The sequence below is a fragment of the Phycisphaeraceae bacterium genome (genome assembly GCA_019636655.1).
Taxonomy (GTDB): Bacteria; Planctomycetota; Phycisphaerae; order Phycisphaerales; family UBA1924; genus JAHBXB01.
In genome coordinates this window covers 288,358-346,028 of sequence record JAHBXB010000003.1, presented here as the reverse complement: position 1 = coordinate 346,028, position 57,671 = coordinate 288,358, and the positions used below count along the sequence as shown (strand labels likewise).

The following is a 57,671-nucleotide window of genomic DNA, read 5'->3' as shown; positions in this document are numbered from 1 at the left end:
GATCGCCACCGCCTTCCGATTCAGCCCTTCCTTGACCTGATCGATGCCTTCCAGCAGGACCAGCGCGTCACCCGTTACGAATCCTGGGACCAGCTGGTCGACTACTGCGCGCGCTCCGCCAACCCCGTTGGGCGGCTGGTGCTCCACCTCGGCGGCTATCCGGACACCCCCGCCAACGCCGATCGCTATCGCATGTCCGACGCCACCTGCACCGCCCTGCAACTCACCAACTTCTGGCAGGATGTACGGCGGGACCTCATCGAGCGGGACCGCGTATACCTCCCATCGCGGGACACCGGCATCAGCGCCGAACAGCTCCGCGACTGGGCCCACCGGCCGGACGATCCGCAGGCACGCGTCCCTTTCATCCGGGCCCTCCGCCCCCTTGCCGAACGTACCGCGGAACTCTTCGAACAGGGCCGCGACCTGCCACGCCTCCTCGACTCCCGCATCCGTCCCGTCGTGTGGCTCTTCGGTGTCGGCGGTCGCCAGGTGCTGGGGTCTGTCAGGCGAACGGGGTGTGTAACGCTCTGGGAGCGTCCTACGCTGGAGGCAGCGAAGAAGGCGTGCCTGGTCGGCACGGCATGGTTGATGTTTCGTCTGGTATCGTCCGGGTCTTCCGGGCGTCTCGGAGGCGGTGCTTGACGATCGTGGCGGCGTCCAATACCAGCAACCACGCGGCCGGTGGCACGACGCTCGATGCAGGGCGCCTCGCGTCGCTCCCCGGAGTGGACGAGATCGCCTTGGCCCAGGCCTACGCGGCGTGCCGCGACCTTACCCGCCGCCGCGCCAGGAACTTCTACTACGGCCTGAAACTGACTCCCGAGCCTCGCCGGTCCGCGATCTTCTCGATCTACGCGTGGATGCGCCTCGCCGATGATGAAGCCGACTCCGAGGGGCCCACGGACCAGAAGCGGGCCCGCCTGGCCGCGTTCCGCGAGACCACCGGTGCCGTGCTCGGACCGCTCGAGGGGCGAGGCGAGCCCCGCTCCGTCGATTGGTCGAGCCTCTCCCCCATCTGGCTCGCTCTCGCCGCGACCATGGCCACCTACCCGATTGAGCGCCGCCTCCTGGCGGAGATGCTTGATGGACTCGATGAGGACCTCGATCACGGCGGTTACCGCACCGATGAGGAACTCTCCCGCTACTGCTACAAGGTTGCCTCCACCGTCGGCCTGACCTGCATCGCGATCTGGGGACTCAAGCCCGCCGCCGACGTGTCCACCGCCCGACGCCTCGCCGTGATCCGCGGCCAGGCCTTCCAGCGAACCAACATCCTCCGCGACTTCGGTGAGGACTTCGACGCCGCTCCCAGCCGCGTGTACCTCCCTCTTGATGCGTTCGAGCGATGCGGTTTGACCCCGCAGGACCTGCGGCAGTGGAGCCGCCCCGAAGCATGCCGTGAGTTGGTGCTCGCGCAGGCCGCCGTGGCCCGCCGGGCCTACGACGACTCCGAGCCCCTGCTCGCGATGATCGACCCCGCGTGTGCGCCGACCCTCTGGGCCATGACGCGTATCTACTCCGATCTCCTCGCCGTCATCGAGCGCGACCCTCAGCGGATCGTGGGCGACCGCCGCGTCAGGATCCCGGCGACCAAGAAGGCGATGATCGCCCTCTCCGCCACCATCCGCTCCCGGCGGAGCGGGTGGTGAGCAGGCCGTCGGTAGCCGTGCTCATCGTGGGCGGAGGGATTGCGGGGATCGCCGCGGCCGTGCGCCTGGCCGAGCAAGGCATCCGCGTCACACTCCTGGAAACCCGCAAGAAGCTCGGCGGCCGCGCTACATCGTTCACCGATGTCCGCACCGGTCGGGTGCTCGACAACTGCCAGCACGTGATGCTCGGTTGCTGCACCAACTACGCGGACCTCCTCGCCCGGCTGGACGCCTCCACCCAGATCCGCTGGTACCGCGAGCAATACTGGATCGAGGCCGGCGGACGGCTAAGCGTCATCCGTCCCGGTCCGCTCCCCGCCCCTCTCCAGTTCTCGGGCTCGTTCCTGGCCGCGAAGTTCCTCACCATTCGAGAGGTCGCGGCGATCGGCCGCGCCTGCGCCTCCATTCTCCGTGCCGACCGCGCCAAACACGACAACGAGACCTTCGGCGCCTTCCTCGCCCGGCACGGGCAAGGTGAGTCCCTCATCCGCAAGTTCTGGTCCCCGGTCATCGTCAGCGCCTGCAACATGGAGGTGGACCGAGTCTCCGCCGGCGCCGCGATGCATGTCTTCCAGGAAGGGTTCCTCGCCAACGCCCGCGCGGCTGATATTGGCGTCCCGGCCGTGCCCCTCGTCCGCCTCTACGACCGCGCTGAAGCGGCCATCTCCAGCCGCGGCGAGATCGTCCTCGGCGCCGGCGTCGAGCGCCTCGATGCCCGCTCCGCGACCACCACCGACGGCCGCACATTCGAGGCCGACCGTGTCGTCTGCGCCCTGCCCGTCGAGCGCGTCAACCGGGTCGTCGACGAGGCCATCCGGGTCGAAGACCCGCGCTTCTCCACCCTTGATGACTTCGCCCACAGCCCGATCCTCGGGGTCCATCTCGAGTTCGACCGTCCAGTCCTGGAGCAGCCCCACGCCGTCCTTGTCGAGCGCAGCGTCCAATGGCTCTTCCGGAAGGACGACGATGGGAAGTCCCTTCACGCCGTTATCAGCGCCGCGGACGACTGGATGCCCCTCGATGAGCAGCAGATCGCCGACCGGGTCCTTGCCGACGTTCGCGCCTGCCTCCCCGCCGCGGCTGCGGCCACTCTCCTCTCCGCCCGGTCGGTCAAGGAAAAGCGGGCAACCTTCGCCCCGGTCCCCGGGCTCGCGGCCAGGCGTCCCGCTGCCGCCCCGTCCTCTTCCGGCGGGCTCATCCTCGCCGGCGACTACACCGCCACCGGCTGGCCCGCCACGATGGAAGGGGCCACCCGTTCCGGCTACGCCGCCGCCGCGGCCGTTCTGGGCCTGCCTGCCGAATCACTGCTCGTTCCCTCTCTCCCCCTGGCCACGCTGGCCCGAGTGCTGTCGCGGGGCAGAGTCGAGTCCGCTACGCTCTGAGCCAGATCGAGGTTGAGGGCTTGGCCGGGTGGCGGGAGGAGCGGGGGGCTGGGGGGGCGGAAGGGGGTGGGGTCGATGGAGGCTCAGATGTCGAGATCGCAGTTCATCCGCGCGGCCGCTCTGCTGGGAGTCTTCTGCACCGCTGTGCTGGCCCAGCCGCCGGCCTCCAAGGCCCTGGAGACGCCCCCAGCCGCCGCGGCTCCCGCCTCCGCACCCCAGCCCGATCTCCACCGCTTCGGCCTCCGTGAGCCCATAGCGAAGCCCGCGGGGACGATCCGCATCGCCACCTACAACCTCGAGAACCTCTTCGACGACTACGACGACCCCACCCTCACCGACCGCAACGAGGACCGCGACGCCACCAAGCCCGCCGAGCACTGCGCCGCCGCGGCCGCCGCAATCCGCCGGATCAACCCCGACATCCTCGCCCTCGAAGAGGTCGAATCCCGCAAAGCTCTGGTGCAGTTCCGCGATACCTACCTCGCCGACATGGGCTACGTCTACCTGGAGTCCATGGACGCCGGCGACGCCCGCGGCATCGAGCAGTCTGTCCTGAGCCGCTTCCCGATCATCGATGCTCGCAACTGGCCGGAACTTCCCCTGGGCGGCGAGCAGCCGGCCCGGACGGGCAGCCGCGCGAACCCTGATGCCGGCAAGCCGATCACCTTCCACCGCTCCCCGCTCCGCGTCACGGTCGAGGTGCCCCCCTCCGAACAGCCCGAGGGCTCCGCCGCTCCCGCCGAAACGCCATACCACCTCACGCTCTTCGTCGTGCATCAGAAGTCCGGCTCCGATTTCGAGTTCTGGCGAGAGAAGGAAGCCGCCAAGACCGTCGAACTCGTCGGCGAGATGCAGACCGAGAACCCCGACGCCAACATCATCATCGTCGGCGACTTCAACGCCACGCCCGGCTCCAAGTCCGCCACGATCTACACCACCGCCGGCCTCATCGATGCCTTCGGCGACACCGTCTCTCCCAAGGGAAAGAGCAACCCCAAGGTCATCACGCACGAATCCGGCCGAGTGATCGACCGGATCCTCCTCAACCCCGCCGCGGCGAAGGAGTTCAACGCCGCCAGCCGCTTCGTTCTGAGCCTCCCGGCGCGTCCTGAGGGCGTCGATTGGCGGACCACGCCGCCGCCGGATGGCTACGCCTCGGACCACTACCCGGTCGTGATCGATCTGACGCCTGTGGATAAATAGGCGGTTGCTGTCGGTTGTGTGTCAACATCGCGCTAAGGTGACCGGGCCATACCCCGGTCCAGCCTCCCCCTCCTATCATCTCCGGCCCAGTTCTGGACCCTCGGAATTCCCCTCAGTTGACTGTCAGGCGTTTGTCGGTGCACAATGGCCCTCACCGAGCCGTGTCGGTGCCGGTCGTGATCAAGGCGATTCCGTCCCCCATGAAGCCCAACGCGAAGCAGATCATCGTCTTTGTCGTGGCCATCCTGGCGGTGGGGTTCGCTGTGTACTGGGGGACTCGCGGCGACGGCGAAGTAAAACTCAAGCACCGTGTTCTGCTCGTGGACGTCACCACCGGTGAACTCTTCGAGGCTGATACCTCCGAACGCCCTGTGATCCTTCCGGGCACCCACCCAGATCGGAAGGAAAACGTCCTGCTGCGTGCGACCAAGGACGACGCCACCGGCGAGTGGTTCGTGCGGGAACGGGATCGGCCGTATGTCGGCGATCTCGGAGTCGACCCCAAGGCAATTGAGCCGGAAACCGGCAAGGTCCTCACCCCGTCGGACAAGGTGCGGCGTTACGTTCCAGGCAAGCAGTAGCAAGTAAGCCACCATGACCCGGACCACCACGAGTATGCAGAGTATGAAAACCGTGCACCGCGCCGCAGGCTTTACGCTGATCGAGCTGCTCGTCGTCGTCGCGATCATCGCGATCTTGGTGAGCATGCTCCTGCCCGCTCTGGCGTCGGCGCGGGATGTCGCCCGTGCCACCGTCTGTGCCAACAACATGCGGTCGATGGCGGTTGGCCAGATCCAGTATGGGACGGAGCAGAAGGAGTACTTTGCGGGGCCGAACACGTCAGGGGCGGATGGCTTGGTCGACTCCGGACTTTCCTACTGTTTCGAGACGACCCCAGGAACACCAACCTCCACGCATGACTGGATCAGCCCGACCCTTGGGGAGGGCGCCGGCTTGTCACCCCAACGCGCCCGTCGGACCAAGCAAATTTTCGAGCGATACGGGTGTCCGGCTGCGACGGTGACGAACGATTCCCTTTACCCTCCTGCGGGGGGGGGGGCTCCGGACCGAGCCGACTTCGAGTTGCTGTTTGGCACCGAGCGAATTCGACAAATCAGTTTTCTCTCGCCCGCGGCCTTTCATTATTATGCTCAGCCCACAAACTTCAACAATATCCGCCGATACCGAAGTGTTCCGCTGATTACGGGATTTGCAACACCGGTGAAGGTGTCGGAGCAGTACTCGCCGCGACTTGATTTGGTAGGTGTACAGCCAGCGAGCAAGGTTCTCGTTGCCGACGGTACTCGCTATCTTGAGAACGGAGAGCTCGATTTCGATATCAACCCCAGGCCGGGGATCTATGGCTCTTTTACAGACGCTGGGCCGATCTTTCACGATTCCACTGCCTATGGGCGTGGCTTCCGAGGCGCCCCCACCAATGTCAATCTTTCCTTTCGACACAACAAGGGCGGCGTAATTAATGCGGGCTACTTTGACGGTCACGTGGGAAAGATGACAAAGCTGCAAGCTTGGACTGACGCTGTTCCCTGGTACCCCGGCGGCTCGAAGTTCAACCCGGGTGGCGTGGCGACTCCAGAGTCGATGGCGAAGTACCAAACTAACCAAGAACTTCCCTAGTTTTCCACTTCGCGACCGCAGCCCTTACGCTTGCCTCGCACAATGACAACCCGATCTTGATCATTCCAAACCCCTTCCGCCATTGCCGGTGCTGATCGATCCGGTTATCCTCTCCCTCAATCCGGGAGAGAGAGACCTCCCCGGACAACAAGGTGACCCAAGCGACGATGCACGTCGGCGGATGTACTCCGAGTGCGGGGGCGCGATCACTTTCTTTGAACGAGGAGAGACGAGATGAACAGCAGGAAGATGGCTTTCGTGGCCGGCGCCGTGTGCGCCGCCCTCGCTGGCGCGGCGAACGCCGACGTCATCGCCAACTGGACCTTCGAGACCAGCCTCCCCGACACGGCCGGCCCCTACGCGGCCGAGGCCGGGGCCAACGCGGCCAGCTCCTTCGCGAGCGGCTTCCACGCCACCAGCACGACGTACTCCAACCCCGTCGGCAACGGCTCCGCCGAGTCGTACAGCAGCAACGCGTGGTCGCTGGGCGACTACTACCAGTTCACCACCAGCACCCTCGGCTACACCTCCATCACCATCTCCTTTGACCAGAGCTCCAGCAACACCGGCCCGCGCGACTACAACCTGATGTGGAGCACCAACGGCACCACCTTCACCCAGCTCGGTTCGACCTACGCGGTGCTCGCTAACGCGTCACCGAACCCTGTCTGGAGCTCCGGCACCTACCAGCCGGCCTACACCTTCGGCCCGATCGCGGCCACGTCCGCCCTCGACAACCAGGCGACCATCTACTTCCGCCTGGTTCAGGCCAGCACCGTCTCCGCCAACGGCGGCACCGTTGCCGCGACCGGCACCGACCGCGTCGACAACGTCATCATCTCCGGCACCGTTCCCGCCCCTGGCGCCGTCGCCCTCCTGGGCATGGGTGGCCTCCTCGCCGCTCGCCGCCGCCGCGCCTGATCTCCGGAACAGGCACGCCTTCTCCTGTCCTTCACACCACAGGCCCGCGGCACACCGCCGCGGGCTTTTTCCTGCGCCACTGGCTACGCTGCGATCCGCACGGAGATGATCCATGTCGACCCGCCACGTCCTTGAAATGCTCGCCTCCGAGGAGCCCCGCTCGATCGACCGGCTCGTCGAATGGCTGAAGATCCCGAGCATCAGCACGAACCCCGCGCACGCCCCTGACTGCGTGGCCGCCGCGGAGTGGTGCGCCCGCCAACTCCGCGAGGCCGGATTCGAGGCCCGCGTCGCCCCCACCGGTGATCCCAAGCGGGGCACCGCCGGCCACCCGGTCGTCCTGGCCCACGCCCCCGGCGATCCCTCGTACCGCGGTCCCCACGTGCTGTTCTACGGCCACTACGACGTGCAGCCCGTCGACCCGATTGACCTCTGGGAGAGCGACCCCTTCAAGCCGGTCGTCCGCGAGGCCCGGGACGGCGAGGCCGGCGGCCGGCGCATCGTCGCCCGCGGGGCCGTGGACGACAAGGGCCAGGTCATGATGTTCCTCGAGGCGATGCGGGCCTGGAAGGCCGTCTCAGGCAAGGCCGCCGGCGGCGTGAAGATGACCGTGATGATCGAGGGCGAGGAGGAATCCGGTTCCGCCCACCTCGAGCATTTCGTCAAAGAACACAAGGCGATGCTCAGCAAGGCGGACGTTTGCCTGATCTCCGACACCGGAATGCTCGGCCGCGGCAAGCCGGCGATCACCTACGGCGTCCGCGGCCTGGCCTACACCGAGGTCGTGATCCACGCGGCCAACCAGGACCTCCATTCCGGTCTCTGGGGCGGGCGCTGCCCCAACCCGATCACCGAACTCACACGCGTCCTCGCCCAGTTGCACGACAAGAAGCGGCGCGTCACCATCCCGAAGTTCTACGACCGCGTCGTGCCCCTCACCCGGACCGAGCGGGCCAACTGGAAGAAACTCAAGTTCAACTCAAAGGCCGCCCTCAAGCAGATTGGCCTTCCACCCGCCGCGGACATCGGCGAGGCGGGCTATACCGCCATGGAGCGGGAGTGGGGGCGTCCCACCGCGGAGATCAACGGCATCGTCGGCGGCTACACCGGCCCGGGCGCGAAGACCGTGATCCCAAGCCACGCTACGGCGAAGGTCAGTTTCCGCCTCGTGGCCGACCAGGATCCCCGCAAGATCACCAAGGCGTTCTTCACCTGGTGCAAGGATCGCACCCCGCCCGGCTGCCGCTGGGAGTTCATCGATCACCACGGCGGATTTGGCGTGACCACGCCGATCGATTCCCCCGCCATGCAGGCCGCCCAGCGGGCGGTCAAAGCCGCGACCGGCAAGTCGCCCGCACTGATCAAGTCCGGTGGATCCATCCCGGTTGCCGGCATGCTCAAGGACACCCTGGCGATCGACACGATCTTCATGGGCTTTGGCCTCGATGACGACCGCGTCCACTCCCCCAACGAGAAGTTCGAGATCGACTGCTTCCGCCTGGGAACCCGCTCCCATGCACTGCTGATCGACGAACTCCTGCGGATGTAGAGACCGCGCCCGGAGGCATCGGGTCGGCCGCTCAGGCGGCCTGGGAGATGTCCTGCCCCGCTCCGCCGTACTGCTCGCGGATGGCTTCGAGGACGACCGGGTCCTCCTCGAAGGAGACCTGGCTGGTCTGGTCGTCGTACTCCTTCCGCATGCGGGCGACCGTCCGGACCAGTTCCGTCCGGGCCTGGATGTCGCGAGCCAGACCAGCGACGCTGTACAGGATCACCAGCACGGTCAGGGCGATCACGCCGGCAATGGCCACGATGGCTTCCGCGGGGAGTTCCACAGAAGCCGGATCGGACCGCCACGCCCGGGCCTTGAGTCCGATTACAATGTCCGCCGATGAAGGGACCTTCACAGGGTGTCTGGTATCGATGGTGGCGGCCGTTCCGGGCCGTCGCGGCGTCGCTGCTGGTTCTACTGCTCGCGACCCACGTGCCGGCCCAGTCGGACACCCCGACGCTGGATACCGGTTCTCGCACCGGGATCGTGGACGTTAAGGTCCTGAACTTCGGAGTTGGGGGCGGGCCGTCTGGCGCTGTCCGGCCCGGCGGATGGATCGGCGTCCAGATTGAACTGCTCAACCGCTCCGACAAGGTGCGGGAGGTCCTCGTCCGGCTCCCGGAGCCCGATGCCGACGGCGACCACGCCCAGCGTGAGGCGGTGATTGTCGCCAACCCCGGCGTGAAGCAGCGGCTGTGGATCTACACGCGCCTCTCGTTCGGCGTGAGCCGCTCCAGCGTCTTTGACGTCAACGTCTACGAAGCGATCGAGGATCTCGGCGCCGGCCCCGGCCTGCCCAAGGCGCGACCCGGCAGGATCCTCGGCTCGACGAGCGTGCGCCCCTCGGCTCTGCTCTCTCCGACCATCGGCATGGCCGCCGTGGTCGGCGAGAACGATGCGTTGCTCGGCCGCTACAACGCTGTCCCCGGGTTCACCCAGGACTACCCGCCCTCCGGCCATGAACTCCTCACGTCTGCCCTGATCACGCCCGGCGAGTTGCCCGACCGCTGGCTCGGCCTCGCATCCTTCCAAACCGTGGTGTGGACCGCGACGGGGAGCGGGAAGCAGCCGCAGGAACTCAGCGAGTCCCAGGCCTGGGCCCTCAAGGAGTGGATCAACCGCGGCGGCCAACTCGTCGTCGTCCTGCCGCCCCAGGGCCAGGCGTGGCTCGGCCGGCAGGATCACCTGCTCGCCGACATCATGCCCGCCGTCGTGCTCAGGACACGGGAGCAGACCGATCTCGAGCCCTACCGCCAGTTGTTGACGTCCCGCTCCACGGGCTCGCTGCCCACCAGCGCCACGATCAACACCTTCGAGCCCGACCCGGGCGCCGCGCCGGGCGAAGTCGAGCGGGTGCTCAGCGGCCCCGACGGCCGCTGCGTGGTCTGCCGTCGCCTCATCGGAACCGGCATGGTCACGGTTGTCGGTATCGACCTGACCAACCGCACGCTCCTGGCCTCGGGCCTGGTAGAGGCCGATCGCATCTGGAACCGTATTCTGGGCCGGCGCGACAAGCACATGTCACAATCCGACCTGCAGGCCAAGTCCGGCAGCGGGCCCGGGGTCTTCGTGGGAAACCGGCACGATCGCTGGCTCGAGCAGCAACTCCCGTCGCAGATTGCCAACAAGACCTCGACCGCCGCGGCCAAGGGGCTCTTCCTCGCGTTCATCGTCTTCCTGGCCTACTGGCTGACCGCCGGTCCCCTGGGGTTCTTTGTGCTCAAGCGACGCAAGTGGCCGCAGCACTCGTGGTTGGCGTTCCTGGCCACCGCGGCGGTCTTTACCGGCGTTGCTTGGGGGGGCGCGGCAATGGTCAAGCCGCGAAAGATCGACGCCAACCACCTGACCATCATCGACCACGTTTACGGGCAGCCCGTCGAGCGGGCGAGGGCCTGGGTCAACGTCCTGCTCCCCAAGTACGGCGAGGAGCGCGTCAGCATCGGCGATGCTCTCGAACCGCCCGCCCGGATGGGGTGGCACAACGCGGTCGCCGCGTGGGAGGTGCCGTCGAACGATGGCGCCGCCGGTTCTTCCGCGTTCCCCGACGCCCGCGGCTATCCCGCGGACGGACGCGACCCGGAGTCGGTCACGGTCCCCGCGAGGTCGACGGTGAAGCAGTTCCAGCTCGACTGGGCCGGCGCGCCGCGTTGGGAGATGCCCACGCCGGTTCCCTACGCGGACGGCGCCCCGGGCGGGCTGCAGATCGTCGAGAACCCCGATGCCAAGGCCGGCGATCGCTCCTGGAAACTCCAGGGAACGCTCACGCACGGCCTTCCGGGCCCGCTCAACGATGTGTGTGTCATCGTCGTGCGGCGGCAGTCGGCGATGACCTCGGACCCGAAGTTGGCGGTCGTCGGCAACGCCTTTGCTTACCGGTTTCCAGGTTCCTGGGACCCCGGTGAGGTCTTTGACTTTGAGAGCCGACTCGACCGCCAGACCTCGGCCGATCCGAAGTCCAGCAGCATGATCGCGTTCCTCGAGGGCGAACTCGGTAAACCGACTCAGTCCTTCGGCGGAATGGCGAGCATGGACAGCGGCCCCAGCGTGGATCGCGGCCTGCTCCTCCTCACCCTCTTTGGCGTGCTTCCCCCACCGGATATCCGGGCCCAGGAGCCGTCGTACGTCGCCCGGCGGCAGTTCACCCATGGGCTGGACCTGTCGGCCTGGTTCACTCAGCCGTGTGTGATCATCCTCGGCCGCATCCAGGGGTCGATCCAGTCGCCTATCCCGCTGTATGTCGACGGCAAGCCGGCGCCCAGCCAGGGGTCGACCCTCGTGCGGTGGATTTACCCTCTGAAAGACAATCCGCCGGAGTACCGTCTTGAGTAGCGAGAGCATCGCCCGAGCCGGAACGGTGTTTCCAGCCCGGGTCTGTCCCTTCGGGCGGTTCGTGCGTTGGACTGGAGCGGCGACCCTATGGCGATGATCGAAACGATCAACCTCACGAAGCGGTACGGCGACTTGATCGCGCTGGACTCACTCAACCTCACGATCAACGAGGGCGATTGCTTCGGCTTCATCGGTCCCAACGGCGCCGGCAAGACGACCACGATCAAGATCCTGGCGACCCTTCTCAAGCCCTCCTCGGGCCAGGCCATGATCGATGGCCTGACCGTCGGCTACAAGAACCGCCAGATCCGTCCGATCATCGGCTATGTCCCCGATTTCATGGGCGCGTACGAGGACATGGTCGTCACCGAGTATCTCGAGTTCTTTGCGTCCTGCTACAACATCCACGGCCCGCAGCGCCGTAAGGTCGTCAAGGACGTGCTCGACCTCACCGACCTCAACTACAAGGCCACCGCCGAGGTGAACTCGCTGTCGCGAGGCATGCAGCAGCGGCTCTCCATCGCCCGCGTCCTGCTCCACGATCCCAAGGTGCTGCTGATGGACGAGCCCGCCTCCGGCCTCGATCCTCGCGCCAGGATCGAGATCCGCGAGCTGCTCAAGGAACTCAAGCGGATGGGCAAGACGATCATCATCTCGTCCCACATCCTGCCGGAGTTGGGCGAACTCTGCAACGTCGTCGGCATCATCGAGCGAGGCCAGCTCCTGTTCCAAGGGACGATCGATCAGGCCGTCCACCGGGCCCGCCTCGGGCATGTCGTTCTCGTCTCGGTCGTCGACCGACCGACCGATGCCATGGCACTGCTGCAGCGCACTCGCGGTGTCGCCAAGGCCGTGGTGCTCGACGCCGCGGGTCCCGCGCGTGGCCGGACCGCCGTCGACGGCTTCTCGGGCAATGGTCACACCATCCAGGTTACGCTCGATCCGGCCGCGAAAGTGGAACTCTCCGACATCCCCAACCTGCTGGTCAACAACGGCTTCCGCATCACCAAGTTCGCCGAGGAGTCGGTGAACCTTGAGACGGCGTTCATGCGACTGACCAAGGGTGTTGTTCAGTAGGCGTGCGTCGTTGCTTACCGGTTCCGCCGCAGTGCCACGACGGTAATGTCGTCGGCCCGGTGGTCCACCTGGAACTGGTCCAGCGCGGCGAGGATATCGGTGCACAACTCCCGGACCGGCTCGCCATTGGATTTCGCGAGGAGCGCCGCGAACCGCTGCTCGCCGAACATCGCATGATCCGGCCCCCGGCCCTCGGGTACCCCGTCGGTGAACAGGACCATCGTCTCACCCGCCGCCAGCGTGGTTTCGGCCTGGGTGTACCTCGCCTCAGGGAGCACCCCGAGCACGGTTCCGGTTACCTCGCCGAACATCACGGGTTTCCGGTCGGCGGCCATGCGGTACGGCCTTGGATGCCCCGCGTTCGCGTACAGGAGCCGGCCCGTTGCCGGATCGAACTGGGCAAGAAAGATCGTGAGGAACAGGCCTGACGAGTTGTCCTGAACGAGGATCGCATTGGCGCGATTCAGCAGTTCCGCCGGCTCCAGGGACTCCTGCGCGAGGTTGCGGATGACGGTCCGCGACACGGCCATCAGCATCGCCGCCGGGATCCCTTTGCCCGCGACGTCCGCGATCACCACGATCAAACGCCCGCTGGGCAGCAGGAAGTAATCGTAGAAGTCTCCCGCCACGCCCCGAGCCGGTGCATTGACAGCGTGCAGCGAGAACTCGTCGTGATCCGGGAAGGGTGGGAACCGACGCGGCAGCAGCGATGCCTGAATTTCTCTCGCGACTCGGAGTTCGGCCTGGACCGCCTCCCGAGCCGCGGTCTCTTTCCGCAGCTCGACGATGTATCCGCGAATTCGTGCCACCATCTCGCTGAACGTGCGGGCAAGGTCGCCGATCTCATCCGTTCTCGTGTCGTCGATGGACGCGGTCATGGATCCATCGACCCCCACCTGCTTGACGGCGCTCGCCAGCCTCTCGATCGGGCGAGCAATCCGAACGCCCAGCACCGTGACCACCCCCGCAATGATGGCCAGTACCGCCAGCGCCAGCACGGCCCGCTCCCGCAGGGCCGCGAGCACTGGAGCCATGATCTGTGCCTCGGGGGCCGCGGTGATGTAACTCCAGCCCGTCGAGATGATCGGCGCAAATGACAGCAGTAACGGTTCGCCCGTCGTCGGGTCTCGCATCGAGATGGTGTCCCGCTGGCCGGAAGCCAGCCGCCGTCCGAGCGACCGCAGGTCCTCGCGCTCGAGCCGGTCGGCCACCTCGAAGATTGTGTCGCCCAGACCCAGTTCCTCGTCCGGCCAGGCCAGGAACGCTCCCCGTTGGCTCAGGATGCCCACGCGCCGGCCGTGTATCCCCGAATCCGTCCCCACCTGCTCGACCAGGCGGCGGAGGTCGTTAAACGAGACGTCGACGGTCACGACCCCAGCGAACTTTCCGTCACGAAAGAACGGTGCCGAGTAGGTGCACATCACGACATCGCCGCCGCCCTCGTCGAGGTACGGCTCGGTCCATGCGGGCCGGCCGGTCTCCCTGGGAATTCTGTACCACGACCACCGTGGATCGGTGTAGTCGTAGAAGTCCGCGATGTCCTTCATGATGATCGGGTTGTCGCCCGTAAAATCATCCCCCGGCAAGGACGGGGCTCTGAAGGAGTACGCGGCGAACAGGTCTTTCCCCGGCGGCCCCTGACCCGGCTCGAACGCGATGCATGACCCGAACACAAACGAGTTCTGGTCGACGTTGAGTTCGGTAATACGGAACAGCGTTCCGATCGAGAACAGCGGCCGCTCCTGGATCAGCGTCGCCATGGCCCGGGCGGTCTGCGATACCGTCTCAAACTGGGCGTCCAGCCGTTCTGCCAGGGAATCTGCTCTCTGGGACAGCGCCGCTCGTGTCTGCTCGTGCGCTGCGGTACGGCCTGCATCAAACTCGAAGGCCAGGAATGCCCCAGCAATGATCACCAGCGGGATGAGCGTCGACAGCAGCAACTTCCAGCGGATCGACAATCTCACGCGACGGGGCTCCTGGGACTCTGGAGCATACCTTGAACGGAGCCCCGCGGCCGGGTGACACCTGGGCCGGACCAGCCGGTACACTTGTTTCCCGGGCCCATGCGCCCCCGAACCGGAGGTCAGAATGTTCACTCGCCGTTGTCGCGTTCCGAGGGCCTCTCACTTGGCGGTTCTCTGCGGAGCTCTCTCAGGTGCAGCCATCGCGTTGGCCGAGCCCCCGGCCTATCCCGAGGCTCCCATTGGCGATACGGTCGACACCTACCACGGCGTCTCAGTCGCCGACCCTTACCGCTGGCTCGAGGATGCCGATACCCCCGGCTCGCGGGCGTGGATCAACGCCGAGAACGCCCTGACCAGGTCCTATCTGAGCGGGGTGCCACAGTTGGAGGCGATCAAGCAGCGGCTGACCGAACTGTGGAACTTCGAGCGTTGGGGCACCCCCTCCAAGGACGGTGGACGCTACTTCGTGACCCGCAACTCGGGTGTCCAGAACCAGTCTCCGCTGTATGTCCTCGACTCGCTGGGCGCCGAGCCCCGGCTGCTGCTGGATCCGAATACCTGGAAAGCCAACGGCACCATGTCCCTCGCCGGTTTCGCGGTCAGCGACGACGGCAAGCGCCTCGCCTACGGGATCGCCGAGTCCGGCTCGGACTGGAACGTCTGGAAGGTGTGCGACGTCGAGACTGGCAAGGACCTCCCGGACCAGCTTGATTGGGTCAAGTTCTCCGGCGCATCCTGGATGAAGGACGGATCCGGGTTCTTCTACTCACGGTACGACGCTCCCGAAGAAGGGGCCGCGCTCAAGGGCGTCAACTACTTCCAGAAGGTCTACTTCCACGCTCTCGGCACCGACCAAGCCGCCGACACGCTCTTCTACCACCGTCCCGACCAGAAGGAGTGGGGGTTCGGGGCCGGCGTGACGGACGACGGACGCTACGTCGTCATCACCGCCAGTCACGGCACGGACCCGAAGAACCGCGTGTTCTACCGTGACCTGAAGGCCAAGCCGCTGGGACAGGCCGATGAGCCCGGTGCGGCGATGCCGCTGCTCACTGATTTCGACGCGTCGTACGACTTCATCGACAACGACGGCCCTGTCTTCTGGTTCAAGACGGACCTGGACGCTCCCCGGGGGCGCGTCATCGGCATCAATGTCAACCACCCGGAGCGGGTGAACTGGCAGGAGATCATCCCGCAACAGGCCGAAACGCTGCAGGGCGTCTCCACCGTGGGCGGGCTCTTCCATGCGTCCTATCTCAAGGACGCCCGCACCCAGGTGCGCGTCTTTGACCTCAAGGGCAAGCACATCCGGGACGTCAGCCTCCCCGGCATCGGCACGGCGAGCGGCTTCGGCGGCAAGCGGTCCGACACCGAGACGTTCTACACGTTCTCAGGCTACACCACCCCCGGCACCGTGTATCGGTATGACCCCGCGACGGGCAAGAGCGAGGTCTTCCGCAAGCCCAGCGTGAAGTTCAACCCCGATGACTACGAGACTGCCCAGGTCTTCTACACGTCCAAGGACGGCACACGGGTCCCGATGTTCATTACGGCCAAGAAGGGCCTGAAGAAGACCGGGTCCAACCCCACGCTGCTCTACGGCTACGGCGGCTTCAATATCCCGCTGACGCCGTCGTTCTCCCCGGCCACTCTGGTGTGGCTGGAGATGGGCGGCGTCTTCGCCGTCGCCAACATCCGGGGCGGAGGCGAGTACGGCGAGGAGTGGCACCAGGCCGGCACTCGCACCCGCAAGCAGAACGTCTTCGATGACTTCATCAGCGCGGCCGAGTACCTGATCAAGGAGAAGTACACCTCGACCCCCAGGCTCGCGATCCACGGCGGGTCGAACGGCGGTCTCCTTGTCGGCGCCTGCATCACCCAGCGGCCCGACCTCTTCGGCGCCGCCATTCCGGCGGTCGGCGTCCTGGACATGCTCCGGTTTCCCAAGTTCACCATCGGCTGGGCGTGGTGCAGCGACTACGGCAACGCCGAGACCGACGAGGCCGAGTTCAAGGCGCTCTATGCCTACTCCCCGTACCACAACATCAAGAAGGGCACGTGCTACCCGGCGACGCTCATTACCACGGGCGACCACGACGACCGCGTCTTCCCGGCGCACTCGTTCAAGTTCGCCGCGGCGCTGCAGGCGGCGCAGGGCTGCGACAATCCGCTGCTGATCCGCATCGAGACCGAAGCCGGGCACGGTGCGGGCAAGCCAACCTCGAAGATCATCGAGGAGCGTGCCGACATGTGGGCCTTCCTGGTTCGGGCGCTCAAGTTCACTCCGACGATCGAGTCGAGCGAGGCCGCGGCCGGTAAGTAGCGGGACTTCCACGATCCGGCCGACGAGTGATGGCCTGGCCAGCGCTCAGCGGCTTCTCGGACTTGGCCTGCGAAGTCGGCTTTGCGTGATCGGTCCAGTCCGACCCCGCGGGCAGGCCTTTTTCGCTCCGCGTTCGCGCCCATCCTGCGGGTTGCCGATACCAAGTCTTCCGTTTGCGCGGAGGACTTCATGCGCCCCACATCGTCCGTTTCGTCGTCCACGCCGGGCCCGTTCTTTGAGGCCCTCGAACCGCGTGTGCTCTTCGCTGTCGACCCGGTGACCCAGGACAACCCGGTCTGGTTCATTCCCCGCGGCAGCGCGGTCGTGGACGGCGTGCTGAACGACGCGGACTGGGACGCCGCGTTCACCATCACGCGCACGCAGCCAACCCGCCCGGACAGCCTCGCCGTCATCCGCATGATGTATACCGACGCCGGCGTGTTCCTCAGCGCCGACGTGCAGGACCAGAACATCTGGGCCGACGGCATGGGTGGCACCTCGGGCCAGCGGTGGGAGGTCGAGTCCGACGACTCCATCACGTTCTACTTCGATCCCGATCGATCGGCGGACGAATACTTCCAGCCGGGTGACCGGGCCTTTGGCGTCAACCTTGCCTCGATGCTCGACGCCGTGAACGGTGGGGGCAGCAGTGCCGCCCGCCGGTGGAAGTTCATCAACGGCAACGGCGCCGGCGGCGGCGCCGACGTCATCCCGGGCGGCGACATCCCGGTCGGCACGGTCTATGCCTCATCGGTGCGGGGCACCATCAACAACCCGTCGGACATTGACCAAGGCTGGAGCATCGAGATGTTCCTCCCATGGGAGGTCCTTGGCATTTCGGGGGCATCCCACGGCACGACGATCGGGATGAACTTCGACATGATCCAGGACAACGATGGGGGGGTCCGCAACCTCATCGACAACCGATCCAACCCGGATCCGAATGTCCGCTACCTCCAGCCGCACTTCATCGACGACCACATCCAGGGCTCGCACAGCAGTTATACCGGCACCCAGGCCGGCATCCGCGGTCCCGTCAACTACGCACAGGCGATGTTCATCGACTCGCGCGCCGGCATGCGCCCCGCGGCCGTCTCCGACCTGAGCGTCTTCAACGTTGGATCGCGCGGCGCCACGCTCGCCTTCTCCTCCCCGGCCGGCACCACCACCGGGCTGGGCAATGTCGATCGTTACGAGATCCGGTACTCGACCACTCCGATCACCTCCGATGCCCAGTGGCTCGCGGCGACCGAGGCGATCAACGCCTACGCCCCACGCCTCGCCGGCCTGCCCGAGCAGCTCCGCATCGCCGAACTCACGCCTTCGACGACCTACTTTGTTGCCGTCCGGTCCATCGACTTCGCCGGTTCGTATTCCGACCTGTCGAACCTGGGCACCTTCACCACGCTCGCGTCGTCCCCCGGCGACCGAGGACGGATCATCCCCGCCCCCAGCGGCAACATGCTCATGTACGAGAACGGCGACCCGTTCATCGTCGTGGGCGACCACCTCGGCCTCTCCTGGGGGTACACCCGCCAGTTGTTCCCGGGCAGGATCTGGGACGACATCAACCAGATCTACCAGAACTTCTCCACCCACATCCCATACGAGGGGGAGTACGGCCCGTACTTCGATTCCCTCGCCGCGAGCGGCGTGAACACGATGCGGCTCTACCTCGAGCTGCAGAACGTGTACTACGAGGGCAACCCCAACCCGCCGGACGGGATGTACTGGCTCGAGAGCGCCCCCGGGCAGTACAACGACGAGATGCGGCAGTTCATCGTCAATGTCCTGCGGGAGGCCTCCGCCCGCGGGATCAAGATGATCTTCAGTCCCTTCGACACGTATTCGTACGACGAGGCGTTCGGCAACGAGGGGCCCTGGTCGACCAACTTCGGCGGCCCCCTGACCAGCATCGACGACTTCTTCCAGACCCCGCAGACCCTCGCCATCTCCAAGCACCGGATGCAGACGCTCATCGGCTGGGTCGCCCAGAGCGGCTACGCCGACTCGCTCCTGGGCTGGGAGCCCGTCTCCGAGTGGGACAGCTACGAGTGGACCCTCAATGCCGAGGGCAACGGCGAGCCCGGCCGCGAGACCGAGATGCGCCGCCGCGCCCAGTGGGTCGACGACCTCGCGCTGTTCATCAAGCAGCGCGACCCCAACCACCTGGTCTTCAACTCGACCATCGTCCGGGATCCCCGCGGCCCGCAGGCCCGCGAGGTCTTCTACTCCCGCACCTTCGATGCCCTCACCCCGCACCTGTACAGCAACGCCAACGAGGGGCCCTACTACAACCCCCAGCAGGATAAGTCGGTCCTCGCCGCGATCGAGAGCGGGTACCTCACCTCGTACTGGATGACCCACCGCATCGACAACCGCGCGATCCTCAACGGCGAGTGGGGCATGACCCGCGTGGCCTGGCCCAACAACCGGCCCGAGTACTCCTCTGCCTTCACCCAGCAGCAGGACGAGGACCTGTACCGCACGATGATCTGGTCGAGCTTCGCCTCCGGCCAGTTCGGCACGGCCCTCCGGATCAACACCGAGGAACTCGACTGGAACTACTACCTGCTCACGCCCGCCATGCGAACCAGCCAGCGCACCTTCTCGAACTTCGTGAACTCCGGCTCGCTGGGCCTTGATTTCGGGCACTTCACGCTTCGGTCGCTCGCCGGGCAGATCACCGCCTCCGCTCCCGGCCGCTCGCTCCTCTCCTGGGGCGTTTCGGACGGCGCCCAGGGCGTCGCCTACATCCTTCAGAACGGCAACGTCAGCACCGGCACCGTGACCAACGGCGTGCTCACGATCTCGGGCCTCGATCTCAACCGCCTGTTCGACATCGAGGTCTGGTCTACCGCCGCGGGTGTCACGGCGCCGCTTGCGACGATCCCGGGCATCTTCGTTTCAACCGGCGACCTGTCGATAAACCTCCCCGCGTTCGGTCGCGACGTCGCGATCAAGTTCAAAGCACGCCCGGTCCAGGCCCAGTCGCAGCAGATCGTCTCCATCGACGCCGCCGGCTCGATCGTCACCTTCAGCCTCGGTCTCGACGGCCAGCCCGTTGCCCACATCGTCGACTCGGCCACCGGTCTGGTCACCATCCAGGACGTCGCCGCGCTCTCAAACTTCCGCGGCCGCGTGGTCGACATGACGCCGATGAAGACCGCCGACGGCCTCATCCGCCTCGCCATCACCGACGACCGCAGCCACATGTGGTTCCTGACGGGGGACATCAAGGCCGGCGCTTGGAACGCCGTCGATCTTACGGCCCTCATCGGCGCGCCAGGCGTCAGCGGCGACCTGACCTCCTACCTCCCCTCCTGGGGCTCCATCCACGTCGCCGCGCTTGACGCCCGCGGCCATGCCATCAACTACTGGTACGCGCCAGAGTGGGGTACCTGGCAGTTCACCGACCTCACGCAGAGCTTCGACGGTCCTGTTCTGACCGGCGGCCTTACCGGGTTTGTCACCGGTTGGGACGGCCTCAACCTCGCAGGCCTCAACGACCAGGGCGAGATCATCGTCTATTGGTGGGCCCCCGGGATCGAGCAGTTCAACGGCGGCAATCCCTACCAGTGGCTCGTCCAGAACATGACCGCGGTGCTCGACGGTCCGCGATTCGTCGGCCAGCTGGATGCATTCGTGACCGCCTGGGGCGGGCTCAACGTTGTCGGCCTGACCGCCGATGGCGACGTCTGGTCGTATTGGTGGTCGCCGCAGCTGAAGGCCGACAACGAGGCCGCCGGCCGGCCGAACCTCTGGGCCATCTCCAATCTCACCGAAGCGTCGGGATCAACCCAGGCGATGGCGAAGGGCGTCGAAGTCGGCGTGTCGGCCGATGGAGGGATCAATGTCTTTGCCATCGATCCCTCCGACAACCTCACGATGTTCCGCTGGATTCCGGGCAGTGTCTGGCGCTCCACCAATGTCACCGCCGCCACAGGGGCTCCGAAGGCGGGTCTTCCGCTCGGCTCCGCGGCGGCGGGCAACCGCCTGGTCGTGGCCAGCCGGGCCAAGGACGGCACCAGCCGCCTGACCCTGAGCATGCTCACGCTCAGCGTCGACCAGTGGTTCTCGCAGGAATACTCGCTCGCCTTCGCCGCGTAGGCCAGTAAGGCAACTCAGTTGGCCTTGCCGATGACGCCGCCGGCGGCGATCACTTCCTTCGCCACGTCGATCAGCGGCCGCCGGCTGTCCCTGGCCAGCCGCTGCAGTTTCTCGTGGGCTTCCGGCTCGGTGATCCCGAGTTTCTCGACCATCAGCCACTTGGCCTGTTCGACGGTGCGGCGGTTCGCCAGGTTAGCCTCCAGCTGTCCGATTCGGTGGCTGCGGTAGCCATCCACCGCGGACCGCTGGCGGGCGATGCTCAGCGCCACACGCACATCGTCCCCGGAGACCGGCTTGAGCAGGTACCCATAGATGCCCGTCTCGGCGCCGTGCTGGCGGATCTGGGCCAGGTGCTCGTTATCTGAATAGGCCGACACCATGATCGACGGGATGGCGAGTTCCTCGTGCAGCACCAGCGACACATCGATGCCGTTCATCTTCGGCATCCGTATGTCCAGCAGGGCTACCTCGGGCTTGTGCTTGCGAGCCAGCTCGATCGCCTTCACCCCGTCGTCCGCCACTCCGACAACGTCGTGGCCGAGTTCCTTCAGAATCGCCACCAGCCCGAGCGCAACGAGGTGCTCATCGTCCGCCACGAGCACTCGACAAGGACCATGGGGAACCTGGACCGGATCGTTCCGACTCGATTCCTGACCGTGTTTGGACATCACTGCAGTGGACTCCAGCCGTGCCACGTCAAGTTCTCCTCACCCATTCACGGCACCGCTTTCGCGCGCACCCCGCCGCCACACGAACGATTCGCCGATCTGGGATCACGGCTCGTCTTGGAGCATCCTGCAAACGCTTGAGGCTACCGCGGATCTGCATCGGTCGTCAAGCATCGTGCGCGTGTCAATCATGCTCAGTGCAGTCTTCCGATGCCGAAAAAAAACTGCTGTTCTGGCACAATTCCACGAACCCGACCTGAACGTGCCCGCTTCAGACCATCGGAATGCAGTTCGGTAGGCGGTCGCACACCGGGCCGAATGACCTCAAGTGGGGAGCCGCGATTCGGCCGCAGTGATCGCTACTCCAGCCAGTCCTTTGCCCGAAGCCGCTGCGGTACGTACGTCTCCGTCACGTACGAGATGTCCTTCGTAATGAGCGACTCGACTTCCATCTTGAACCCGTTGCCGAGCAACCCCGAGATTTCCCGTTGCCATCCCTTGTGGTGCTCGAACCACGGGTACGCGGCGATCTCCTTCGCCCGCTTGATATCCGTGTCGTTGAGCGAAATCTGAACGTCATCGGTAAGGTCGCACTCCTTGTAGTCCTTGGCCCGGATGCCGATGAACTTCGCCTCGGGGATCGCCAGCCGCTCCGATTCGAATGCCAGCGAGATCGATCCTTGCTTGATGACGCTGTAGATGTAGTGCCCCCACGGGTCGCAGTCGAGCAGGCAGTAGATTGGAAGCCCCAGTTCCTCGTTCAGGCGTCTCAGCAGTCTCCGGACCCCGCGTGGCGGCTGCCCGCCCCCTTCGGTCAGGATGCAGTTGTGTTTCTCCCAGAATCGGTCTTCGTTGAAGCGGCTCCACACCGTGTTCTTCTCGACGTGCAGCACGAACTTCGCCTCGCACTTCTTGAACTGGATGATGTCCGGTTCGACGATGCTCGGGATCGCGTACCCGCCCGATCCCATCCTCCTGCAGTCGATCTCGTCCCCCGTGTCCACCAGCGTGATGTTCCCGACGATCGTCCCCGCCTTCTTGGCGAAGATGTGCAGTTCCTCCCGCAGCGCCCCGATCGTGACCTCCAGGTCCTCGAGAATGCCGTCCGATTCCCCCTGGTCGCCGAACGTCTTCTCCGACGTCCCCGCCACCGTGTGCAGCCCCTTGTAGAACATCGCTCGCAGGCTCAGCGTTTTGTCCGCCCCGATCAGTTCCCGGATGCTGTTGGAGTGGAGCATCGTCTGCATGAACAGCTTCGCCTGGTTCAGGTTGAACAGCTGCCGATCCTGGGCGGCCTCGCCCATCTGCAGGATTCCCTTCTTTCTGTTCCAGATCGTGTTCGACCTCGCCCGCGTCGGCACCTCCAGCGTCGGCTCCTTTCCCGCGAACGTCCGCTTGGCGAGGTCGTCCGCCAGCGACACGATCTTCTTGAGCGTGACAACATCTCGCTCCTTGGAGCGTTTCGAGGTTCCCGCGCGGGCCGTCGTCGACTGGGTCTTCTTCGCCATTTGGGCCTCTCTCGGATCTGGGGCGACCGCTCGCGATCATTCCTCTACGCGCACAAATCTCAGCAGGTCCCGTGAGCTATTCGACAACGTCAGTTCACCGTTTGACACGGTGTACCGCGTCGCATCCGCAAGTCCGCTGACAAACCTGGACTCCATCGCCATCGCCGCGGGCGAACCGGCCATCCGTGTTGTCGCCGCGAGGCCCATCTCGAACTCGCCGCGGGCGAGGGCCTCCAGGTCCACGGACGAGTTCAGCTGGTTGATCCCGGTGAACCCGAAGATCATCCCGTCCACCGAAACGGTCAGCGTCGGCGCCCTGCCCCCTTCATCCTGAACGGCCTTGACGTCGACCCCCTCGATCTGCGTGAGCCGCCACGTTCCGAAGATGCTCGACCCCGAGCCCGGTGTCATCGACGGTGACGAGGCGCACGCCGCGAGCCACGCAGTCACGGCGATCGCCAGCACTGTGGCACCGACTCGCGTCCAGAGTCCGCTCATGTATCCCATAGCCATACTCCCTCGAATCCGCGTGTTCACCGCGTCTAGAACAGCCCGGGCTCATCCGCCGGCACCAGTTTCCCGTTCACCAGCCGCATCTTCGGTTTCGTGCCCTTCGGTGACGTTCCGATCTTCTTCGGCGTCTGCCCGGCCGGCTCGGCAGCCTCCCTCGCAGCGGCCCGCTTCTCTCTAACCGGGCTTTTCGGCTGCCGGGCTCGCCCCGAACGAGCCGACCGCTTCGCGGGCTCGACATCCAGCAGCGACGGGTCCTCGTCCTCCCGCGCCATTCCGGTCACCTTCAGCTTCGCCCTCTCCGCCTTGCTGAGCGACAGCGGCGGCGAATCCCCCTCATCACCTCCCTGCCTGCCTGCGATCGCGCTCTCGACGATGATCACCCCATCCTGCTCGCCCGGGTCGTCCTTTACTACCTTGCCCTCATCGTCCAGTACCTGATCCGCCACCGCCGTCCGCACCCGAGCCTGCTCGAGCAGCGCGTCGTATAACCGCTTCGCATCCGTGCCGTTGATGGCGTGGACTGCCTTCGCGATCTCGCCGATATACCGCTCGAATACGTCCCTCCGCTCGCTCTGCCGCCTCATCGCCTGCCGCTTGCGCAGGTAGGTCCCCAGTTTGCGTCCGCACTCCATCAGCGCGAGCTTCATTTCCTTGCGGATCTCGTCGTAGTCCGCGATCGCCTCTTTGCTCTCGCTCGTGAACGGCACCCACACGCTCGCCATGTGGATCATGATGACCAGCGGCCCGACCGGCAGGCTCCCCCGCGGGTGCTGCAGGTTGTAGTTCTTCCACGAGGTTTCGACGACCGCCTTGAACGACGAGCACGCGCTCTGCTGGAACAGCAGCGGCACCCGGTTGGCAAAGCGGATCACCCGGGCGGTCTCCTCCGCCACCAGTTCCCCGCCGAAGGCGATCGCCGCCTCGATCTGGAACGGCCGACCCCGGTACACGGCAGCATCTCTGGACGACGCCGCGTAGAACTCGGCCTTCACGCCCTTAAGCATCCCCGCCAGCAACTGCCGCACCCCGATCGGCGCCAGACAATCCGTCGGCGGCGGCGGAAGCCTGGCGTCCTGCAACTCGCGGAACAGCTTCTCCGCCAGCGCGTGGTCGACATCCGTCACCTTGGTCCTGCTCGTCAGCTTCACCTTCGCGCACAGGCTGCTCGCGGTCGCCGCGGACACGCGGCTGAACTTGTCCTGCAGGAAACTGAACAGCGAATACCCCCGCCGCTCCTCTTCCGCCTCCTTGAGCATCTGCAGCAGGATCCCCAGTTCGATCCCCTTGGGGTGCGGCTGGATCTCCTTCGTCTCCGGAGGGAGCTCCGACACTCCGCGCGGAAACAGCGTCACCCCGTTCGCCTCGAGGGTCTTCTCCGGCTCGGGCGCGGCGGGTGCCTCCGCCGACTTGCCATCCTTGAGCAGGGGGATGTCATCCTCCTCCGCTGCGCTCTCCTTGGACGGCGGGACAAACGTGATCCGTGCATGCGGGTTCGCAATCGCCGTCAGTTCCAGGAACTCGTCGACCGACCCCCGTCCCCTCTGGTACCGGCCCTCCAGCTCGATCGAAACGCTCGTCCCCGTCGGGTAGTCCGCCGCCCGCAGGAACCACTCCTCGCGAGTGCCCGGGCTCAGCCCCCGCAAACGCTCGGGCGGAAAATCCCTCGTCTCCGTGTCAACCGTGACCTCGGCACGGTTGGTCTTTGTATTCATCGCCAGTTCGATGTGGTGCGCCGGCTTGTTGGCGCTGGGCCGCGTGTGGATCACCATCGGCTTGCCCGTGGTGATCAGCCCGTACATCCCCGCGGCGGAGATCCCGATCCCCTGCTGGCCCCGCGACATCTTGAGCCGGTGGAACTTCGACCCGTAGAGCAGCCGGCCGAAGATGTGCTCGACCTGCTTCTTCACGATCCCGGGCCCATTGTCCACGATCGTCAGCCGGTACCGCGAGGACTTCAGCGTTGTCGGCCGCTCCGGCTGCAGATCCTCGATCACCACGGTCACGTCCGGGAGGATCCCCGCCTCCTCGCACGCATCCAGCGAGTTGTCCACCGCCTCTTTGACGGTGGTCAGCAACGCCTTCCGGGGGTTGTCAAACCCCAGCAGGTGCCGATTCTTGGCGAAGAACTCCGAAACGGAGATATCCCGCTGCCGCCCGGCCATCGTCTCGGCCGTCACCCGTGCAGACTGTTTGCGAGAGGAAGTGGATCGGGGCATGTCGACTTCGCCGTTCGAGACAGTGGGAACGGGTCCCTCCCGCGGCTTCCGTGCCTGAGTCGTGGTCATACTTGGAGGATAGCCAATGCCCGATCCGCCCGGTGCTGCAAAGAGCATGCTCATACCGGCTTCATCGGGAATCAGCCGATCCCCGCTGAAACGACGCAGAGCACATTGGAGTCTCCTTGAGCCCTGAGTCCTCACTCCGGCGGATACACTAGCCCACTGATCAGGAAGTCCATGTGCGGGTGCGTGCCGTGCGGTGGATCAGCTGAATCGATCAACTCCGGGAGTTCGGCCTTGATCACCGGCCGCTGCCTCGACGATTTCGAGCCTGCCGAGATCGTTCGGCTCCTCCGGCTCACGCCGCACGACGAGGGTGGGTACTTTCGCCAGACGTACGAGTCTTCTTGGACCACTCCGGTCTCGGGCCGCGACGGCGCGACACGGGTGGGAATGAACACGATCTACTACCTGCTCACGGAGGACAGGCCGATTGGCCGGCTGCACCGCAATCGCTCCGACATCGTCCATTACTTTCACGGCGGTTCTCCACTCACCTACATCCTTGTTTCCCCCGAAGGCGTGCTCGAAACACGGACGCTCGGACGGGATCCGTCTCGCCTGGAATCGCTTCAACTCGTGGTGCCCGGAGGAACCTGGAAGGCAACCCATTTGCACGCCGGGAGATTCGGGCTGCTCAGCGAGGTCGTGGCGCCGGGCTTCGACATGCGTGATCGGGAGCTGGCCTCTCCGGAGGAGACGCGTCGGCGATTTCCATCACTCTGGAATCGACTCTCGCTCTACGTGTCCCAGCATGCCGCTTCGTAGCGGCGGATTCGATCCGCTGATCGACGTGGCCGGCCGGGAAACGCTCGCACTTCACGAAAAAAGCCCCGAGGCGGGCTCGGGGCCTGGAAGCGGAGAGGGGGGGATTCGAACCCCCGATGACCCGGAGGCCATACCGGTTTTCGAGACCGGCGCGTTCAACCGCTCTGCCACCTCTCCGGTGGTGGTGCATGGTTGGATTGCCGGACCGGATCGTCAACTGCGATCCACCGGTCAATTGGGCGCCGGGCGGGGATACGCGCCGCAATCCGGCGAGTTCTACTGGTCCTTGGCCTCGAACTCGGCGTCGATCACGTCGTCGCCCTTCTTGCCGTTGCTCTGCGGACCCGGCTCGGCCGGGCCACCGGGACCAGGGGCCGCCCCACCGGTCGCCTTGGCCGCCTCGGCCTGGTAGACGGCCTTGCCGAGTTCCATCGAGACTTTCTCTAGGTCCCGCATCGCGGCCTCGATCGGCTCCTTGTCATCGCCCTTGATCTTGGCCTCGAGGTTGGTCAGGCTCGACTCGATCTGGCCGCGGACCTCTGCGGTGACCTTGTCGCCGTGCTCCTCCAGGGCCTTGCGGGTCTGGAGCACAAACGCGTCGGCGCGGTTCTTGAGGTCCACCAGTTCGCGCCTCTTCTTGTCCTCTTCGGCGTGGGCGGCGGCGTCCGCCTTCATCTTCTCGATCTCCTCTTTCGGGATTCCGCCCGAGTTGGAGATCTTGATGTCGGACTTCTTGCCGGTGCTCTTGTCGGTCGCGGTGACCGTGAGGATGCCGTTGGCGTCGATAGCGAACTCGACCTCGATCTGCGGCACGCCGCGGGGCGCAGGAGCGATGCCGGAGAGTTCGAACTGCCCCAGCGTGCGGTTGTCCTTCGCGAACTCCCGCTCGCCCTGTAGGACGTGGATCATCACGCTCGGCTGGCTGTCGCTGGCGGTCGAGAAGACCTCCTTCTTGCTTGAGGGGATGGTCGTGTTGCGCTCGATGAGCCTGGTCATGACTCCACCGAGCGTCTCCACGCCCAGCGAGAGCGGGGTCACGTCGAGCAGCAGCACATCCTTGACCGAGCCGGAGAGCACGCCGCCCTGGATGGCGGCTCCGACGGCGACGACCTCGTCCGGGTTGACGCTCCGGTTGGGTTCCTTGCCGAAGATCTCCTTGGCGATCTGCTGCGTCTTGGGCATGCGCGTCGAGCCGCCGACGAGAACGACCTCGTCGATCTTGCTCGCATCGATCTTCGCATCGGCCAGAGCCTTGGTGCAGGGCGCCTTGAGCCGGTTGAACAGGTCTGCCGTGAGCGACTCGAACTTCGCCCGGGTAATGGAAACCTGCAGGTGCTTGGGGCCGTTCTGGTCGGCGGTGATGAACGGCAGGTTGACGGTCGTCTCCTGCATGGTCGAGAGCTCGATCTTCGCCTTCTCCGCCGCCTCCTTGAGCCGTTGCAGGGCCATCGCGTCCTTGCGGATGTCGATCCCCTCCTTCTTGCGGAACTCCTCGGCGATGAACTCGATCAGCCGCTGGTCCCAGTCGTCGCCGCCGAGGTGGGTGTCGCCGTTGGTTGACAGCACCTCGAAGACGCCGTCGCCGACATCAAGGATCGACACGTCGAATGTGCCGCCGCCCAGGTCGAACACCGCGATCTTTTCGTTCTTCTTCTTGTCCAGCCCGTACGCCAGCGCGGCGGCCGTGGGTTCGTTGATGATCCGCTCAACCTTGAGGCCGGCGATCTCGCCCGCGTCCTTGGTGGCCTGGCGCTGAGCATCGTTGAAGTACGCGGGCACGGTGATGACCGCGCGGTCGACCTTCTCGCCGAGGTAATCCTCGGCCGTCTTCTTCAAGTCCTGGAGGATGAACGCGCTGATCTGCTGCGGTGTGAACTCCCCCTGGTTCACACGGACCTTCACGAACGCCTCCGGCTCGCCGACGATCTGGTAGGGGACGAGTTTCTCTTCGGACTCGACCTCCGTGTGGCGCCGGCCCATGAACCGCTTGATCGAGAAGATCGTGTTCTTAGGGTTGGTGACCTGCTGGTGCTTGGCGGGCTGCCCGACGAGCCGCTCGCTCTTCTCGGTGAAGCCCACCACGCTGGGCGTGATGCGGTTCCCCGAAGAGTTGATCAGGACCTTGGGCTGTCCCCCCTCCATGACGGCGACGACGGAGTTGGTCGTGCCGAGGTCGATTCCAATGATCTTGCTTGATGCCATTCGACTTCTCCCTGATGCGGGGGCGGCGATCCGCACCCATGCCACGTACCAATGCAACCGGGGTGCCAACCGAGCAGGACCCAAATCCAGCTTCGGACCCCGCTCTCGCTCAGGCCCGCACGGCCATCCGTTGCCGCCGTGGCCCCAACCACACCGGAGCCTGCCGATCTGGCAGCCATTCCCGGCGGTCGGGTGGCTTCCGAATAAGCCAATACACTGCGCGACCCAATGCCTTCGTCTCTCCTTGTACGTGCCGCAGCGTCCGTCGACGCCCCGCCGCGGCTGCTTGGCGTGCTGCCCGAGTTGTTCGAGGGGTGCGGGTCCCTCGGCAGCAGCCCGCGCCAGGTGGTGGCGATCCTCAAGCGTGCCGGAGTCTCGAAGGGTGACCTTGTGCTCGATCTGGCCTGCGGCAAAGGGGCCGCGGCTGTCGCCATTTCCCAGGCATTTGGGTGCAGGGTTCGGGGCGTCGATGCCATGCCTCCGTTCGTTGCCGCGGCGGATCGTGCAGCGGGGGCCGCAGGCGTTTCCGGCCGGTGCACGTTTCGGGTAGGCGACGTTGAGCGAGTACGCCTTCGGCCGTACGCGGATGTCGCGATCATGTTGGGACTGTTTGGGGCGGACCGGGCCCCGGCGGTCCTCCGGCGTTCGGTGCGGTCGGGGGGCCTGTACCTGCTCGATGACGCATTCCGCGCCGGACCCGTGAGCGTTGATGGCGTGGGCGAGAGTTATGCCAGTGTTCCCACGCTTCGCGAGGCCCGGGCCTTCTTGACAGCCACGGGCGACACCATCGTCCGGGAGGTGGTCCCGACGCGGCGATCAATCGCGGCGTTGAATAAGTCCCTTTACCGAGTAATCAGTAGGAACGCCCGTCGGCTGATCGCCCGGCACCCCGCTATGACCGATGTCCTGAGGGCGTTTCTCGCACGCCAGCGGGCGGCCAACCGCATCCTCCTAGGCCCGGTCCGGCCGGCGCTGTGGCTCGTCCGGAAGTCGTGACGAGCCTCTGAGCTGTTTTGACCATCCACTGAGCCCGTTGAGCCCTAGCCTCGGGTGGCCATGGCCACCGGTGCACCGAGTTCGCGGCATTGCCTTGTCATCGGCGGCACGGGAATGCTCCGCGGCCTGTGCCTTGCCCTTGCCGGGAGAGGGTGCGTGGTCACCGTCATCGCCCGCTCCCATAAGAAGCTGGCGTCCCTCGCCGCGCAGGCCGATCCAGCCTCGACAATCCATCCACTGTCAGCGGACTACACCGACCTCGGGCAACTCGCGACGGCGGTTCGGATGGCCGCGGCAGCCCGCGGTCCCTTTGCCCTTGCGGTGTGCTGGGTCCACGCTCCATCTGCGGACGTGGTGCGGGCCGTGGCGGATCTGATCGCCGATGACTCGCGGCCGCCCATCATGGTCCACGTGCTCGGCAGTTCCTCGGCGGATCCGACCGGGCCATCGCTGCGAGTCGCCGGGTTGGATCTTCGTCGAGACATCGTCTGCAGGCGAGTCTGCCTGGGGTTCGTCGTCGAGCGCTGGGGTTCACGCTGGCTGACCGACGCCGAGATCTGCGATGGGGTTCTTGGGGCGTGTGAGTCGGAATCAGCAGAAAACACGGTCGGTACAGTAACCCCGTGGGAGAAGCGGCCGTAGCGATCGCGGTCACGGTATACGCCCGGCGACTATAGTGGCTAGTTCCCCTGACCCCATGTGCACGGCAGCGCCAATGACCACGATCGCCTACGAGAATCGCCGTCAATCGTCCCGTCGACCGCGGGTTGACGCCGGTCTGGAGTCCATCCGAGTCAAGGTCGATCGCGGCGAGAGATTGACACTTGCCGAGGGTGAGACGCTCTTTGAAACCACCGACATCTGGTCCGTGTGCGAGATGGCGGACCAGGTGCGCCGCCGGCTGCACGGGAACGCCGCGTACTACAACATCAACCGCCATCTGAACTATTCGAATGTGTGCGCGCTCTCGTGCAAATTCTGCGAGTTCTACCGCAAGAAGGACGATGCGGGCGCCTACACGCGGGACATGGACTATGTGGCCGACCAGGTGCGCCAGGCGGTCGAGGCGGGGGCGACGGAGATTCACAGCGTCGGCGGGTTGCACCCGTATCTGCCGTGGGACTACTACCCGGACCTGGTCCGGACCATCCGCGACACCGCCCGGTCGCTCGGCAGTGATCTGCACGTCAAGGCGTTCACCGCCGTGGAGGTCGTGCATCTCGCCAAGATCGCCAAGGTCTATCGGGCCGACGATCGGAAGGCGGGGATTCGCTGGGTGCTCGAGAGGCTGAAGGAGGCCGGGCTGGGGTCGCTCCCGGGCGGGGGCGCGGAGGTCTTTGACGACCGGGTGCACGACGAGGTGTTCAAGGGCAAGATCCGGTCGGATGTCTGGCTCGATGTCCATCGGGTGGCCCATGAACTGGGTCTCAACACCAATGCGACCATCCTGTATGGCCATATCGAGGATCGGCGGGAGCGACTGGTCCATATGGACATGCTCCGCAGGGCCCAGGACGAGGCGCTCTCACGCGTGGGCTACGCCGCAGCGGACGACGGTGTCATTACGCTGACCAGCCCGACGAGCGAGCGGTTGCCGACGCCGGCGATGACTGCACGGGGCGGTTACTTCCAAACCATCATCCCGCTGCCGTTCTTTCCCGATGGCAGCGACCTTGAGCACCTTCCGGGGCCTTCAGGGCTGGAAAACCTCAGGACTCTCGCGGTCTCGCGGCTGATGCTCGACAACTTCCCACACGTCAAGGCCTTCTGGATCATGCAGACGCTGCCGATGGCGCAACTGATGCTGCAGGCCGGGGCGGATGACGTCGATGGAACCGTCGTCTGGTACGACATCACGAAGGTCGGCGGCGCCTCGACACACCAGGAGGTGAACGTCTGGACGCTTCAACGGGCGATCCGCGAGGCGGGCTTCGAACCTATCGAGCGAGATACCTTGTATCGTCCGGTTGTTCGGGAGGGTCGAAACTGGGCGGTGGCGGCGGGCTAGGTGGTTTCGTACACCGAAAGCCGTGTTGCATTCACCCGGCGGCGGCCTCGAACGTGCCTTTGTGAGCAATATGTGGGAAGTTGACGGCGTGGTTCGGATTTGTTAGGCTTGCCGCCATGCTGCACGCCCTGCCGAGAGGAAGCTGGTTCCTGCTCTCGATCCTCGCCGTTCTGGCGATCGCCGGTTCAGGCTGCGATCGGCGGGCGGCTGAGGTGAAAGAGAGCCTGTTCGCCCTCGGCACCGCCATCGAGAACCAGGATGGCGAGGCCGCATCGAACCTGTATTCACAGTCCTCCATTGAGTATTGCGACCGGATTGTCAAGCTCGCGAAGACGGCGAAGCGGGCCGATATCGCGTCGCTGAAGCCCCTGGACCGCATGCAGATTCTGCTGCTGCGAAACCGCGTCCCGTCCGCGGAACTCAAGAAACTGGACGGCAAGGGGATGATCAGGCTAACGGTCTCCAAGGGGTGGTGGTTCGGAAGCAACGACGGGGTTTCGGATGAGGACGAGCTCGGCAAGATCAAGGTGAGCGGCGCGACGGCGTGGGTTGACCTTGAACTCGATGCGGGCTCAAACTACGCCGCGAAGTACATCTTCGATCACGCCGACCGAAAGCGATACCTTCGCCTCACAAACGAAGAAGGACTATGGAAGGTGGACACCACTTCCACGCACGACACCACCAACGAACTGCTCGCCAAGATCATCAAGGCGCAAGGCAACGGGAATATCGAGCAGGTGTTGGCGGAGTTGGAGGAGAGGATGTCTGGAAAGCAGGTTGCTCCAACGGTATGGGATCCGCCGCGGTAGGGGCAGTGGTGGTAGGTGGGGAGAGACGGGTGGGGGTAAACCAGACTCAGGGGTGATCGTGATGCGCGGAACTCTCAGTCGTATTGGGTCTGCTGTTTCGGCTGTGTTGGGCGTGCTGGTTACGTCCTTCCTGGTCACGGCGATGTCCGGATGTGACAGCCGCGCATCGCAGATCCGAGAGTCGCTCAAGCAGCTTGTCGAGGCTGTTGAGGGTCAGGATGGCCGCACAGTGGCGTCGCTGTATTCCAAGAGCACCGTTGACCACTACGGCGAACTCGTGAAGCTCGCGAGGGAGGGAAAGCGCGAGCAGATCGCAAAGCGATCGGTCAACGACCGCGGGATCATCCTGATGCTCCGGCACCGGCTCACCGGGGCGCAACTCAGGCAGCTCGATGGCGCCGGCACCATCGCCCTGATGGCCGACCGCGGGTGGTGGGGGATCGATAACGGCGTCGAGGAATACGGCAAGATCAGGGTGAGCGGGAACACGGGCTGGATGGAGGTACGGGAGCCCGATCGGCGGGTGACGCGGTCTGGCCGCCGCTGGCTGGAGGACACTCGCCGCACGTACAACGTCCGCTTCTACTTGGAGGACGATGTGTGGAAGATGGATGAGACGTCGCTGTTCCAGTTGTGGGAGGAGCTGCTGGAACGCGAGGTCAAGGCCGCGGGCATGTCGGCGGACGCGTTCCTGATCGAGGTAGAAGAGATGCAGAGCGACACGCCCGTTCCACGGAACATCTGGGACACGCCGCCGAAGAAGTAGCGGCCACAGCCGCGGCGCCCGCAGCCGATGCGGGTTGACGCGGTATTACACGATGCACGCGCCCGCCGGCTCGTGTCTTCCCGGTCGGTGAGAGCGGGGAGGGCGGATGAATGCGCGGCGGTCGCTACGCTTGGGACGACATGCCGCCGCGTCATGACCCGTACGCCGCGATGAAATCGGTGAACTACCGCCGCTTTGTCGGCGGATGGGTCTTCTCCTCGACCGCTCTGCAGATGCTCTCCGCCGCCATTGCGTGGGAGATCTATGAGCGAACCGGATCGGCGATGGCGCTGGGGCTTGCCGGGCTCGCCCGGGCTCTGCCGGTCGTGCTGATGGCGCTCCCGGCCGGACATGCGATCGATCTGTACGACCGGCGGCGGGTTCTGTCGCTCACGCAGGGCGGGTTCGCGATTCTCTGCGCGGCGTTTGCCGTGGCATCGTGGACACACGCGCCGGTGTGGTGCCTGTTCCTGCTGATCACCCTGACCGGTTGTGTCCGCTCCTGCAATGGACCGGCACGATCGGCTCTGCTGCCACTGATTGTCCCGCCGGATGTGTTCCAGAACGCCGTGGCGTGGAACAGCGGCGTGTTCCAGCTCTCGGCGGTGGCCGGGCCGCTCCTTGCCGGCGGCATCATTCACGTGACAGGCCAGGCCTGGCCCGTCTACGCCGCCGCGTCCGCGGGGTGTCTTATCTTCGCGGTCTCGGCGTCGTTGGTGAAGCCCGTCGAGGCCCCGCGCACGACGGGCGGCATGACCGTCGAGTCCATGGTGGCCGGCATGGGGCATGTGTGGAGGGAAAAGACCGTTCTGGCGGCGATCTCGCTGGATATGTTCGCGGTGCTCCTGGGTGGGGCAACGGCGCTGATGCCCATCTACGCGGAGATCCTGCATGTCGGCTCTGTCGGGTATGGAGCACTGAGGGCGGCTCCGTATGCCGGGGCGTTCGCCATGGCGATCATCCTCGCGCACCAGCCCCCTTTCCGCCGGGCGGGTCGGGCGTTGCTCTTGTCGGTCGCCGCGTTCGGCGGGGCGACGATTGTGTTCGGGGTGTCCCAGTGGTTCTGGCTGTCGCTGGGCGCGCTGGCGTTCGCCGGGGCGGTCGACAACGTTTCGGTCGTCATCCGGCACATCCTGGTGCAGGTCCGGACGCCAAACGAGATCCGCGGCCGCGTCGGGGCGGTCAATAGCGTCTTCATCGAGAGCAGCAACGAACTCGGCGCGTTTGAATCCGGCGCGGTGGCCCAGGCGTTCGGCCCCGTGGTTTCGGTCGTGTCGGGAGGGATCGGGACGATTCTGGTGGTCGCGGGCATCGCCTGGCTCTGGCCGGAGATTCGGCGGCTGGGACCGCTGGACGAGATCGCGGCCACCGAGGGCGCCAAGCCGCGGAAGGCGCCCGCGCGGCCAGCAGACCCGGTGACGGTGCAGTGATTGAGAATCGACGCTCTGGCGGGCACGATGGGAGATCGGTAACCTGCAGACGCCGAACGTCACCGGCATCGGCCGAGAATCACCGGGAGTCGACGAGGGACCAGGACATGCCGCGAAGATCGGTTGTTGGAGTGCTCGCGGTTGTCGCCGTCGTGTGGAGCCTGGGCGTCACACGGGTACGGTCTCAGGACTCCGGGAGCGAGGCTCCGGCGTGGACGCTTCTTCACTGCGGGGAACTCCTGGCGGTGCCGGGGGGCGAGCCTGTCAGGCAGGCGACGATTGTCGTCAAGGGTGGGCGGATCGCCGAAGTCAGGCCGGGCTATTCCGAGCCGGCGGAGGTCGTCCCGGCAGGCGAGGTATCGGGTGTCCGCGTGGTCGATCTCAGGGACCGGTTTGTTCTCCCGGGACTCATCGACTGCCACACCCACATCACGATGGAGTTCACACCCGACATGCGGCTGCGGGCGGTGCAGAGCTCTGAAGCGGATGTCGCGATTCACGCGGTGGTGAACGCCCGCAAGACGCTCGAGGCGGGGTTCACGACGGTGCGGGATCTCGGTTCCATCGGGGACGCGGGGTTTGCCCTTCGGGACGCGATCGCGTCCGGGGAGGTGCCGGGGCCGCGCATCCTGGAGGCTGGGCGGGCGATCACGCCGACCGGTGGGCACGCCGATTCGACGCTTGGGTACCGGCAGGACCTGTTCGCGGTTCCCGGGGCGATGCAGGGGATTGCTGACGGCGCCGACGAGTGCCGCAAGGCGGTGCGTTCGCAGGTCAAGCGAGGGGCCGATGTGATCAAGGTGACGGCGACCGGCGGGGTGCTCAGCAACACGGCCGCGGGGATGGAGCAGCAGTTCATGGACGATGAACTCGTCGCGATCGTCGAGACCTCGCACTTGCTGAAGAGGAAGGTGGCCGCCCACGCCCACGGAGTCGGCGGGATCAAGGCGGCTGTGCGTGCGGGGGTGGACTCGATCGAGCACGGCACATTCCTGGACGACGAGGCCATGGAGATGATGAAGCAGCGAGGGACCTACCTCGTCCCGACGATCCTCGCCGGGAAGACGGTGGGCGAGCACGCCGAGACCCCCGGGTATTACCCGCCGAAGGTCGTCGTCAAGGCCCGTACGGTCGGCCCGATCATCCAGGAGACATTCGGAAAGGCGTACCGGGCCGGGGTCCGGATCGCCTTCGGAACCGATACCGGCGTGAGCGCCCACGGCGACAACGCCCGCGAGTTCGAGTACATGGTCGAAGCCGGGATGCCACCCGCCGAGGCCATCCGGTCGGCGACGATCGCGGCGGCCGACCTGTGCGGGATCCTGGCTGATGCAGGCACGATCGAGTCCGGAAAGGCGGCCGACATCATTGCCACAACCAGGAGCCCGATCGAGGACATCCGCGAACTGCGGCGGGTCGTGTTTGTGATGAAGGGCGGGGAAGTGTTCGTGAAGCCGGATGGGCGATGAGGGCGTAAAGTCGACTATGGCCGGCAGCGGGCACGGTGGTGAGCTTGGAACGGGCGACGCCCGGCGCGGGGCGTCTCGCGGCCTTCGCATGGCGCATGGCCTGAGCGGCAACGTTGACACACTCCGGGCCGCCGAGCAGGTGTGCGAACAGGTTGCCGCGGGGCTGGACCGAGCGTCGCCGGACTTGGTTACGGTGTTCTTTACAAGCCAGCACGCGGAAATGGCGGGCGCCCTTGGCAGGCTGATCCGGCGCCGGCTGGGTCCCAAGTGCCTCATCGGCTGCAGCGGCGAGACGGTGCTGGGCGGTGAGGTGGAGTTGGAGGGTGCCGCCGGCATCTCGATGCTGGCGGCCGCGATGCCGGGGGTTGGGCTGCACGCGTTCCGAACGGACCAGATGCCCGCCATGCTGCCGGGAGTGGCGCCGGACCTTGATGCGATGCGGGCCGCCACCGGGATGAGGGCGGACTACCGGGCGACCCTGCTCCTTGTCGACCCCTTCAGCGTCGCCATGAACACCCTGCTGCCGCTGCTCTCGGCAGCACGGCCTCGGGTCACCGGAGATCGGCGGGGTCCGATCATTGGTGGTATGGCTTCGGGCGCGATGAGGCCCGGGGGGAACGTGCTGTTGCTGGACGATGGAGTGTTCCAGTCCGGCTATGTCGGGGTGAGCCTCAACGGGGCGATCAGGGTCGACCCGCTGGTTTCGCAGGGATGCCGACCGTTCGGGCCAACGATGATCGTCACTGGTGCCAAGGGACAGATGATCCACTCCCTCGGGGGGCGCAAGGCCCTCGAGGTGCTCCATGAGGCCATCATGTCGATGGACGAGCCGCTGCGCGAACAACTCCGGCGCGGGGTGTTCATCGGCCGTGTCGTCAACGAGTACAAGGAGCGGTTCGGCCGGGGCGACTTCCTGATCCGCAATGTTGTCGGCGCGGATCAGGAGGCGGGCGTGCTCGCGGTAGCCGAGGTCATGCGGGCGGGGCAGACGGTGCGGTTCCACATGAGGGACGCGGCCACGGCCTCCGAGGACCTCGGCCTACTGCTGGACGCCCAGCAGCTTTACGGCGAGCCCGCAGGGACTCTCCTGTTCACCTGCAATGGGCGTGGCATGCGGCTCTTTGATGAGCCGAATCATGACGCCGCCGCGATCTGCCGCGCGTTTCTGCCCGAGGTGAGCGGGGAGGAGCGGGCCCGGGCGGGCCGGAAAATCGAGCCGGCAGGCGCTGCCGGGACGACCGCGGCGAGGTCCGCGAGCCCGCCGCTCGCCGGGTTCTTCGCCGGTGGCGAGATCGGTCCTGTTGGCGACGAGGTCTTCCTCCACGGGCACACGGCGTGCGCCGCGATATTCAGGGAAGAGTCGCCGAATCGGTGACCTACGACGGGGACTCGGTCGCCGCGAGGATCGTCCCCCGGCATTCGCCGAATCCGATCCGCCGGAACCCTTCTCGCTCGCACGCGGCTCTCATGATGACCTCGTCTCCATCCTGAAGGAACGAGCGGGTCTCGCCGGTCGGCAGGGTGACCGGCTGGCGCGGCAGGGGCTTCTTGTCGGGCCCGTTGCCCTGCCAGGTGAGTTCGAGGAGGCATCCGCGGGTGGAAGGGGCGGTCCCCGAGATGGTGCCCGATCCGAGGAGGTCGCCCGGTTGCAGGTTGCACCCGTTGCTGGCGTGATGAACCAGCATCTGCGCGAAGGTCCAGTAGAGGTCCTTGAACGAGCCCTTGGAGAGCGGGGCCGGTTCAATGCCGCGCTCTCGCATCTGGGCGGACGAGAGGAGCACCTCGACGCTGATGTCATAGCCCCAGGGATCGGCGGTCTGGAGGTAGGGGAGGGGCTGCGGATCATCGGCGTCTCGTGACGGACCGGGGACACGGAATGGCTCGAGAGCCTCGAGCGTGACGATGAACGGAGAGATGGTGCTGGCAAAGTTCTTGGCCAGGAACGGGCCCAGCGGCTGGTACTCCCACTTCTGAAGATCCCGGGCCGACCAGTCGTTGAGGATGCAGACTCCAAAGATATGGTCCCGCACATCCTTCAGCGGAATCGCGTGTCCGAGTTCGTTTCCGCGTCCGACGATCAAGCCGAGTTCGAGCTCATAGTCGAGCATCTTGCAGGGGCCGAACCCCGGTCCGGTGCCAGGGTTGTCCTCGGGCGGCGCCTGCTGGCCCCACGGTCGGCGGATTGGCGTGCCCGAGGGAACGATGGACGACGCCCGTCCGTGGTACCCGATCGGGACGTGCCTGTAGTTGGGGAGGATGGGATTGTCGGGCCGGAACATCGCCCCGACGTTCGTCGCGTGATGTTTCGAGGCGTAGAAGTCGGTGTAGTTCATCGAGAAGACGGGCCGGCTCAGTTGGGTGTCACGGAGGGGCCGCAGGGCTCGCTGACGCAGGCGGCGGATCTGCTGCCCGCCGCCCGCCGCGGCGTCAGCGTGCAGGAACTCCTGCGCCTTTCGGCGGATCGCGAAGGAATAGGCCGGCGAGCGGGCGACGGCGTTCCAGTACTGGGCGTGCAGCAGGTTGGCCAGTGGCGAGTTCTCGGGGTCGCCAAAGATGCCGGCCATGGCGAGCAGGCTGAGGTCGAGCACGCTGTCGCCGATGGCGACACCCAGATGGGTGTGCGTGTGGCCGTCGTGCTCGGCCTCGAAGGCGCACAGCGGGAGGTTCTGGATCGGGAAGTCCGTAGCCGGGTCGTTCGCAGACTCGACCCAGGATTTGAGATTGGGGTCGTGCGTCTCGTTGAGGTGCTCGTTTGGGCGCTGGTCCATGGTCGTTCAGGATAGACGGCCGACACCCGAATGGACGACATCATTCGTTAGAGCAGGCCCAGCTTGCCGAGGTCCTCGACTGGCTCGTCAAAGGAGCAGGAACCGAAGGAGAGCGCAAAGCTGTCGCGGATGCCCTCGATCTCGGTCGCATCGATCTGGCGGTTGCGCCACGCTGCGGATGTGTCGCTGAAGCGGAAGCGAGAAGGGTCGGTTTCCGCGAGGATGCTCTCGATCTCGGTGTGGGGTACCGAGGCCGATCGGGCAAAGCACGCGGCCATGAAGACGTTCAGGAACCCGTGCATCACACCCCGGGGGCACCCCGGTTCGTAGGTGAGGTTGTGTTCCGCACGGACCGGGTGGTGCAGCCCGGCGGTAGCCTTGAAGGGCACGTCCGCGGCGTCGCAGGCGATGATGAACTGGGCAACCAGTTCGGGGCTCGGGAACGCATCGGGGGTAAGGCCGCCGGTACGGATCTTCGCGCCGGCGCCGGCGCCGGCGAGCGCCGCGATCTGGCCGCGGAAGTCGTGGCCCGGTGATGCCGCGATCTCAAAGAACGGGAAGATGTCGTCGGGAAAACTGTCGAGGATCGTGTCGATCTCGTCGGCGTTCGCTTTGGCGGGGAGTTTGAGTTCAGCCGCGTCGACGACCGCGAGGCCCCGGTCCGGGTCCGAGTGCTCGCTGTTGAACGCGAAGATCGCGTCCATGTTCTCGTTGAGGTCGCCGTCGATGAGGGCCGACACCCTCCAAGGCGGGACGGCCCCGGTCATGTCCCGGGAGAGATGGGGGGTCGCGGCCTGCCGGAACTCCTCGAATCGTGAGACGGGACAAATGAACCGTCCGAGCATCCATGCGTGGTCGGCCGTGAGATGCTTGGCGTACGCATCAACCGCCGCCTTCATCGGGAGCTTGGCGGGCGGGAAGAGCCCCGCATAGTCGATCAACCCGGTCAGGAGCGAGCGGAGCGAGCGTTCGGCGATCTGCATGTGGAATGGTAGTGGCGCCGCCACGGTGGGGGCTGCCGCCTCACGCTACTTGGCCAGTTTCGCGATCAGCCGCCAGATGGAGTGCGGCTCGAGGCTCCGGCCGGATCGTGTGTTGAACTGCTCGACAAGCCGGTCAAACTGCTCCGTGAAGGGGAGCTGGTCGCGCTGGCCCAGCGAGCCCACGGCGGCCGTGACCAGTTCGCGGAGCGTTTCCTCCTCCGGCGGGGTGATCACCGGCGGCGCGGAGGCGGCTCTGCCGACCTTCGGGAGTTTTCCTGCTTTGCGGAGGTTCTGCAGGCGGTGGAACACCACTCGCTTGGTGGGCGCCCCGAACGAGTGGAGCGACGCATGGAGGCGATCGAACTCGGGTGTATATGGGAGATCATCCAAAGTGCGGGAGACGGCTGCGTACGCCTGGATCAGCCGTCCATCGGGCGATTCCGGGGGAGTGTCGGTCGGGAACAGCGAGGGATTGGCCGGTGCAGGGCCCGGCTCAGATGGGGAGGCTTCGGGGGCACCGGCACCGGACTCGCCTTCGGGGGTCGATAAACGGCGGTCACCTGGCTTGCCGGGCCGGGGCGAGTCGCCGATCGATGAGGCCCCGTGTCCGGCGGAGACGTACCGCGATACCGCGTTCCTGGCGCCGAGCCACGAGAAAACCTCGTCGCCGATGCGGACTCCCTTGATGTCATGTTCTCGCAGGGCGGCGTTGAAGTCGTCGAGCGTGAGTTGCTCGAGGCTCGGGCGATCAAGCTCGTCGCATCGCCTGACCAGGGCGCCGACCACTTGGTGGGCGGTTCGGAACGGCATGCCACGCGTCACCAAGTACTCGGCGAGCACCGTGGCATCGAGGTGGCCGCGGTGGAGCGTCGGCTCGATGGACGTGGCGACGAACCTGGCGCCGGCGATGATCCGGGCGGTCATCTGCAGGGTGTCCGACACGGTGTCAAACGCGGCGAATACGTGGCGCTTGTCCTCCTGGAGGTCGCGGTTGTAGGCGATCGGGAGGCCCTTGCAGATGGTCAGCATGGCGAGCAGCGATCCGTAGACGGTGCCGCATCGTCCGCGGATCAACTCGAGCATGTCCGGGTTGCGCTTCTGGGGCATCATCGACGACCCGGTCGTGTGAGCGGGAGCGAGCCGCAGGAAGGAGAACTCCGTCGTGCAGTACAGGATCCACTGCTCGGCCCATCTCGAGAGGTGCATCGCGGTGCGGGCCAGGGCGTAGAGGAAATCGAGGGCATCGTCGCGTGAGGCGGTGGCTTCGATCGAGGATGCGGAGGCCGAAGTAAACTCCAGCAGCTCCGCGGCGTGCTCTCGATCAAGGGGGAGCGTTGATCCCGCGACCGCGCCGGAACCGAGGGGAGAGTCTTCCTTTCCGCGGGCCTCCAGGCGATTGAACATCCGGCGGTCGGCGGCGAGCATCTCGTGCCAGGCGAGGAGTTCGGCGCTCAGCCGGATCGGCTGTGCACGCTGGAGGTGCGTGTACGCGGGCATGATGATGTCGCCCTGGTTCTGCGACAGGGCGGCGAGTGCGGCCATGCAGTCATCGAGGAGCGAGGCCATCGTCGCCGCGGCGTCCCGCAACCAGAGCCGGAGATCGAGGGCGACCTGGTCGTTGCGGGAGCGGCCGGTGTGGAGCTTCCGGCCCGCATCCCCGATCCGGTCGATCAGCGCGGCCTCGATGCACATGTGAACATCTTCGAGGTCGATCCGCCAGCCGGGCCAGGCACCCGGCACCCCAACGGCGTTCGGGCCGGCCGGCGCCGATTCGATCTCATCGCGGAGTTCGCTGAGCCCCTGCTCGATCGAGGCGAGCTCGGGCGATGTGAGAAGCCCGACGGACCTGAGCATCCGGGCGTGGGCGATCGAGCCGCGGATGTCGGCCTCGTACAGGCGAGTGTCATACGAGAGGGACTCGACGAATCGAGCGGCCAGCGGGTCCGCCTCCGATCCCCCGGACTTGGCGTGCTCCCAGGGCTTGGGCTTCGGGTGGTTCGTCGCCATCAGTCCACGTCGTAGGAGACCAGCCGCCCGGCGTTGTCGATGACGAGCAGCCGGCCCTCACCGGGCTTTCGGGACGGATTCCAGGCGTGGACATTCCAGCCGGTCTCGGTCTGCCTGACGACGATCGGTGACATCGAGGCCCACTCCTCTCGCTTGCCAACTTCGGCGCGGGCGATCCCTTCGACCGTTGTCGGGTTCAGCCCATGGACATCGGTCACGTTGAACACGGCCCGTGGCTGGTCGAACCCGCCCGGTGTGCACTCGGCGATCCAGAGCTGGCTCGACGGCCGCTGCTCCCCGGCGGCGAGCGGGCCCCGCTGTGCGGTCCACATGAACAAGGAGCCATCGGGCGAGAACACGGGCAGTACGTCGGCTCCATCTGCAAACGTGACCCTGCGCTTGGCGATTCGAGACGGGGGGGAATCGAGATCGACTTCGCAGGTGTAGACCTCGTAGTTCTGATGTCCCTGGGCGCTGGTCCCGTACACGAGCAGCCGCCCCGAAGGATGAAAGAAGGGAGCCCAGGAGACGTTGGAGTCATCCGTCAGAGCGTGCTCGCGGGTGATTCCTACGGGCACTCCCTCCTCGTTGTAGAGGAGTTCGGCGACATACAGCTGCAGCAGGTCATCGCCCTTGCGATCGGATCGGTAGCAGATCAGTTTCTCGTCGGGGGAGAAGAACGGGCCGCCGTCGTACCCCTCGCCGGTGACCAATGGGTAATGCTGGTTGGTCTTCGTGTCGTATACGAAGATGTCCGCGTCGGGGCGCCCGCGGGTTTGTTCGTCACGCACGTGCGCGTACAGGACGAACCGGCCGTTCTTCGACCACGAGCACTCGGCGTCGTAGTTGTTGCGGGCCACGAGACGTTGCGGCGAGGTATCCGAGGGTGTCGGCGCGGCTGCGGCGGGGTCATCAGCGGCGATCTCGGGAACCACTCTGGTGACGACATCCATCTCTTCCGGGAACATCCAGACATACTTCCGCTCGCCGACCGAGAAGCCGGACTTCTGCGTGTTCGCCGGAGCACCTATCGTGGAGCCGAAGAGAATCCGCCACGGCTCGGTCGGGTGGAACCATCCGCAGGTGTTCGCCGAGCCGGGTGGAGAAACGAGGATTGGGGTCGCGATTCCGGTTACCTGACCGGCCTGGTTTCGGACCAGCTTCGCGACGTACATCGAATAGAACGGATCGACCTGTTCGCCCTCCTTCGGCACCGGTACGGCTTGGAAGATGATCCACTTTGAGTCCGGCGAGAAGTAGGCCTCGCCGGCCTTGACAAACATGTCCCGTGAGGTGATCTGAGTCTGGTAGCGAAGGAGGGGTGCTTCGAGCGTGGGCCAATCCAAGGGTTGGCTCCCAGCCCGTTCTGTTGGCTCCCCGTGGCCTCCCGCAACCGGCCTCTGGGCATCCGCGGGAGGGTCGGCGGCGAGGGCGACAAGCACGATGGCAAGGGCGGCTGACGGCACCATGGACTCCTCGATCTGGCGACCCTGAGGGGCGCGCGAAAGCCTAGGCTCAGATCCACTGTGGGCGGGTCGCCTGGCGCGGGACAGGGGCAAGAGGGAGGAAAGGCGGTTGTGCGTACAGGGATGTGCAATGGCTTCAGTCCCCAGCAGGGATCTCTGCGAGTGGTCCACGCCACGGACCGCTACGCGGTGGTCGACAAGCCCGCGGGGCTGCTGTCGGTCCCTGGCAAGGGCGAGGCAGGGGTTGACTGTGTGCCGGTGCGAGTTCAGGGGATGTTTCCCGCCGCGACGGGACCGCTGACGGTCCACAGGCTGGACATGGATACGTCCGGGCTGCTGGTGGTGGGCCTTGATGCCGGGGCTCAACGCGAGTTGTCGATGCAGTTTGAGCGGCGGGAGGTCCAGAAGGCGTACGTCGCTGTGGTGGATGGGGTGGTCGCTTGCGACAGCGGGACGATCGAGGTGCCGATTCGGCCGGATTATGCCAACAGGCCGTACCAGGTGGTGGACCGATCCCACAAGCGGCCAGCGGTGACGTGCTACAAGGTTCTTGGCAGGGAGGGTGGGTGCTCGCGTCTGGAACTCGTCCCGATGACGGGGCGGACGCACCAACTGCGGATCCATTGTGCCGACCCATCATGCTGGGGACAGCCGGGAGAATCGGCCGGGCGGGTGAACGGCACGGGCCACCCGATCCTTGGGGACGTGCTGTACGGACCGCAGCCACGAACCTCGCTCGCCGCGGCGAGGCTGCTGTTGCATGCGTGCAGGCTGGGGTTTACAGAGCCGGGAACGGGGCGGAGGGTGGAGTTCGAGAGCGAGTCGCCGTTTTGAGTGTTCGGCAATGTCTGGTTGTCGCGTCGGCACAGACGTGGTTGCAATCCATTGCGATCCATGTTGTATCATGACCACGCTCCGGCTGGTGGAGCCGGATGGGCATTGTGGAGGTTGCCATGCGGGATCATTTGCTGCGGTTGATCATTGTGTGTGGAGTGTACCTTGGAGCGGTGACGCCGGTTGTCGTTCAAGCAAGTACTTGGGCGAACGCTGCTCGAGTTGGCGCGGCGTACTGCTCAGATACTGCCCAGTTGGTCGGTATCCGGTTCAAGGATGAGGACGTCTCGACGGCGCTGGACATGCTCGAAGCGGGCGACGGAGTGGGTGCGGCGGACCTTCTGACGCGAGTGCTGACCGACAAGAATGCGGCTCGCAACGTCGAGCGTGACCAGGAACTGAAGGCGGCGCTCGGGCTGGTGTACGCTCGGACAGGGCAACGGCAGAAAGCGACCGCGTCGCTGTCAGGGGTAGCGAGTGCTTCGCAGAAGACATCAATCGTGCGACGCGCCGAGGTCATGAAGATGGCTGTAATCGCGTCGCACAAGGAGGGCACGGCCGGCTCGAAGGACCTGTGGCCTCGGGAGGATTGGCTGGAGACTCTGCGCGGAGTCCGGAGAGACCTTGAGCTGAAACTCCAGAAAGAGCAGGATTTGCTCATGGAGAAGGCGAAGGTCGAGAAATTTGTCGAGATCAAGCCGGTTCTGGCCGCAACCGCCACGATCATCGATCAAGTCATGGTGATCGAGGTTGATCGAGATGCGTCGGTAGCAGTTGTGAAGGACCACTCGAGGGCGCTGACGGACACTATTGGACGGATCCTCTCCCAGATTGCGACGATCCGGGGGCGGGTCTCCGAGCTCGAACGGAAGCGGGCCGGCATCACCGGGCCCAAATCGCAAGGGGCTCGCGACCAGGTCAGCCGGTCGATTGAGAGGGAGCAGACTCGGATCAGGGAGGCGAATGAAGCTGTCCAGCAGCTGCAGCGAGAGCAGAGCCGACTGAACCGTATTGTGAAGTAAGTTCTGGCAGGCTGAGTCTGTCCTAACGCCGAAAGAGCACAGGAGCGGCTGCTGTGCCAACAAGCAGGTAAACGCGTTGTCCGTCCGGGGAACAGGCGGAGGCAATGGAGGCTGCCTTGTCCTCGAACCACGTCCGCCTGCCGAGCGTGATCTCTGCGGGGGCGGCAAACTCCAGGCCGCCCAGGTTGCGAAGCACCGTGAGACCGTGGCCGTACTTGGTTGCAATCGCGATATCTGGCAGTCCGTCGCCGTCGAGGTCGTTGATCGTCAGGGCGCAGGGGGATACACCAACCGGGACGAGGCTCTGACGCCAGGATCCGCTCGGGTCCTTTACGAGGATCGACAGCCGGTCCATCGCGGCATCAAGCGACAGGACTTCGAACTGTCCATCGGAGTCAACGTCGGCGGCCGCAAGGGAGGTCGAGTCAATCGGTGGCAGCACCTCCAGGGCGTGGAGGGTCGAAGTGCCCGCGGTGTCGGCGATCGCGAGAACAAGGGCGGGGGCCGCGGCTCCTCTCGCGGCGATAAGTTGCTGGGGCGCATTGGGAGCGGGCCGTGGGACCGCGGCCAGTGCCGAGACCCCGGCTAACGCCGAGATGCGTGAGGGGGCGCCGAGAGAGTGGCCGGAGTTCTCCAGGAGATAGAGGCCAGCTTCCGGGCCGGCCGTAATCGAGACGACCACGTCGGGCGCGGCGTCGCCGACGAGGTCCACGAACGCGACCACGGCTGGTGGCGCAGGAAGCGGCGTAATGACGGGAGTCGCCGGCTGTCCGTCGCTGCCAATGTGAACAAGACCGGCGGAGGTAGGGGTGACGAACCCGACCATCGTCTTGGCCGGCTCGCTGCGGTCGAGAAAAGCGACCGCGGCAGCCGGGCCTGGAATGTCGACGCGGGACGCTGGCGACGTTCCGCTCAGGATGACGAGTTCGTTACGGTTTGCCGGCGCCGCCACGGATAGTTCGCTCTGCACGTGTGTTGCGACTGGGCCAATCGGTCCTGGCACGGGGAGGTAGGCGGGCGCGTCGTAGAGCCAGGCGGGCGGGAGGGCGTACGGAGCCAGCGTTGGCAGAGCGGCGTCTGGTCGATAGGCGAGCAGGAGCCACGGGGTCCGGTCGGGGTAGTGGCCGACCAGATCGTGGGCGGCCGAGGAGTCGAGCTCTCGCGCCCAGAGCACCTGCTGAGCGTCCGGGTCGGCGCCGTTGTAGATCCACTCCTCGTGGGGAAGGCAGTCGCGGCCGTGGCGCAGCAGGATCAGGTGCTTCCCGCCCTGGGCGGTGAGCGAGTCGATGAGGTGTTGACGATGCGCGGGCCATTCCAGGTTCCGGTAGACATAGGGAACGGCTCCGAGCGAGAAGGCAAGAGAGACGACCTGTGTGACGACGATGGCGCGAGCCACACTGGGTCCGCGCGGTCTATTGGCGGCAAGTCGCCGCAGGCCGGCGACAACAAGCAGAAACAGCAGGGGCGCCGAGGGGGCCATGTAGTGCGGGTTGAACCAGACCGTGAGTAGAGTGGCCGTGAAGCAGAAGCCGATCGTGCCGAGTGCGAATCGCACCCAGCGATCGGGCGTGACCGAGAGCCGCCACGCGCGGCGCTGCAGGAGACCCGCGAGCGAGAGGGACAGAGCGGGGCCAAGGTAAAAGGCCCAGTAGATCCGCTGCTTGTCGGCGGAGGCAACAAGGGCGCCGCGGAGCGACCGTTCCTGCTCGTAGGTCTTATATTCCCAGCCTGCGTGGAAGTCCTCGAGCTTGCGGTCGCGGTACTCTGGAACCGGAGGCGGGGGCTCGAGCAGGAACGTGGGGGTCGCCGAGTAGGTCGCGGCGTGGAGTTGGTAGGGGAGGCGAAGCGGGCTGCCGGTGATCGCCCGGTTGTAGGCTCCCATCATGCCGGCACCGATGACGAGCACCGTGGTGAGCGGTATGGCGACCCGCCCGAGTGTCGAACCGAGTGTGGGGCGGTCTTGGCGGAACAAGAACCTCATGGTCAGGACCAGCGCCACAGGGAGTGAGGCGACAAGGCCCTCGTACGGACGGGAGTTCGCGAGAAGCAGCAGCCCGGCACCGAGGACCAGGCTGCTGCCCGTACTCGGGCGGTCGTAGAGCCGGCGGGCGGCTCCGAGCATCAAGGCGCCGCCGAGGAACGCGACCGAGCCACCCCAATACCCATGGCCCCACCACGCAACGATCCCCGGATGGAGCGAGGCGAGCAGTCCGCCAACCAGCGCCCACCTCGCGGGGACGAAGGCGCGGAGCATCCAGCAGAGGGCGGAACATGCGGCGGCTGACGCCACCCACGCTCCGACAAGGGGCTCCCCGGTGATGACCTGTCCTAGGGCTAGGAAGAGGCCCTGGGCCGGGGGGTACTTGGAGGCGTACGTCGGCTGCTGGAGGACGTGCTCGGTCTCAAAGTGGGGCCACATCGGGCTTGGCGGGTTCGTCAGTCGTCCGTGCGCGAAGGTGTCGGCGGCGAGGAGGTACGAGAACTCATCCTGCACGCGAGGCCAGGGCCAGTGGATGGCGGCGACGAGCGCGTCGAGCGAGAGGCTGACCAGTGCTACGGCTAAGAGCGAAAGGACGCGGCGCCGTGCGAGCCGGCCCAGTCCAGCTGCGAATCGGTGCGGGAGGATGCGGCGGGGCTGACGCTGAAACTGTCCAAGCAGCAGCAACGCCGCGAGTGTCGCCGCCTGGACGATGACAAGGAAGATGAACAGTGTGGTGAGGGGATCGCGCTGGAGCATCGTTTCCGCGAGCGTGCGAGGGCGCTGCACTTCAGCCGGATCGCGGCGTGCGGAGTATAGATCAAAGAGGTTGGGCTTCGCGTGCGGACCTGCAGGCTTGCTAGAGGCAGGACAGCCATGCCTGCACGAACGCGGCGATATCCTCCGGGCCGGCGGAGCCATTTTCGCTCAAATCGGTGACCGTGGTATTGGCAATCACGTCCGCGACCCACGCCTGAATGAACGCGGCGATGTCGACGGGGGTCGTCGATCCGCTGCGGTCCCAGTCTCCGGCACAGAACGTGCCGAAGAACGCGACATCGGCGGCGTCGATGAGACCGTCCCCGTTGATGTCGCAATGGCTGAAGCTGTACGCGAAATCGGGGATCCGGACCGAGCCATTCACGACGCCGTCGGCGTCGCTCCATCCGCCGTCGTACTGGGCAATGCAGGCCGAGACCGCGTCACGATCAAGGAGATTGGCCTGTCCGTCGGAGTTCATGTCGCCCCGAACCTGCTCGAAGCCGACGTCGGTCCAGACGTAGATAGCGTCGCCGGAGAAGGCGTAGGTTGTGCCAACAATGGCCGAGGCGCGCCACTGCGTGTAGTTGAGTTGATCAATCGCCTGCTCGTTGCGCCAGCGGTCGGTCAGGACGAATGTGGGGCCGCTCAGTGGCCCGCCATTGTTGCCCAAGGCTCCCTGGATCACGTCCTCGAGGGCCTCCTGGATGCTTGAGTGGTTGGGGATGCCGCCGGTGGGCGTATCGATGACAGTATCAATGGGTTGGACCGGCTGACCTGTCACCATCGCCGCGCCCTGCGGATCGAGCGGAAAGACCAGGGATATGGTGGTGCGATCGGTTGCGAGCGAGTGTGAGAACTGCAGGCGAACCATCGGATCGTACATGCCGACGGTGCTGCCGCCGGTGACGATACTCGCGTTCTGGTAGCCACCGGCACGCTGGAAAAAGCGTCCGCACAGCGTCCACGTCTCTCCCGGCCCGAAGATCAGGTCGGACATGTCAGTCCGAGACTCAATGGTAAACGACGTGCAGCCGCAGAGTGCGAGCGTGAAGTCCGCGCCGGACCGCTCGTAGTAGGGGGGTGAAAAGAAGTTGAAGTCAATGTCGTTCCCATGCCGTGCCGTACGCTGACCGATCGAGCCCGTGGGCAACCCGCCGAAGCGAGCAGCGTTCGCCAGGTACCGGAACACGGCGGGGCCGGTCATCTCGCCGCCAGTATCGCGATCGCGGTCGACGTCAAACTCGAAGAATCCGTACACCGGGCTGGGGCCGTACTGGGTTGGGCTGTAGTCGAACGGGTCGATCGAACCCGGCGGGTTGAGAAGACCGGCAAACACGATGTCGATCCTGAGGACATGCGAACCGCCCTGGGCATGAGCCGAGCCGCCGAAGATGTTCGAGGGCGACGCGGGGACCCAGCCTCTGAGAGTCAACGACAGGAGATCGGGGAGTGTCGCCGCGGGGAGGAGCGGCCTTGTGCCGCCGCTGTCAGTCCGGCGGATGACCGCATCCTGGGCCGGATCCGTGAAGACCGCGGGATCGTCGGACCGGCCGAACACCACGGCCGGCATGGCCATGAGAAGCAACACACTGAGGGCGAGCCAGCACCTCACGTTCGGCTAGCCTCCTTCGTGTGCGACTCGAGCCGGTACCGGTCGATGCGGTATCGCAGGCTGCTTCGCTGCATGCCGATGAGGCGGGCGGCGCGGGAGACGTTGCCGCCGGTCCGCGCGAGAGCCTGGATGATGAGCTCCCGCTCGACGCCGTCGGCGGTATGGGTACCGGCGTCGAAATCGAAGGTAATCGACTGGGTGGTCGCCGCCCCTGACGCGGGGGCAGCCGCGGCAGAGGGGCCGGCAACCGTGTGGCCATTGAGACTGGGCAACGACTCCGTCGATGAGTGTGTCGAGGACGTCGGGAGCGCCAGATCGTGGGGCTCGATCACATGGTCGTCACACAGCATGACGGCGCGCTGAATCGCGTTTACAAGTTCGCGTACATTGCCAGGCCAGCTGTGGTTTGCCAACGCTTCCCTGGCCGCGGCGCTCAGCGACATCGGCTTGCGGCCGTAGCGCCGGGCCAGCCGGGCGACGAACGCCTCGGCGAGTTCGACGGCATCGCCGGGGCGTTCACGGAGTGGCGGAATCCTGATTGTCAGTGCGTTGAGGCGGTAGAGCAGGTCCCGTCGGAAGGTCCCCGCTGCGGCGCGCTGCTCGAGGTCCTGGTTTGATGCGGCAATGATGCGGACCTGGACCGAGCGCTCCCGGCTTCCTCCGACGCGGCGAAACGTGCCTCGTTCAACAACAAGAAGGAGCTTGGATTGAAACTCGATCGGGGTTTCGCTGACCTCGTCAAGAAAAATCGTTCCGCCATCGGCCATTTCGAAAAGCCCGGCACGGGCGTCGCGGGCGTCGGTGAATGCGCCCTTCTCGTGCCCAAAGAGTTCGGACTCAACGAGGCTCGGCGGCAGGGCGGAGCAGTTGACGTGGACGAAGGGTGGCACGCCTGAAGTACCGGCACTTCCGGGGCGCGCCGCCTCGTGCTCGCAGGCGCGAGCGTGAACGTATCGAGCGAGCACCCCTTTCCCGACGCCCGTCTCTCCGAGCAGGAGGATGCAGGGGAGCGTCGACTCGTGGGCGCCCGCCGGCAACAGCGGCATCGAGGCGAGTTTCGCGGCCATCGATAGGGTGTGGCGCCAGGGTGGGCTCGATCCGAGGATCTCGTTGGATTGGTCGCGAGCCTGCTCCATGCGTTCGTACAGTCGGAGGCGCCGACTGGCTGTCCGGCGCTCCAGCCAGCGGTCGGTCTGCAAGGCGAGTTCCTCAAGGCTCAGGGGCTTCTGAAGGTAATCATCGGCCCCATCCTGCATCGCTGCGACTGCACTCTCGATCGTTCCGTAGGCCGTCATCACAACGATGACCCCATCGAACCCACCGCTGGCCTGGCTTGCCCTCAACTCACGGACAAGGTCGAGGCCGGTCTCGGAGCCCAGCATCACATCGGTGAGCACAAGGTCGAACTCGGCGCGCGCCAGATGTGCCCTCGCGTCTCGCAGGCAGCCGGCTTCCGAAACCTCGTGTCCTGATTTCGTAAGGGTGCGATTGATCGCGAGGCGTAGATTCTGTTCATCCTCGATGACGAGAATTTTCGCCACCTGTTGCTCCTAGGGCATTCAACTCCAACTGGTTGCCGCCTTCGGCACCCGAGATTCCATACGGAAGCCGGATCGTAAAGGTCGCTCCCGGCCCGCCAAAGCCGTGATTACCGGTCACGGCTGCATCCTCGACGGTCACGCGACCGCCGTGGGCGCGGACAACCTGTTGGCACACTGCAAGTCCAATGCCGTTGCCGTCACGCTTGGTGGTGAAGTATGGGTTGAAGATTCTGGTGATCAGCTCAGGAGGCACTCCGGGCCCCTGGTCGGAGACCTGGATCCACCATTCGCGCGGAGCGGGTCCGGGCGGGATGGAGGCTGAGATCGTCACGGTTCCGCCGGGCGGCGAGACGTCGATCGCGTTTGCGATGACTGCGGACACGGCCTGCTCGAGGTGACGAGCATCAAAGACCGCCAGTCTGGGAGCGGTGTCGCATTTCAACACCAGCGTGATGCCCTTGGTCTGCGCGATGGGTTGATGGACGTGTGTCAGTCCTTCGAGCAACGGCACGATGTCGGATGACTCCCGTTGGATCTTGAGCGGCGCCGTGGCGCCGAGGAGTTCTTTGAGCCAGCCCTCGAACCGGTCCACAGCCGCGATGATGCGGTGCTGATTCTCGCGGAGTCCGGCTGACGCGGCATCGCGTGGCAGTTCGGATCGAGTGAGCTCGGCGAGGCCGCGGATCCCGGCCAGCGGGTTGCGAAGGTTGTGCGCCAGCCGCCGCACCATCTCACCAATAGCCGCGAGTCGCTCCCTCTCGATCTGCTCGTTCAGAAGGGTGCGGACCATGGAGGCCATGTGGTTAACCTCGGCGCTCAGCAGGGCGAGTTCGTCGGAACCGTCGACGGGCAGTCGGTGGTCGAAGTCGCCGCCGCCGATGCGAGAGGCCGCCGTGCGGAGGCGCGATACAGGCCTGAGGATCCACCGGCGGACGAAGAGGAATGCCAAGGCTCCCATCAATGCCACCCAGAGGAACGAAAGTCGGAGAATCCAGAGCAGCCGCGAGCGAAGGAGCGAGGCGTCGAACGCGACGATCTGGCCGGTGTCATTCAGGATGTGCCGCTCGGCCAGTTCGATCAGGTCGTGCAGATCGGCTGTGGCCGCGAACACCCCCGCCCGGTCCGCCGGGCCGGCATCGCGGAGCAGGGCGTCGACGCCGGTGCGGCATTCTTCAACTCTCGCAGCGATGTTCAGCGCGGTGCTTCGGCCCACTCGGGAGACATACCACTCGTTGCTCTCAAGATCGGCGAGTCGCGCGACCAGCGCTTCGGTATCGGCGGTCAGGGTCGCGCGATCAGGTTCGCCAGAGCCGCTCGGCGGAGCACCGGAATCCCCCCGGGTTCTCGCCAGACGTGATCGCCCGCCGGCGCCGGCGTTGATGGCCTCGACGTGCTCCTTCATGGCGCCCAATCCACGCAGCACCCCGGCGCTTGCCGCGGCCGGACGGATAGTTGTCTGGTCGCGGACATCGATGACCCACCACGCAGCATAAAGGCTGCCGACGACGGCGACGCCGATCATGCCGAACAGGATCGCGAAGCGTGAGAGCAGGGACATCGCGGCTCGGAGTCCGGGGGCTCAGCGTGGTTGGTACGACCAAGCCCAGCCAGCCTCATCCAGTGGCATTGCGGATGACTCGACGTGCCCGTCAATAAACGCGAAGTTCGCCGTGCCAGCGTGCCGCAGGCCGGGGAACCACAGTGCGTTGCCGGCCAGCGCGCCGGAGGTGGCGCCCATGGCCGGCGCCGAGAAGACAGCAATGGCCCCGCGGCGCTTGGCCTCGACGGCGTCAACATCCCACAACAGAGGCACGCTCACCTGGTCGAGGATCCTGCCATTGAGCCGGATTGGAAGCCCACCGGTCGCGGGCCGGTGCAGGCGATAGTTGAACGTAAACGAGAGCCGGTCGGCCGGGCTGAACGCCCCCGCTGTGCACGGGGTCGCCCGTCGTATGCTGATCTCGCCCCGGACTTCGGGGCACCTCATCGGATCGCGCCCGCTCGCATCAGGCAGCGCGACGACATTCTGTGTCCCGTATGCCCAGAATCGATCGAGCCCATACTGCGAGTTTTGAAACGTCTCGGCTCTGAAGAAGCCAGGAATCTCTTCGTCGTCGTTTTGCCGACTTCCATGAAGACGATCGTCGGCGAAGATCTGGAAGTCGAAGGCCACACTTCGCTGGGCGGCTTGGCATTTGAGCGAACGTGCCGAGGCAATCGTCTGCCGCATTGCCGGCAGCAGCAAGGACAGCAACACCGCAATAATGGCTGCCGTGAAGAGGACTTCGACCAAGGTGAACGCGCATCGCCTCTGCGACCACAAGCCGGCGTGCGTCGTTGTAGGCCGATCCCTCATAAGCACTCCGTGTGCCATGCGACGCTGATCCCCCGGGAACCCGGGGGGCACCTCTAGCATAGCGATCAATCAACCGCTCACATGCCCCATTTGTTCAGGCGGGGGTGCGTACGCGTGTGGCGGGCACATTTGTTCGTATTTGGGCCGGTCGATATGCTGGGTGCCGACGGGAATCGGAGACCGTATGGAATCACTCATCCACGCGAGGCTCAAGGTGCTCGCGGCTGACTTTCTCTTGGCTCAGGGGTGTGCTGCTGTGGCGTGCGAGGTTCGGTGCCCGGCTTCACGATACCGGGCGGATGCTGCAGGGTACCTCGATCCAATTCCGACCTCCACCAGAGCTCTCGCTGGAGTCATTGGCGCCGTGATTCAACGCGGCCCGCGCTCGAAGACCATCGTCGTCGAGTGCAAACAGTCCCGTTCCGACTTTCTGAGGGAGACCAATGACACGGAGCGTCTCATTGAGGTTCGGCGGCGCCTCCACGTTGTGCGCAACCGGCTCGAAGTCGAACTCATTCGAGCGAACGAACCGCATCTGCGGCGATCCGGGACGGCGTTGTTTCACGACCTTGAAGAGTGGGACTATTCCGCCAGCCGCCTTCCAACCTACAGGGCTGTGCTGCGTGAGCTTCGCATGCTGGACAATGCGATCCACGGTGGAACCAAGTTCTGGGCGATGTCGCGGTACCGCATTGCCGACGCGGCGTTCCTGGCAGCGCCGGTTGGGATGATCCGGGCCCGAGAGCTTCCTCCCGGCTGGGGTCTGCTCGAGGCGACGCGCGATTCACTCCGAAACCAAAACTCAGGATGGACGGCTCTCAGGGTGGCCGTGCCGGCGCTGGAGACGCCAGCGCCTCAAGTCCATCGGGACCGGATGCTCCGCGAGATCGCAGCCGCTGCAACGCGGGATTCCGGAGTGATCGAGGAGATCCGTCGCGGGCGTGCTGCAACGGCCATGCTGTTTGATGACCACGCCGGCAATAGCGCTCGCACCTGGGGTGACAGGCGGTTGGTTGAGGCCAGGATACAGACCGATAACCGTTCATCAGCGCCCGTTCGCCTTCCGCCGGTTTGAGCGACACCGGATATCAGCCGATCCTGAATGGAGATGGGCTGACCCGGGAGGTTCGATGAACGCACCAACCGTGCTGGTGGTCGATGACGAGAGCCACGTGACGAACGTGGTGTCCTTGAAACTGCGCCAGGCCGGACTCAATGTGCTGATCGCCAACGACGGCGAGGAGGCCTATGAGACCGCCTGCGAGCAGGTTCCCGACCTGATTGTGACGGATTTCCAGATGCCCTACATGTCTGGGCTCGAGCTCGCGTACCGCCTGCGGGAGAACCCGCGGCTGGCCGCCGTGCCGGTCCTGATGGTAACCGCGCGCGGACACCTGGTGTCCGAGGACGAGCGGGCTCGCACCAATATCAAATCGATCATGTGCAAGCCGTTTGCCCCTCGTGAGATGCTCGATCGTGTCATGGCGATACTGGGTCTGCGAGAGAACGAGGCGGCCGCGGCATGACCATCGGCGCCTCACATCGCGTACAACCGAAGGGCCAATCGGCGATCCCGGCCGTTCGCGGTCGGTGCGCAGCGCTCGGCCTGCCGAGCTGGGTATTTGATTCAAGCGGTAAGCTTGTCGAGGGGCCCACCGAGACCGGGACGGCAGGAGCGTGGCTCGGATCGGACGCGATCAAAGCCCAGGTGCTGTCGCTCGTGTCTTCGCGAACCGAACGACCGTGGCAACGGCATACGCTCGCCGAGGGCTGCACGCTCGTCGCTTTGGAGGAGAAGCAGTCTCGGCGATCACTCGGACTCCTTGTGGCCATGATGATCGGTCCGGAGCTGTTCGTATCGGAGTACTTTGAGAGCACCTGCCGCGCCGCCGGGCTCGATGCGTCGGATACAAGGCGAGCCATGGAACCGCTTGCCTGCTTCCCGGAACGGGGCGTCGACCGAGTCGCCACCGCGCTGGGATGGATGCGTGACGATCTCTCACAGACGACTCGCGACCGGGCGGCGCTCGGCGAGCATGGCGTGCAGCTGACCGAGATGTACGAGGAGATCGGTCTCCTTTACCGCCTCGGTCGGTCGATGAGCGGGCTGAAGGCCCCAGAGGCCTTCGTCAAGACCACCTGCGCCGAACTCGCCGCAACAATGCCTTTCGGCTGGATCGCGGTGAAGTTCATTGATGATTCCAAGGTCGCCCCGCGTCTGCGTGGGCTGCTCACGTTGGATGGAGCCTTGCCGTGTCCGATCACCGAGTTTGACCGCCAGGTCACCGAGCTGGTAGGGGGGATGCAGCCGGATCGTTGGACATTGCTCCCGGCGTCCGACGGGGCGCTCCTGTCGGTCATGGTCGGGTCGCAGGTGCTGGCGCACCCAATTGCCCGGGAGGGCCGCGTCATCGGCGCGATTCTTGCCGGCAACAAGGGCGGCGAGGACCCCGAGATCAGCAACTACGAGACCCAACTGCTGGATGCCGCTGCGGACTACATGGGCGTGTTTGTCGAGAACGCCGGGCTCTACGCAGAGCAGCACCAGATGTTTATCGGGACACTCGAGGCGCTCACCGCGTCGATCGATGCCAAGGATAGTTACACCTGCGGCCACTCCGAGAGGGTCGCGTACCTGGCCCAGCGCCTCGCAATTGCCGCGGGTCTGAGCGAGGCCGAGGCCGAGCGGGTCCGCATCTCCGGCCTTCTGCACGACGTGGGCAAAATCGGCGTTCCCGAGTCGGTGCTGTGCAAGCCGGGGCGGCTTACGGACGACGAGTTTGAACTGATCAAACTCCACCCAACCATCGGCCACCGCATCCTGCGGGATATTCCCACGCTCGACGACGTGCTGCCGGGCGTGCTGTACCATCATGAAAGGTGGGACGGCCGCGGGTACCCGGCGGGCATTCAAGCTGAGCAGATCCCGCTCGTCGCCCGGCTGCTGGCGGTCGCGGATTCATTCGATGCGATGAGTTCCAACCGGTCGTACAGGTCCGCGATGCCGCGGGAGCGGGTGCTGGGCGAGATCTCGAAGGGGGCGGGCCTGCAGTTTGACCCGGCGCTGGTGCCGCTCTTCCTCAGCCTGGACCTCGCGGTTTATGACGAGATGGTGGCGAAGCACCGTTCGCAGACCGTGGTCATGCCGCGAGAGGCTGCATAAGCCAAGTTGGCATCAACTTACGGCACCTGCTGCCACTGCCACGTTCCTCGCACGGCAGTCATCGCTCCTCCCGACCAATAGCCAACGGGTGGGGAAGCACCGATCGCGGAATCAAGTTTGATCAAAGAGTTCTTGCCCGAGACCGTGACGGTGCCATCACTGATCAGGCAGCCGACTATCTTGAGATCGGCTCCGACGCTGGTTGTCGTCAGCGATCCGATGACGTGGAACACGCCGTGGAGTTCCGACGAAAACGAGTCGTTCATCGTCGTGTTCGAGACTCCCTGGTACGGTGTGTGCGGCGGGTTGAAGTTGTAGTTCCAGGAGGATTCCTTGAGCGCTGTGCTGGTGCCCACAAAGTCGATCGAAGCCAGCGCCGTGCCTCGGACAATAAGCGAAGGCTGGGTGGCCGAGGGGGGATCCCAAACAACCGAGTTGACCACGGAGAGTTTCGATCCCGCTCCAAGATTGACGACAAGCGTAGCGACCAGCCGACAGGTACGGATCGTCAGCGTGTTCCCTGCCGGAACATCAATCGCGTAGATGCCGTTCGCGTTCTTGGCGCCGTAGGGATTCCAGCCAGGGCTGAGAACGCCGGTGGTAATGGTTCCCATCGCCAGGTTGGACCATGGGATCGTGGTTGCCCTGGCGAGGTAGGCATCGTAGACCGAGGCGGGAGGCATGCTGCGGGCGCTCACCGGCGCCGAGGCTGTTCCGTCGATGGATCCGAACATCAGCAGCAGAGACGCATCCAGGTTGCCTGTGAGTTTCTTTCCTCCAGCGATCGTGGCGGTGCCCCCGGTGGCCGCCGGACCGCCACTGACCGAGAAGTCAGCGTTCACATTCAGCCCAGCGCTGGCGTAGAGGCTGCATTGAAGGGCACTCACAGGGGAAAGGCTTGACGGCGAGGCTTGAACCGCCAGGGCCCGTGCGGCACGACCGATCCTTGCGACGGCGAAGACCTGTGCGGGATCAACAACGTTATTACCAAGGTTGCCATCGGTCAGATCGGAGATGCTGTACCAGACACTGCCACGTCCAAGCGTCACCGGTCCGGTTATTGCTCCGCTCACGGTGGTGCTCCGCCACGTCGGATTGGCGTTGACACG

Annotated in this window: 43 protein-coding genes and 1 tRNA gene (2 of these 44 only partly in view); 26 read left to right on the top strand and 18 right to left on the bottom strand. The window is 65.5% G+C overall.

Annotated features, from left to right (window positions below):
• The 8 genes from hpnC to KF745_11195 all read left to right on the top strand — a co-directional run.
• Positions 1-645, top strand: the 3' portion of a protein-coding gene (gene hpnC, locus KF745_11230; GenBank protein ID MBX3358985.1) for a squalene synthase HpnC. 405 nt of this gene lie to the left of the window's left edge; only the last 645 of its 1,050 coding nucleotides appear in the window; the start codon falls outside the window, past its left edge; it ends in the stop codon at positions 643-645.
• Positions 642-1,652 carry a phytoene/squalene synthase family protein gene (locus tag KF745_11225; protein MBX3358984.1) on the top strand — a complete coding sequence of 337 codons (1,011 nt, stop codon included), beginning with the start codon at positions 642-644 and terminating at the stop codon, positions 1,650-1,652. The genes hpnC and KF745_11225 overlap by 4 nt, the downstream gene beginning before the upstream one ends.
• Entirely contained in the window at positions 1,649-3,034 is a 1,386-nt protein-coding gene (hpnE, locus tag KF745_11220) for a hydroxysqualene dehydroxylase HpnE (GenBank protein ID MBX3358983.1), read from the top strand. Before KF745_11225 ends, hpnE begins: the two co-directional genes overlap by 4 nt.
• 87 nt (positions 3,035-3,121) lie before the next feature.
• A complete protein-coding gene (locus KF745_11215) occupies positions 3,122-4,237 on the top strand; it encodes an endonuclease/exonuclease/phosphatase family protein (GenBank protein MBX3358982.1) in 1,116 nt (371 codons plus the stop codon).
• Positions 4,238-4,413: 176 nt separating this feature from the next.
• The gene (locus KF745_11210) at positions 4,414-4,818 is read left to right on the top strand and encodes a hypothetical protein (GenBank protein MBX3358981.1); all 405 of its coding nucleotides are present in this window, start codon (positions 4,414-4,416) and stop codon (positions 4,816-4,818) included.
• 34 nt (positions 4,819-4,852) lie between these two features.
• Complete coding sequence (locus KF745_11205; GenBank protein MBX3358980.1) at positions 4,853-5,875, top strand: type II secretion system protein; 1,023 nt, start codon at positions 4,853-4,855, stop codon at positions 5,873-5,875.
• A gap of 234 nt (positions 5,876-6,109) precedes the next feature.
• Positions 6,110-6,796: a PEP-CTERM sorting domain-containing protein gene (locus KF745_11200; GenBank protein MBX3358979.1), complete on the top strand. Its 687-nt coding sequence runs from the start codon at positions 6,110-6,112 to the stop codon at positions 6,794-6,796.
• Positions 6,797-6,908: 112 nt separating this feature from the next.
• Positions 6,909-8,345, top strand: a complete 1,437-nt coding sequence (locus tag KF745_11195; GenBank protein ID MBX3358978.1) for a M20/M25/M40 family metallo-hydrolase — start codon at positions 6,909-6,911, stop codon at positions 8,343-8,345.
• Positions 8,346-8,376: 31 nt separating this feature from the next.
• Here the strand turns inward: KF745_11195 and KF745_11190 are convergent, their stop codons facing one another.
• Positions 8,377-8,703: a hypothetical protein gene (locus tag KF745_11190; GenBank protein MBX3358977.1), complete on the bottom strand. Its 327-nt coding sequence runs from the start codon at positions 8,701-8,703 to the stop codon at positions 8,377-8,379.
• Here KF745_11190 and KF745_11185 point away from each other — a divergent pair.
• Together KF745_11185 and KF745_11180 are read left to right on the top strand one after the other, a co-directional pair.
• The gene (locus KF745_11185) at positions 8,688-11,177 is read left to right on the top strand and encodes a hypothetical protein (GenBank protein ID MBX3358976.1); all 2,490 of its coding nucleotides are present in this window, start codon (positions 8,688-8,690) and stop codon (positions 11,175-11,177) included. The two genes, KF745_11190 and KF745_11185, sit on opposite strands and share 16 nt — an antisense overlap.
• A 93-nt stretch (positions 11,178-11,270) precedes the next feature.
• Complete coding sequence (locus KF745_11180; GenBank protein MBX3358975.1) at positions 11,271-12,254, top strand: ABC transporter ATP-binding protein; 984 nt, start codon at positions 11,271-11,273, stop codon at positions 12,252-12,254.
• A 14-nt stretch (positions 12,255-12,268) separates the two neighbouring features.
• On the opposite strand, the gene KF745_11175 is transcribed toward KF745_11180, so the two are convergent.
• On the bottom strand, positions 12,269-14,218 hold the full coding sequence (locus KF745_11175; GenBank protein ID MBX3358974.1) for a SpoIIE family protein phosphatase: 1,950 nt from the start codon (positions 14,216-14,218) through the stop codon (positions 12,269-12,271).
• Between the two features lie 205 nt (positions 14,219-14,423).
• On the opposite strand from KF745_11175, the gene KF745_11170 reads away from it, so the two are divergent.
• Positions 14,424-16,541 (top strand): S9 family peptidase, encoded by a 2,118-nt coding sequence (locus tag KF745_11170; GenBank protein MBX3358973.1) that lies wholly within the window; start codon positions 14,424-14,426, stop codon positions 16,539-16,541.
• Between the two features lie 189 nt (positions 16,542-16,730).
• Positions 16,731-20,651 carry a hypothetical protein gene (locus KF745_11165; protein ID MBX3358972.1) on the top strand — a complete coding sequence of 1,307 codons (3,921 nt, stop codon included), beginning with the start codon at positions 16,731-16,733 and terminating at the stop codon, positions 20,649-20,651.
• Between the two features lie 14 nt (positions 20,652-20,665).
• Here KF745_11165 and KF745_11160 read toward each other — a convergent pair whose 3' ends face one another.
• From KF745_11160 to KF745_11145, 4 genes are all read right to left on the bottom strand, one after another.
• Positions 20,666-21,253, bottom strand: a complete 588-nt coding sequence (locus KF745_11160) for a response regulator (protein MBX3358971.1) — start codon at positions 21,251-21,253, stop codon at positions 20,666-20,668.
• 425 nt (positions 21,254-21,678) lie between these two features.
• Entirely contained in the window at positions 21,679-22,827 is a 1,149-nt protein-coding gene (locus tag KF745_11155) for a DNA topoisomerase IV subunit A (protein ID MBX3358970.1), read from the bottom strand.
• Between the two features lie 36 nt (positions 22,828-22,863).
• Positions 22,864-23,334, bottom strand: coding sequence for an META domain-containing protein (locus tag KF745_11150; protein MBX3358969.1), 471 nt, complete (start codon positions 23,332-23,334; stop codon positions 22,864-22,866).
• Between the two features lie 35 nt (positions 23,335-23,369).
• Positions 23,370-25,625, bottom strand: coding sequence for a DNA topoisomerase VI subunit B (locus tag KF745_11145; GenBank protein MBX3358968.1), 2,256 nt, complete (start codon positions 25,623-25,625; stop codon positions 23,370-23,372).
• A gap of 231 nt (positions 25,626-25,856) precedes the next feature.
• On the opposite strand from KF745_11145, the gene KF745_11140 reads away from it, so the two are divergent.
• Positions 25,857-26,387, top strand: coding sequence for a cupin domain-containing protein (locus tag KF745_11140; GenBank protein ID MBX3358967.1), 531 nt, complete (start codon positions 25,857-25,859; stop codon positions 26,385-26,387).
• 90 nt (positions 26,388-26,477) lie between these two features.
• On the opposite strand, the gene KF745_11135 is transcribed toward KF745_11140, so the two are convergent.
• Both KF745_11135 and dnaK read right to left on the bottom strand, forming a co-directional pair.
• Positions 26,478-26,564, bottom strand: a tRNA-Ser gene (locus KF745_11135).
• A 99-nt stretch (positions 26,565-26,663) separates the two neighbouring features.
• On the bottom strand, positions 26,664-28,589 hold the full coding sequence (gene dnaK / locus KF745_11130; GenBank protein ID MBX3358966.1) for a molecular chaperone DnaK: 1,926 nt from the start codon (positions 28,587-28,589) through the stop codon (positions 26,664-26,666).
• Positions 28,590-28,817: 228 nt separating this feature from the next.
• Between dnaK and KF745_11125 the strand changes: the two genes are divergently transcribed.
• The 8 genes from KF745_11125 to KF745_11090 all read left to right on the top strand — a co-directional run bounded on the left by KF745_11125 (position 28,818) and on the right by KF745_11090 (position 37,445).
• Positions 28,818-29,585, top strand: a complete 768-nt coding sequence (locus KF745_11125; protein ID MBX3358965.1) for a class I SAM-dependent methyltransferase — start codon at positions 28,818-28,820, stop codon at positions 29,583-29,585.
• Positions 29,586-29,645: 60 nt separating this feature from the next.
• The gene (locus KF745_11120; GenBank protein ID MBX3358964.1) at positions 29,646-30,227 is read left to right on the top strand and encodes a hypothetical protein; all 582 of its coding nucleotides are present in this window, start codon (positions 29,646-29,648) and stop codon (positions 30,225-30,227) included.
• Between the two features lie 55 nt (positions 30,228-30,282).
• Positions 30,283-31,593, top strand: a complete 1,311-nt coding sequence (locus KF745_11115) for a CofH family radical SAM protein (protein MBX3358963.1) — start codon at positions 30,283-30,285, stop codon at positions 31,591-31,593.
• A gap of 116 nt (positions 31,594-31,709) precedes the next feature.
• Entirely contained in the window at positions 31,710-32,405 is a 696-nt protein-coding gene (locus KF745_11110) for a hypothetical protein (GenBank protein MBX3358962.1), read from the top strand.
• A 112-nt stretch (positions 32,406-32,517) separates the two neighbouring features.
• The gene (locus tag KF745_11105) at positions 32,518-33,171 is read left to right on the top strand and encodes a hypothetical protein (GenBank protein MBX3358961.1); all 654 of its coding nucleotides are present in this window, start codon (positions 32,518-32,520) and stop codon (positions 33,169-33,171) included.
• Positions 33,172-33,311: 140 nt separating this feature from the next.
• Complete coding sequence (locus KF745_11100; GenBank protein MBX3358960.1) at positions 33,312-34,601, top strand: MFS transporter; 1,290 nt, start codon at positions 33,312-33,314, stop codon at positions 34,599-34,601.
• A 107-nt stretch (positions 34,602-34,708) separates the two neighbouring features.
• Entirely contained in the window at positions 34,709-36,070 is a 1,362-nt protein-coding gene (locus KF745_11095) for an amidohydrolase family protein (GenBank protein MBX3358959.1), read from the top strand.
• 16 nt (positions 36,071-36,086) lie between these two features.
• Positions 36,087-37,445 carry an FIST C-terminal domain-containing protein gene (locus KF745_11090; GenBank protein MBX3358958.1) on the top strand — a complete coding sequence of 453 codons (1,359 nt, stop codon included), beginning with the start codon at positions 36,087-36,089 and terminating at the stop codon, positions 37,443-37,445.
• 1 nt (position 37,446) lies between these two features.
• Here KF745_11090 and fahA read toward each other — a convergent pair whose 3' ends face one another.
• The 4 genes from fahA to KF745_11070 are packed head-to-tail and all read right to left on the bottom strand — an operon-like array spanning position 37,447 to position 43,297.
• Positions 37,447-38,838 (bottom strand): fumarylacetoacetase, encoded by a 1,392-nt coding sequence (fahA, locus tag KF745_11085; GenBank protein ID MBX3358957.1) that lies wholly within the window; start codon positions 38,836-38,838, stop codon positions 37,447-37,449.
• A gap of 47 nt (positions 38,839-38,885) precedes the next feature.
• A complete protein-coding gene (locus KF745_11080; GenBank protein MBX3358956.1) occupies positions 38,886-39,821 on the bottom strand; it encodes a hypothetical protein in 936 nt (311 codons plus the stop codon).
• A 45-nt stretch (positions 39,822-39,866) separates the two neighbouring features.
• Positions 39,867-41,828, bottom strand: a complete 1,962-nt coding sequence (gene argH, locus KF745_11075) for an argininosuccinate lyase (protein MBX3358955.1) — start codon at positions 41,826-41,828, stop codon at positions 39,867-39,869.
• Positions 41,828-43,297 carry a PD40 domain-containing protein gene (locus KF745_11070; GenBank protein MBX3358954.1) on the bottom strand — a complete coding sequence of 490 codons (1,470 nt, stop codon included), beginning with the start codon at positions 43,295-43,297 and terminating at the stop codon, positions 41,828-41,830. Before KF745_11070 ends, argH begins: the two co-directional genes overlap by 1 nt.
• Positions 43,298-43,456: 159 nt before the next feature.
• On the opposite strand from KF745_11070, the gene KF745_11065 reads away from it, so the two are divergent.
• Together KF745_11065 and KF745_11060 are read left to right on the top strand one after the other, a co-directional pair.
• On the top strand, positions 43,457-44,128 hold the full coding sequence (locus KF745_11065) for an RluA family pseudouridine synthase (GenBank protein ID MBX3358953.1): 672 nt from the start codon (positions 43,457-43,459) through the stop codon (positions 44,126-44,128).
• 98 nt (positions 44,129-44,226) lie between these two features.
• Positions 44,227-45,150: a hypothetical protein gene (locus KF745_11060; GenBank protein ID MBX3358952.1), complete on the top strand. Its 924-nt coding sequence runs from the start codon at positions 44,227-44,229 to the stop codon at positions 45,148-45,150.
• A gap of 22 nt (positions 45,151-45,172) precedes the next feature.
• Here the strand turns inward: KF745_11060 and KF745_11055 are convergent, their stop codons facing one another.
• The 5 genes from KF745_11055 to KF745_11035 all read right to left on the bottom strand — a co-directional run bounded on the left by KF745_11055 (position 45,173) and on the right by KF745_11035 (position 53,336).
• The gene (locus KF745_11055; GenBank protein MBX3358951.1) at positions 45,173-47,887 is read right to left on the bottom strand and encodes a VCBS repeat-containing protein; all 2,715 of its coding nucleotides are present in this window, start codon (positions 47,885-47,887) and stop codon (positions 45,173-45,175) included.
• A gap of 100 nt (positions 47,888-47,987) precedes the next feature.
• Complete coding sequence (locus KF745_11050; protein ID MBX3358950.1) at positions 47,988-49,502, bottom strand: hypothetical protein; 1,515 nt, start codon at positions 49,500-49,502, stop codon at positions 47,988-47,990.
• The gene (locus KF745_11045) at positions 49,499-51,043 is read right to left on the bottom strand and encodes a sigma-54-dependent Fis family transcriptional regulator (protein MBX3358949.1); all 1,545 of its coding nucleotides are present in this window, start codon (positions 51,041-51,043) and stop codon (positions 49,499-49,501) included. Before KF745_11045 ends, KF745_11050 begins: the two co-directional genes overlap by 4 nt.
• Entirely contained in the window at positions 51,015-52,601 is a 1,587-nt protein-coding gene (locus KF745_11040) for a HAMP domain-containing protein (GenBank protein ID MBX3358948.1), read from the bottom strand. Before KF745_11040 ends, KF745_11045 begins: the two co-directional genes overlap by 29 nt.
• Positions 52,602-52,622: 21 nt before the next feature.
• Positions 52,623-53,336 (bottom strand): hypothetical protein, encoded by a 714-nt coding sequence (locus KF745_11035; protein ID MBX3358947.1) that lies wholly within the window; start codon positions 53,334-53,336, stop codon positions 52,623-52,625.
• A 427-nt stretch (positions 53,337-53,763) separates the two neighbouring features.
• Here KF745_11035 and KF745_11030 point away from each other — a divergent pair, with 427 nt between their 5' ends.
• From KF745_11030 to KF745_11020, 3 genes are all read left to right on the top strand, one after another.
• Positions 53,764-54,474, top strand: a complete 711-nt coding sequence (locus tag KF745_11030) for a hypothetical protein (GenBank protein ID MBX3358946.1) — start codon at positions 53,764-53,766, stop codon at positions 54,472-54,474.
• A 55-nt stretch (positions 54,475-54,529) separates the two neighbouring features.
• Complete coding sequence (locus tag KF745_11025) at positions 54,530-54,925, top strand: response regulator (protein MBX3358945.1); 396 nt, start codon at positions 54,530-54,532, stop codon at positions 54,923-54,925.
• Positions 54,926-55,230: 305 nt separating this feature from the next.
• A complete protein-coding gene (locus KF745_11020) occupies positions 55,231-56,562 on the top strand; it encodes an HD-GYP domain-containing protein (GenBank protein ID MBX3358944.1) in 1,332 nt (443 codons plus the stop codon).
• A gap of 17 nt (positions 56,563-56,579) precedes the next feature.
• Here the strand turns inward: KF745_11020 and KF745_11015 are convergent, their stop codons facing one another.
• On the bottom strand, positions 56,580-57,671 hold the 3' portion of the coding sequence (locus tag KF745_11015; GenBank protein ID MBX3358943.1) for a hypothetical protein. The gene runs 225 nt beyond the window's last position; the window shows 1,092 of its 1,317 coding nt (coding positions 226-1,317); the start codon falls outside the window, past its right edge; the stop codon is at positions 56,580-56,582.

What these genes read in the sequence shown, in the direction of transcription:
- KF745_11215 (MBX3358982.1), top strand. Translation starts at nt 3,122, where the DNA reads ATGTCGAGATCGCAGTTCATCCGCGCGGCCGCTCTGCTGGGAGTCTTC.
- KF745_11205 (MBX3358980.1), top strand. Translation starts at nt 4,853, where the DNA reads ATGCAGAGTATGAAAACCGTGCACCGCGCCGCAGGCTTTACGCTGATC.
- KF745_11200 (MBX3358979.1), top strand. Translation starts at nt 6,110, where the DNA reads ATGAACAGCAGGAAGATGGCTTTCGTGGCCGGCGCCGTGTGCGCCGCC.
- KF745_11195 (MBX3358978.1), top strand. Translation starts at nt 6,909, where the DNA reads ATGTCGACCCGCCACGTCCTTGAAATGCTCGCCTCCGAGGAGCCCCGC.
- KF745_11185 (MBX3358976.1), top strand. Translation starts at nt 8,688, where the DNA reads ATGAAGGGACCTTCACAGGGTGTCTGGTATCGATGGTGGCGGCCGTTC.
- KF745_11180 (MBX3358975.1), top strand. Translation starts at nt 11,271, where the DNA reads ATGATCGAAACGATCAACCTCACGAAGCGGTACGGCGACTTGATCGCG.
- KF745_11165 (MBX3358972.1), top strand. Translation starts at nt 16,731, where the DNA reads ATGCGCCCCACATCGTCCGTTTCGTCGTCCACGCCGGGCCCGTTCTTT.
- KF745_11155 (MBX3358970.1), bottom strand. Translation starts at nt 22,827, where the DNA reads ATGGCGAAGAAGACCCAGTCGACGACGGCCCGCGCGGGAACCTCGAAA.
- KF745_11150 (MBX3358969.1), bottom strand. Translation starts at nt 23,334, where the DNA reads ATGGGATACATGAGCGGACTCTGGACGCGAGTCGGTGCCACAGTGCTG.
- KF745_11145 (MBX3358968.1), bottom strand. Translation starts at nt 25,625, where the DNA reads ATGACCACGACTCAGGCACGGAAGCCGCGGGAGGGACCCGTTCCCACT.
- dnaK (MBX3358966.1), bottom strand. Translation starts at nt 28,589, where the DNA reads ATGGCATCAAGCAAGATCATTGGAATCGACCTCGGCACGACCAACTCC.
- KF745_11125 (MBX3358965.1), top strand. Translation starts at nt 28,818, where the DNA reads ATGCCTTCGTCTCTCCTTGTACGTGCCGCAGCGTCCGTCGACGCCCCG.
- KF745_11120 (MBX3358964.1), top strand. Translation starts at nt 29,646, where the DNA reads ATGGCCACCGGTGCACCGAGTTCGCGGCATTGCCTTGTCATCGGCGGC.
- KF745_11115 (MBX3358963.1), top strand. Translation starts at nt 30,283, where the DNA reads ATGTGCACGGCAGCGCCAATGACCACGATCGCCTACGAGAATCGCCGT.
- KF745_11110 (MBX3358962.1), top strand. Translation starts at nt 31,710, where the DNA reads ATGCTGCACGCCCTGCCGAGAGGAAGCTGGTTCCTGCTCTCGATCCTC.
- KF745_11100 (MBX3358960.1), top strand. Translation starts at nt 33,312, where the DNA reads ATGCCGCCGCGTCATGACCCGTACGCCGCGATGAAATCGGTGAACTAC.
- KF745_11095 (MBX3358959.1), top strand. Translation starts at nt 34,709, where the DNA reads ATGCCGCGAAGATCGGTTGTTGGAGTGCTCGCGGTTGTCGCCGTCGTG.
- KF745_11090 (MBX3358958.1), top strand. Translation starts at nt 36,087, where the DNA reads ATGGCCGGCAGCGGGCACGGTGGTGAGCTTGGAACGGGCGACGCCCGG.
- fahA (MBX3358957.1), bottom strand. Translation starts at nt 38,838, where the DNA reads ATGGACCAGCGCCCAAACGAGCACCTCAACGAGACGCACGACCCCAAT.
- KF745_11080 (MBX3358956.1), bottom strand. Translation starts at nt 39,821, where the DNA reads ATGCAGATCGCCGAACGCTCGCTCCGCTCGCTCCTGACCGGGTTGATC.
- argH (MBX3358955.1), bottom strand. Translation starts at nt 41,828, where the DNA reads ATGGCGACGAACCACCCGAAGCCCAAGCCCTGGGAGCACGCCAAGTCC.
- KF745_11070 (MBX3358954.1), bottom strand. Translation starts at nt 43,297, where the DNA reads ATGGTGCCGTCAGCCGCCCTTGCCATCGTGCTTGTCGCCCTCGCCGCC.
- KF745_11060 (MBX3358952.1), top strand. Translation starts at nt 44,227, where the DNA reads ATGGGCATTGTGGAGGTTGCCATGCGGGATCATTTGCTGCGGTTGATC.
- KF745_11055 (MBX3358951.1), bottom strand. Translation starts at nt 47,887, where the DNA reads ATGCTCCAGCGCGATCCCCTCACCACACTGTTCATCTTCCTTGTCATC.
- KF745_11040 (MBX3358948.1), bottom strand. Translation starts at nt 52,601, where the DNA reads ATGTCCCTGCTCTCACGCTTCGCGATCCTGTTCGGCATGATCGGCGTC.
- KF745_11025 (MBX3358945.1), top strand. Translation starts at nt 54,530, where the DNA reads ATGAACGCACCAACCGTGCTGGTGGTCGATGACGAGAGCCACGTGACG.
- KF745_11020 (MBX3358944.1), top strand. Translation starts at nt 55,231, where the DNA reads ATGATGATCGGTCCGGAGCTGTTCGTATCGGAGTACTTTGAGAGCACC.